Origin of the sequence: Pseudomonas taiwanensis, from assembly GCF_013393345.1 — a bacterium.
GTDB classification, from domain to species: domain Bacteria; phylum Pseudomonadota; class Gammaproteobacteria; order Pseudomonadales; family Pseudomonadaceae; genus Metapseudomonas; species Metapseudomonas resinovorans_C.
In genome coordinates this window covers 112,957-161,213 of sequence record NZ_QJRF01000057.1, presented here as the reverse complement: position 1 = coordinate 161,213, position 48,257 = coordinate 112,957, and the positions used below count along the sequence as shown (strand labels likewise).

45 protein-coding genes, 2 rRNA genes and 4 pseudogenes (1 of these 51 running past the window's edge) are annotated in these 48,257 nt (G+C 64.1%); 30 read left to right on the top strand and 21 right to left on the bottom strand.

Features of this window, described 5'->3' with window-relative positions; translation table 11 throughout:
- Positions 1-80 (top strand): 5S ribosomal RNA (gene rrf / locus DM872_RS31075); the annotation flags it as partial.
- A 105-nt stretch (positions 81-185) separates the two neighbouring features.
- Positions 186-301 (top strand): 5S ribosomal RNA (gene rrf, locus DM872_RS13075).
- Between the two features lie 172 nt (positions 302-473).
- Here rrf (DM872_RS13075) and queD read toward each other — a convergent pair.
- Positions 474-830, bottom strand: a complete 357-nt coding sequence (gene queD / locus DM872_RS13070; RefSeq protein ID WP_036997744.1) for a 6-carboxytetrahydropterin synthase QueD — start codon at positions 828-830, stop codon at positions 474-476.
- 116 nt (positions 831-946) lie between these two features.
- The gene (gene norR, locus DM872_RS13065; RefSeq protein ID WP_179059898.1) at positions 947-2,497 is read right to left on the bottom strand and encodes a nitric oxide reductase transcriptional regulator NorR; all 1,551 of its coding nucleotides are present in this window, start codon (positions 2,495-2,497) and stop codon (positions 947-949) included.
- Between the two features lie 150 nt (positions 2,498-2,647).
- Here norR and hmpA point away from each other — a divergent pair, with 150 nt between their 5' ends.
- From hmpA to DM872_RS13050, 3 genes are read left to right on the top strand one after another with little or no spacing between them, the layout of a single operon-like run.
- A complete protein-coding gene (gene hmpA / locus DM872_RS13060) occupies positions 2,648-3,829 on the top strand; it encodes an NO-inducible flavohemoprotein (RefSeq protein ID WP_179059897.1) in 1,182 nt (393 codons plus the stop codon).
- A 56-nt stretch (positions 3,830-3,885) separates the two neighbouring features.
- Positions 3,886-4,143 (top strand): transmembrane sensor/regulator PpyR, encoded by a 258-nt coding sequence (locus tag DM872_RS13055; protein WP_179059896.1) that lies wholly within the window; start codon positions 3,886-3,888, stop codon positions 4,141-4,143.
- Positions 4,130-5,320, top strand: a complete 1,191-nt coding sequence (locus DM872_RS13050) for an NnrS family protein (protein WP_179059895.1) — start codon at positions 4,130-4,132, stop codon at positions 5,318-5,320. The genes DM872_RS13055 and DM872_RS13050 overlap by 14 nt, the downstream gene beginning before the upstream one ends.
- Here DM872_RS13050 and DM872_RS13045 read toward each other — a convergent pair.
- Positions 5,272-6,168: a hypothetical protein gene (locus DM872_RS13045; protein ID WP_179059894.1), complete on the bottom strand. Its 897-nt coding sequence runs from the start codon at positions 6,166-6,168 to the stop codon at positions 5,272-5,274. The two genes, DM872_RS13050 and DM872_RS13045, sit on opposite strands and share 49 nt — an antisense overlap.
- Positions 6,169-6,200: 32 nt before the next feature.
- The gene (locus DM872_RS13040; RefSeq protein WP_179059893.1) at positions 6,201-7,280 is read right to left on the bottom strand and encodes a patatin-like phospholipase family protein; all 1,080 of its coding nucleotides are present in this window, start codon (positions 7,278-7,280) and stop codon (positions 6,201-6,203) included.
- Between the two features lie 170 nt (positions 7,281-7,450).
- Between DM872_RS13040 and DM872_RS13035 the strand changes: the two genes are divergently transcribed.
- From DM872_RS13035 to DM872_RS13020, 4 genes are read left to right on the top strand one after another with little or no spacing between them, the layout of a single operon-like run.
- Positions 7,451-7,759: a PepSY domain-containing protein gene (locus DM872_RS13035; protein WP_179059892.1), complete on the top strand. Its 309-nt coding sequence runs from the start codon at positions 7,451-7,453 to the stop codon at positions 7,757-7,759.
- On the top strand, positions 7,759-8,073 hold the full coding sequence (locus DM872_RS13030; RefSeq protein ID WP_179059891.1) for a PepSY domain-containing protein: 315 nt from the start codon (positions 7,759-7,761) through the stop codon (positions 8,071-8,073). The genes DM872_RS13035 and DM872_RS13030 overlap by 1 nt, the downstream gene beginning before the upstream one ends.
- Positions 8,073-8,741: a response regulator transcription factor gene (locus DM872_RS13025; RefSeq protein ID WP_179059890.1), complete on the top strand. Its 669-nt coding sequence runs from the start codon at positions 8,073-8,075 to the stop codon at positions 8,739-8,741. Before DM872_RS13030 ends, DM872_RS13025 begins: the two co-directional genes overlap by 1 nt.
- The gene (locus tag DM872_RS13020; RefSeq protein ID WP_179059889.1) at positions 8,738-10,060 is read left to right on the top strand and encodes a sensor histidine kinase; all 1,323 of its coding nucleotides are present in this window, start codon (positions 8,738-8,740) and stop codon (positions 10,058-10,060) included. Before DM872_RS13025 ends, DM872_RS13020 begins: the two co-directional genes overlap by 4 nt.
- Before the next feature lie 191 nt (positions 10,061-10,251).
- On the opposite strand, the pseudogene DM872_RS31070 reads toward DM872_RS13020, so the two are convergent.
- Both DM872_RS31070 and DM872_RS31065 read right to left on the bottom strand, forming a co-directional pair.
- Positions 10,252-10,842: pseudogene (locus tag DM872_RS31070) on the bottom strand (methyl-accepting chemotaxis protein); the annotation flags it as partial.
- Positions 10,843-11,109: 267 nt separating this feature from the next.
- A pseudogene (locus tag DM872_RS31065) lies at positions 11,110-11,796 on the bottom strand (cache domain-containing protein); the annotation flags it as partial.
- 362 nt (positions 11,797-12,158) lie between these two features.
- On the opposite strand from DM872_RS31065, the gene DM872_RS13010 reads away from it, so the two are divergent.
- Entirely contained in the window at positions 12,159-12,989 is an 831-nt protein-coding gene (locus DM872_RS13010; protein ID WP_179059887.1) for an undecaprenyl-diphosphate phosphatase, read from the top strand.
- A 49-nt stretch (positions 12,990-13,038) separates the two neighbouring features.
- Here the strand turns inward: DM872_RS13010 and DM872_RS13005 are convergent, their stop codons facing one another.
- Positions 13,039-14,391 (bottom strand): heavy metal sensor histidine kinase, encoded by a 1,353-nt coding sequence (locus tag DM872_RS13005; RefSeq protein ID WP_179059886.1) that lies wholly within the window; start codon positions 14,389-14,391, stop codon positions 13,039-13,041.
- A complete protein-coding gene (locus DM872_RS13000) occupies positions 14,391-15,071 on the bottom strand; it encodes a heavy metal response regulator transcription factor (protein WP_179059885.1) in 681 nt (226 codons plus the stop codon). Before DM872_RS13000 ends, DM872_RS13005 begins: the two co-directional genes overlap by 1 nt.
- A 165-nt stretch (positions 15,072-15,236) precedes the next feature.
- Here DM872_RS13000 and queF point away from each other — a divergent pair, with 165 nt between their 5' ends.
- Positions 15,237-16,070 (top strand): NADPH-dependent 7-cyano-7-deazaguanine reductase QueF, encoded by an 834-nt coding sequence (queF, locus tag DM872_RS12995; protein WP_179059884.1) that lies wholly within the window; start codon positions 15,237-15,239, stop codon positions 16,068-16,070.
- Positions 16,071-16,113: 43 nt separating this feature from the next.
- Here the strand turns inward: queF and DM872_RS12990 are convergent, their stop codons facing one another.
- The 3 genes from DM872_RS12990 to DM872_RS12980 form a co-directional block, all read right to left on the bottom strand.
- Complete coding sequence (locus DM872_RS12990; protein ID WP_077526148.1) at positions 16,114-16,377, bottom strand: DUF4404 family protein; 264 nt, start codon at positions 16,375-16,377, stop codon at positions 16,114-16,116.
- 132 nt (positions 16,378-16,509) lie between these two features.
- Positions 16,510-17,250 carry an HAD family phosphatase gene (locus DM872_RS12985; protein ID WP_179059883.1) on the bottom strand — a complete coding sequence of 247 codons (741 nt, stop codon included), beginning with the start codon at positions 17,248-17,250 and terminating at the stop codon, positions 16,510-16,512.
- Positions 17,251-17,305: 55 nt separating this feature from the next.
- Positions 17,306-17,725, bottom strand: coding sequence for an acyl-CoA thioesterase (locus DM872_RS12980; protein WP_179059882.1), 420 nt, complete (start codon positions 17,723-17,725; stop codon positions 17,306-17,308).
- A 106-nt stretch (positions 17,726-17,831) separates the two neighbouring features.
- Here DM872_RS12980 and DM872_RS12975 point away from each other — a divergent pair, with 106 nt between their 5' ends.
- Entirely contained in the window at positions 17,832-18,533 is a 702-nt protein-coding gene (locus DM872_RS12975; RefSeq protein WP_179059881.1) for an MlaA family lipoprotein, read from the top strand.
- A 70-nt stretch (positions 18,534-18,603) separates the two neighbouring features.
- On the opposite strand, the gene DM872_RS12970 is transcribed toward DM872_RS12975, so the two are convergent.
- Positions 18,604-18,903: a PilZ domain-containing protein gene (locus DM872_RS12970; protein ID WP_179059880.1), complete on the bottom strand. Its 300-nt coding sequence runs from the start codon at positions 18,901-18,903 to the stop codon at positions 18,604-18,606.
- Positions 18,904-19,119: 216 nt separating this feature from the next.
- On the opposite strand from DM872_RS12970, the gene rssB reads away from it, so the two are divergent.
- Both rssB and rssC read left to right on the top strand, forming a co-directional pair.
- The gene (gene rssB, locus DM872_RS12965) at positions 19,120-20,304 is read left to right on the top strand and encodes a two-component system response regulator RssB (RefSeq protein WP_179059879.1); all 1,185 of its coding nucleotides are present in this window, start codon (positions 19,120-19,122) and stop codon (positions 20,302-20,304) included.
- Complete coding sequence (gene rssC, locus DM872_RS12960; protein WP_077526154.1) at positions 20,301-20,783, top strand: anti-sigma factor antagonist RssC; 483 nt, start codon at positions 20,301-20,303, stop codon at positions 20,781-20,783. The genes rssB and rssC overlap by 4 nt, the downstream gene beginning before the upstream one ends.
- 65 nt (positions 20,784-20,848) lie before the next feature.
- Here the strand turns inward: rssC and tal are convergent, their stop codons facing one another.
- The gene (gene tal / locus DM872_RS12955; protein WP_179059878.1) at positions 20,849-21,775 is read right to left on the bottom strand and encodes a transaldolase; all 927 of its coding nucleotides are present in this window, start codon (positions 21,773-21,775) and stop codon (positions 20,849-20,851) included.
- Positions 21,776-22,060: 285 nt separating this feature from the next.
- Between tal and DM872_RS12950 the strand changes: the two genes are divergently transcribed.
- Complete coding sequence (locus DM872_RS12950) at positions 22,061-22,447, top strand: hypothetical protein (protein ID WP_179059877.1); 387 nt, start codon at positions 22,061-22,063, stop codon at positions 22,445-22,447.
- Here DM872_RS12950 and dusA read toward each other — a convergent pair.
- On the bottom strand, positions 22,417-23,427 hold the full coding sequence (dusA, locus tag DM872_RS12945) for a tRNA dihydrouridine(20/20a) synthase DusA (protein ID WP_179059876.1): 1,011 nt from the start codon (positions 23,425-23,427) through the stop codon (positions 22,417-22,419). The two genes, DM872_RS12950 and dusA, sit on opposite strands and share 31 nt — an antisense overlap.
- A 102-nt stretch (positions 23,428-23,529) precedes the next feature.
- On the opposite strand from dusA, the pseudogene DM872_RS12940 reads away from it, so the two are divergent.
- Positions 23,530-24,666: pseudogene (locus DM872_RS12940) on the top strand (tyrosine-type recombinase/integrase).
- 77 nt (positions 24,667-24,743) lie between these two features.
- Here the strand turns inward: DM872_RS12940 and DM872_RS12935 are convergent.
- The 6 genes and pseudogenes from DM872_RS12935 to DM872_RS12910 all read right to left on the bottom strand — a co-directional run.
- Positions 24,744-25,166 (bottom strand): annotated as a pseudogene (locus tag DM872_RS12935) (transposase); the annotation flags it as partial.
- Between the two features lie 203 nt (positions 25,167-25,369).
- Positions 25,370-26,647: an OprD family porin gene (locus DM872_RS12930; protein WP_179059875.1), complete on the bottom strand. Its 1,278-nt coding sequence runs from the start codon at positions 26,645-26,647 to the stop codon at positions 25,370-25,372.
- 36 nt (positions 26,648-26,683) lie between these two features.
- The gene (locus DM872_RS12925) at positions 26,684-28,018 is read right to left on the bottom strand and encodes an MFS transporter (RefSeq protein ID WP_179059874.1); all 1,335 of its coding nucleotides are present in this window, start codon (positions 28,016-28,018) and stop codon (positions 26,684-26,686) included.
- Between the two features lie 209 nt (positions 28,019-28,227).
- Positions 28,228-29,427, bottom strand: coding sequence for a formaldehyde dehydrogenase, glutathione-independent (gene fdhA / locus DM872_RS12920; RefSeq protein WP_179059873.1), 1,200 nt, complete (start codon positions 29,425-29,427; stop codon positions 28,228-28,230).
- Positions 29,428-29,513: 86 nt separating this feature from the next.
- Positions 29,514-30,587 (bottom strand): aromatic ring-hydroxylating dioxygenase subunit alpha, encoded by a 1,074-nt coding sequence (locus DM872_RS12915; RefSeq protein WP_179059872.1) that lies wholly within the window; start codon positions 30,585-30,587, stop codon positions 29,514-29,516.
- Between the two features lie 41 nt (positions 30,588-30,628).
- Positions 30,629-31,582, bottom strand: coding sequence for a PDR/VanB family oxidoreductase (locus tag DM872_RS12910; RefSeq protein ID WP_179059871.1), 954 nt, complete (start codon positions 31,580-31,582; stop codon positions 30,629-30,631).
- A gap of 296 nt (positions 31,583-31,878) precedes the next feature.
- Here DM872_RS12910 and DM872_RS12905 point away from each other — a divergent pair, with 296 nt between their 5' ends.
- On the top strand, positions 31,879-32,349 hold the full coding sequence (locus DM872_RS12905; protein ID WP_179059870.1) for a MarR family winged helix-turn-helix transcriptional regulator: 471 nt from the start codon (positions 31,879-31,881) through the stop codon (positions 32,347-32,349).
- 47 nt (positions 32,350-32,396) lie between these two features.
- On the opposite strand, the gene DM872_RS12900 is transcribed toward DM872_RS12905, so the two are convergent.
- Entirely contained in the window at positions 32,397-33,431 is a 1,035-nt protein-coding gene (locus DM872_RS12900) for an aromatic ring-hydroxylating dioxygenase subunit alpha (protein WP_179059869.1), read from the bottom strand.
- Positions 33,432-33,544: 113 nt separating this feature from the next.
- On the opposite strand from DM872_RS12900, the gene DM872_RS12895 reads away from it, so the two are divergent.
- The 13 genes from DM872_RS12895 to DM872_RS12835 form a co-directional block, all read left to right on the top strand.
- Complete coding sequence (locus DM872_RS12895) at positions 33,545-34,513, top strand: helix-turn-helix transcriptional regulator (RefSeq protein WP_179059868.1); 969 nt, start codon at positions 33,545-33,547, stop codon at positions 34,511-34,513.
- 279 nt (positions 34,514-34,792) lie between these two features.
- Positions 34,793-36,472, top strand: coding sequence for a DUF1302 domain-containing protein (locus DM872_RS12890; RefSeq protein WP_179059867.1), 1,680 nt, complete (start codon positions 34,793-34,795; stop codon positions 36,470-36,472).
- An 11-nt stretch (positions 36,473-36,483) separates the two neighbouring features.
- Positions 36,484-37,848 (top strand): DUF1329 domain-containing protein, encoded by a 1,365-nt coding sequence (locus DM872_RS12885; protein ID WP_179059866.1) that lies wholly within the window; start codon positions 36,484-36,486, stop codon positions 37,846-37,848.
- Positions 37,849-37,905: 57 nt separating this feature from the next.
- Positions 37,906-38,994 carry a WD40/YVTN/BNR-like repeat-containing protein gene (locus DM872_RS12880; protein ID WP_179059865.1) on the top strand — a complete coding sequence of 363 codons (1,089 nt, stop codon included), beginning with the start codon at positions 37,906-37,908 and terminating at the stop codon, positions 38,992-38,994.
- Positions 38,995-38,998: 4 nt separating this feature from the next.
- Positions 38,999-41,458 (top strand): efflux RND transporter permease subunit, encoded by a 2,460-nt coding sequence (locus DM872_RS12875; protein ID WP_179059864.1) that lies wholly within the window; start codon positions 38,999-39,001, stop codon positions 41,456-41,458.
- 134 nt (positions 41,459-41,592) lie between these two features.
- A complete protein-coding gene (locus DM872_RS12870; RefSeq protein ID WP_179059863.1) occupies positions 41,593-42,792 on the top strand; it encodes an MFS transporter in 1,200 nt (399 codons plus the stop codon).
- 18 nt (positions 42,793-42,810) lie between these two features.
- Positions 42,811-43,401 carry a malonic semialdehyde reductase gene (locus tag DM872_RS12865; RefSeq protein WP_179059862.1) on the top strand — a complete coding sequence of 197 codons (591 nt, stop codon included), beginning with the start codon at positions 42,811-42,813 and terminating at the stop codon, positions 43,399-43,401.
- Positions 43,398-44,174 carry an SDR family NAD(P)-dependent oxidoreductase gene (locus DM872_RS12860; RefSeq protein ID WP_179059861.1) on the top strand — a complete coding sequence of 259 codons (777 nt, stop codon included), beginning with the start codon at positions 43,398-43,400 and terminating at the stop codon, positions 44,172-44,174. Before DM872_RS12865 ends, DM872_RS12860 begins: the two co-directional genes overlap by 4 nt.
- Positions 44,175-44,185: 11 nt before the next feature.
- Positions 44,186-44,758, top strand: coding sequence for a cupin domain-containing protein (locus DM872_RS12855; RefSeq protein ID WP_179059860.1), 573 nt, complete (start codon positions 44,186-44,188; stop codon positions 44,756-44,758).
- Positions 44,755-45,747 (top strand): fumarylacetoacetate hydrolase family protein, encoded by a 993-nt coding sequence (locus DM872_RS12850; protein ID WP_179059859.1) that lies wholly within the window; start codon positions 44,755-44,757, stop codon positions 45,745-45,747. The genes DM872_RS12855 and DM872_RS12850 overlap by 4 nt, the downstream gene beginning before the upstream one ends.
- Positions 45,738-46,712 carry an NAD-dependent epimerase/dehydratase family protein gene (locus DM872_RS12845; protein WP_179059858.1) on the top strand — a complete coding sequence of 325 codons (975 nt, stop codon included), beginning with the start codon at positions 45,738-45,740 and terminating at the stop codon, positions 46,710-46,712. Before DM872_RS12850 ends, DM872_RS12845 begins: the two co-directional genes overlap by 10 nt.
- An 11-nt stretch (positions 46,713-46,723) precedes the next feature.
- A complete protein-coding gene (locus DM872_RS12840; protein ID WP_179059857.1) occupies positions 46,724-47,512 on the top strand; it encodes a cyclase family protein in 789 nt (262 codons plus the stop codon).
- A gap of 15 nt (positions 47,513-47,527) precedes the next feature.
- On the top strand, positions 47,528-48,257 hold the 5' portion of the coding sequence (locus DM872_RS12835; protein WP_179059856.1) for an arylsulfatase. The gene runs 908 nt beyond the window's last position; the window shows 730 of its 1,638 coding nt (coding positions 1-730); its start codon is at positions 47,528-47,530; its stop codon lies off the right edge, out of view.

Here is a 48,257-nt window from a genome sequence, read left to right as displayed (position 1 = left end):
ATCCCGAACTCAGCAGTGAAACGACGCATCGCCGATGGTAGTGTGGAGCTTCTCCATGTGAGAGTAGGTCATCGTCAAGCTTCTATCCCAAACCCCCGATCCGTGAAAACGGTTCGGGGGTTTGTCTATTAGTGAAAGCCATAGATTTCGGGATTGCGTCTGAGGACGAGATCCCAACCGTATTGCTTGACGACCATAGAGCGTTGGAACCACCTGATCCCATCCCGAACTCAGCAGTGAAACGACGCATCGCCGATGGTAGTGTGGAGCTTCTCCATGTGAGAGTAGGTCATCGTCAAGCTTCTATCCCAAACCCCCGATCCGTGAAAACGGTTCGGGGGTTTGTCTTTGTACGCGGGAATTCTCGATGCGTGCCCATGCGAGCCACTCGAGTTGCTTGATGCCTAAAGCATGAAATACACGCCCATGAAAAAGGCCACCTAGTAAGGTGGCCTTTTTGCATTCTGGAACCGTCAGTCGCCGCGGTACTCGCAGCCACTGGTGCAGGTCTCATGGATGCGAATGCGGGAGAGTTCCGGCAGCAGGGGCTTCAGTTCCTGCCAGATCCACTTGGCGAGGACTTCGCTAGTGGGGTTCTCCAGGCCGGGGATTTCATTGAGGTAGTTGTGATCGAGCTGCTCGTAGAGCGGCTTGAAGATCGCCTTGAGCTCGGAGAAATCGCGGATCCAGCCGGTATAGGGATCGGGCTCGCCCTCGATGTAGATCGCCACACGGAAAGAATGGCCGTGAAGGCGACCGCACTTGTGGCCGGCGGGCACGTGAGGAAGCCGGTGCGCGGCTTCGAAGATGAATTCCTTGAAAATTTCCACAGAGTAACGCTCTTGAAGTGACGGCCAGAAGCCTGGCCAAAGCAGGAAAGCCTCGATTTTACCAGCTCTCCGACGACCTGACCGAAAAGACAGACGCTGTCGGACGAGCTAGCCCTTCATTTGATGCCCAGCCGCTTGGCCAGACGCAGCAGATTGGCTCGATCCAGCCCCAGTTCGCGGGCTGCCGCGGCCCAGTTCTGCTGTTGGCTCTCCAGGCTGGCCATGATCAGCTGACGCTGATACTGATCAACTGCCTCGCGCAGATCGCCTACCGCTGCAATGGCAGGGGCTTCTACCGCGTTGCTGGCCACAATCGGCTGGCTGCTCGGCAGTGCGAGATCGCTGGCTGTCAGGGTGAGGATGCGGGGCCGTTCCGCGCACGCTGCCAGTGCCTTTAGGGCGGCTCGTCCGATCAGGTGCTCAAGCTCCCGCACGTTTCCTGGCCAGTCATAACCAAGCAAGGCCGCCTGGGCATCCTGGCTTAGACGCAGGCTGCGCAGTCCCAGCCTCGCGCGATTCTCTTCGAGGAAGAAACCTGTCAGCAGCAGCACATCGCGGCCACGCTCGCGAAGGGGAGGGACGCGCAAGGGATAGACACTGAGTCGGTGATAGAGGTCGGCCCGGAAGCGACCGGCGCGCACCTCCTCCGCCAGGTCGCGATTTGTGGCGGCAATGACGCGCACGTTGACCCGATGCTCCCTGTCCGAGCCCACGCGTTGCAATTGTCCGCTCTGCAGCACGCGCAGCAGCTTGGCCTGGATCGCCAAGGGAAGTTCACCCACCTCATCGAGGAACAGCGTGCCTTCGTCGGCCAGTTCGAACTTGCCCTTGCGATCATTCACCGCGCCGGAGAATGCGCCGCGCACATGGCCGAAGAGTTCGCTCTCCACCAGGGTGTCGGGTAGGGCCGCGCAGTTGAGGCTGATCAGCGGATGTCGAGAGCGCAGTGAGCGGCCGTGGATGGACTGGGCCACCAGTTCCTTGCCGACACCGGTTTCGCCGCTGATCAGCACCGTGAGTTCGCTACCGCCCACCAGCTTGATCTCTTCCACCAGGGCTTTGTGCGCCGCGCTCTGGCCGATCATTTCCTGCGAGCGGACCTGGCCAGCCGCTTGGCGATAGACCTCCGCCAGCTGTTGTTCGTCCTGGGCGCGGCGAGTGAGGGTTTCCATGCGCTCGGTGGCTTTCACCGTTGCAGCGGCCAGACTGGCGAAGCCTTCGAGCACCTCCAGGTCCTGCCCGTCGAACCGCGATGGGTCCATGGCATCCAGAGTCAGCACGCCCCAAGGGCGGTCATCCAGGTAAAGCGGGCAGCCCATGCAATCGTGGACTTCCAGGTGCTCCTGATGCCCCTCCACCAGGCCGTCGTAAGGGTCTGGCAGGCCGCAGTCAGCGGCGAAGCGGGTAACACCGCGGTTGTCCATCAGAGCCTGTAGACGAGGGTGCTCGGAAACCTTGAAGCGTCGCCCCAGGGTGTCCTGGCTGAGGCCGTCCACCGCCATTGGCACCAACTGATCGCCGTCCAGGCGGAGCAGGGCAGTGGCGTCGCAAGGCAGTAGCCCGCGCAGGGATTCGAGGAGGCGTCGATAGCGTTCGCGCTCGGGAAGCTCGCGGGACAGATCGCTGACCAGGGGGATCAGTGTCTGCAGGAATGGGTGAGTCGTCATTATGACTCCGGTATGTCGATATGACTCGTCGAGTAGTGTAGTCAAAAGAACACTTAAAAATATAACGTATTGATTTTAAAGGATTAAAAAGTTGGCACGAAAGCTGGATTAAGACAGGCAGAGAGACACAACCCAGATAGCGGAGTCCATATGCTCACCAGCCAACAACGTGCCATCGTCAAATCCACCGTACCCCTGCTGGAGACTGGGGGAGAAGCGCTCACCAGTCACTTCTACAAGATCATGCTGGGTGAATACTCTGAAGTGCGTCCGCTGTTCAACCAGGCCCACCAGGCCAGCGGTGACCAACCGCGCGCACTCGCCAACGGCGTGCTGATGTATGCCCGTCACATCGACCAGCTCGAAGCCCTCGGTCCGCTGGTAGGCAAGATCATCAACAAGCACGTCGCCCTGCAGGTGCTGCCCGAGCACTATCCGATCGTGGGTAGCTGCCTGCTGCGCGCCATCCGTGAGGTACTCGGCGCCGAAGTGGCGACTGATGAAGTCATCGAAGCCTGGGCCGCGGCCTATCAGCAACTGGCTGACTTGCTGATTGGTGCCGAAGAGGAAATTTACTCCGCCAGCGAAGCCGCCCCCGGTGGCTGGCGTGGCGCCCGCTGGTTCCGCCTGGCACGCAAGGAAGCGGAAAGCGCGGAAATCACTTCCTTCTACTTCGCCCCGGAAGATGGCGGCGAGCTGATGGAGTTCATCCCCGGCCAGTACATCGGCCTGCGCCTCAATCTGGATGGCGAAGAAGTGCGCCGCAACTATTCGCTGTCCGCTCTCGGCAATGGCCGCGAGTACCGCATCAGCGTCAAGCGCGAGCAGGGTGGCCGGGTCTCCAACTATCTGCACGACCAGTTCCACGTGGGTGACCGCATCGAACTGTTCGCCCCGGCTGGCGACTTCGTCCTTCGCCCCAGCAGCAAACCGCTGGTGCTGATTACCGCCGGCGTGGGCATTACCCCAGCACTGGCCATGCTGGAAGCGGCAGAGGAAAGCGGCCGGCCGATTCATTTCATCCACTGCGCACGCAATGGCGCCGTGCATGCCTTCCGCGACTGGATTGACGCGAAGGTAGCCGCCATCCCGCAGCTCAACCGCTTCTTCTGCTACAGCGAGCCCCATGCTGCTGACCAGCCCGATGCGACCGGCTTCCTCAGCCGCGAGCAACTGGGTGACTGGCTGCCTGCCGAGCGCGATGTGGATGCGTACTTCCTCGGGCCGAAAGGTTTCATGGCCCAGGTGAAGAAGCACCTGCGCGATCTGGGCGTACCCGAGCGCCAATGCCACTACGAGTTCTTTGGACCGGCCGGCGCTCTGGAGGCCTGATCCCACCCGCCCGGCGCCAAGGCGGCGCCGGGCCTTCAACCGAGGAGTGCAAGATCATGATCAGTCTGTTCGGATGCCCTCAGCGTTTGCTGCAACTGTCTCATCTGTTCCTCTGGGCCGGCTTGCTCCAGCTCGTGCTGGGCATCGCCGGCGCTTACTACCTCGATGCTCACCTTGGGCTGCTCCTGCTCGTCGGCGCACACGGAATGGTCATCCTCGGGCCGACCCTGATCAAGCTCGGCTACGTCATGCGCCTGACCGCGCAATATCAAATGCGCAAGGAAGAGCGAGGTCTGGCCTGTGCAATTGCTTGATGCTTCCCGCGAACTGGCGATCCGGCCGCTCTGGCGCCTCGGCTTCCGCCCCTTCTTTCTCTTCGGTACGGCCTTCGCCCTGGTGGCCGTGCTGATCTGGCTCCTGGCGCTCCATGGCCAGACCCGCGCATGGCAGCCCACCGGCGGCTGGCTCGCCTGGCACCGGCACGAAATGGTGTTCGGTTTTGGTGGCGCCATCATTGCGGGTTTCCTGTTGACCGCCGTACAGAACTGGACCGGTAATCCCGGTTTGCGCGGGCCTGCCCTGGCCGCGTTGGCGATGCTCTGGTTGGCTGCGCGACTGGCATGGCTAATGGGGGCGCCGGTAGCGCTGGTGATTGCCCTCGAGCTGACGTTCCTGCCTGCTGTCGCCTGCGTGATGGGACGCAGCCTCTGGCGTGTGCGCCAGCGCAACAACTACCCGGTGGTAGTGGTGCTGACCTTGCTCGCGACTGCCGACGCACTGGTGCTCTGGGGACTTGCGAGCGGCAGCGATGCACTGCAGCGCCAAGGGGTACTGGCTGCCCTCTGGCTCATCGCTGCGCTGATGGGGTTGATCGGTGGTCGGGTGATTCCCTTCTTCACCCAGCGCGGGCTGGGACGTGTCCAGCAAGTGAAGGCCTGGCCATGGTTGGACTGGAGCATGTTGCTGGGAGGCGTTCTGCTGGCTGCAAGCTTCGCTATCGGCATGGGGCTACAGCCAGATCCGTGGCTCGCCATTCCGTGTTTAGTCCTCGGTTTGGGTAATCTGCTGCGTCTCGCGCGCTGGTACGACGGCGGAATCTGGCGAGTCGTGCTGCTCTGGCCCTTGCACCTGGCTTTCGCCTGGTTGGCTCTGGCGCCATTGGGGTTGGCCGCCTGGCACCTGGGCATTCTGGCCAGTTCGAGTCTGGCCCAGCACGCATTGGGTGTTGGCGCGATGGGGGGATTGATCCTGGCGATGATTGCTCGGGTGAGCCTGGGACACAGTGGCCGACCGCTTGAACCGTCACCCGTGATGGGATTGGCCTTCGCCTTGCTCAACCTGGGGGCGCTCGCCCGTGTGATCCTGGTGCCGCTGGCCGGGTCCGCAGCACTCTGGCTGGCCGCCCTTTGCTGGATAATCGCCTTTGCCTTGTTCCTCAGGTACTACGCGGTGCTGCTGTGTACACCGAGGCTGGACGGCAGGCCCGGTTGATCCGGTTCTGGCGTCCTATGCGGCGCCGGGCAAGCGTTCAGCATGTCGCGGAGATGGCGAGCGATGTAGTCCTGGAACCGCGCGTCGTTCCAGTACTCCAGGTGGCTCAAGGGCGTATGGCGGCGGAACCACGAACCCACCGCCAGCGGCCGGTCTTCATGTACCACGGCGGCGTAGCCCTGAACCGGCCGCAGCGGGTAGCCGAGCAAGTCCGCCGGTGCATAGACGTTCAGCCAGCGGGCGGCCCGTGTCAGGCGTTCGTCGAGGCAGTGACCCGGAAAACGGATCGGCTGCACAGGATCGTAGGCGAAGGTGAAGAGCGGGATGTTGCAGCCAAAGGTGACCAGACAGGCCAGGGTTTCCATGGCGAGGAAAGGATCACGCGGGCAGCTCGGGGTGGCGTTGAGCTTCTGCTGGTCCCAGATGTAGTTGGAGATGATGTGCCCGCCCAGCGAATGCGCCAGCACCACCAGCGGGGTGTTCGGCCCGACCTTGGCGCGCAGTGCGTTGAGTCCGTTGCGCACGCACTGGTGGACCTGCTCATAGGTGTTGTCGTACGCCTGGCTGACTTTGCGGTAGCCGCTGGCATCACCGAGGAAGAGGGTGACCAGGCGACGCATCCAGCGCCAGCGCACCGGTTCCTGTTCGAGTTTTTCCAGGTAGGCGAGCTCGCGTTTGTCCAGCACGCTCGCCCAGTAAAGCGACTGGAACGCGACATCCTCGGCCTCGACGCCCAGTCGCTTGCGCAACCCGGCGATCAGTCCCTGGGCGAATGTGTGCTGCCCCTCGACGTTGCGCGCGTCCTGCTGGTTGCCGATGCCATGGATGATGGCCACCGCGAGTTTCATCCCTGTACTCCTTTCGCTCCGTGCGTCTCAGGTCAAAGGTCCTGCAAGCGCTCCCCGAGTTTCCCGCTGTCCACCAGTTCGAGGAACTCGTCGCCCAGCCGCTCGCTTTCGGCCATGGCCTTGCGCCAATAGCGTTCGCGTCCGGCATCGTCACCGAGATAGCGCTTGAAGTCCTTACGGTCTGGCAGTTTGCCATGAGGCAGCGTGGCCAGGTACTCGCGCGATGGCGAAATCAGCAGCACGTCCTGCAGCCGCTCCGCATCGCCCTTGCGCCAGGGCAGGCCCTTGTCGAACCAGCCGGGGACTACCTTGTCGGTGAAGTGCGGATAGAGCACTACGCCGCCCGGGTTGTAGGGCAGATCCAGGTGGTAATCGAGGAGGCCGCCATCGCGGTAAGTGCCCGGCCCAGCGCCCGGGATGTCGCGTACGCCTTCCATCACCATGGGGATTGACCCCGAAGCGAGGAGGGCATGGCGCAGATTGTTCGCGTCCAGCGTGTGGTAGCGCGAGGGGAAGTCCAACAGCGCTGCCAGCGGAGGTGCCTGGCGCGCGTCGTGGAGAATGACCCGCTCGAAGTGCCGGGCCAGGTGCGGACGGCCCAGCAGGTTGCTGCCGATCACCGACGATAGGCCGAGGCCCAGGGCGCCGCGCCGATCATGGGCAAGCAGGCCATGGCTTTTCACCACCACCACGTTCAGCCGGTAATGGGTGTTGGCCAATACCTGCGCGTCCTGACCCTGGAGCAGGTCGTCCAGCATCAGGCCACAGAGGCGGCTGACTTCCGCCATGCTCACGCCCTTGGGGAATCGCTGGCTGGTATAGAGCTCGCCCAGCCGGCGGATGCCGTCGGCAGCGTCAGGCAGGCAGGCGCTGGCGAAGCGCCAGGAACCGATGGAGGCACCGATCAGTGCGCGTTCACGCGGTGCACGCGGCAGCCAGTCGCCGAACAGCGCCAGGTCCAGGCCCTGGATACCCAGGGCCTTGGGGCCGCCAGCCGCACCCGGCAGGATGCCGACATCGGCCGGCGTGAGGCCCTGCCCACGAATGTGGGCCTGGGCGCGGCGTCCGGCGCGCAGGGTGAGGGCGGGGAACTTGATCTGGATGGCGCTCATGCGGGGCTCCTGAAAGCAAGGCAGCGATTATAGTGGCCACCTCGTCAAGGCCAAGCTTCTTCAGGGTATGAATGATCCTTCCCAAGTCTTAATGGGAATTCAGCTTCAATTAAGTCGACCCCGGTATCTTGAACCCATCGAAAGCACACATTCCCCCGAGGAGATACCCCATGAAGAAGCTTGCTGCCCTGTTCACCCTTGCTACCCTCGCCGCCACTGCCGGTATGGCCCAGGCGCGTGACCTCGGCCCGGATGAGGCCTTGAAGCTGCGTGACGCGGGCACCATCCAGTCCTTCGAGAAACTCAATGCCGCAGCGCTGGCCAAGCACGCCGGTGGCACCATCAACGAAACCGAGCTGGAAGAGGAATACGGCCGCTACATCTACCAGGTCGAACTGCGCGACGCCCAGGGTGTGCAATGGGACCTGGAACTTGACGCCACCAATGGCCAGATCCTCAAGGATCACCAGGACGACTGATGCGCTGGATCCTTCGCTACAGTGGGATCATCGCCCTGATCCTGGCCGTCTTCGCCCTTGAGGCGATGGCCAGGGACCTGGATCAGGACGAAGCCCTCAGGCTTCGTGAAGAGGGTGTCATCCTGCCCCTCGACCAGCTGTTGCGCAGCGCCCTGGGGAATTACCCCGGGGCGCGCCTGCTGGAGGCCGAGCTGGAAGAGGAAGATGACGTCTACATTTACGAGGTCGAACTGGTCACTGCCGACGGCTCGGTGCGTGAGCTGGAACTGGACGCCCGCGACGGGCGCATTCTGAAGGACGAGGAAGACGACTGATGCGGTTGTTGCTGGTAGAGGACCATGTACCCCTGGCCGATGAGCTGACCTCCAGCCTCGGCCGCCAAGGCTACGCCGTGGACTGGCTGGCCGACGGCCGCGACGCCTTGCACCAGGGAGCCAGCGAGCCCTACGACCTGATCATCCTGGACCTCGGCCTGCCCGGTAAGCCCGGACTCGAGGTCCTGCAGGAATGGCGTGCGGGCGGGCTGTCGACCCCGGTGCTGGTGCTCACTGCCCGTGGTTCCTGGGCCGAGCGCATCGATGGCCTCAAGGCCGGCGCAGACGATTACCTGACCAAACCCTTCCATCCCGAAGAGCTGGCCCTGCGCATCCAGGCGCTGCTGCGGCGTGCCCATGGCCTGGCGAACCAGCCGCAATTGGAAGCGGCGGGCCTGCAGCTGGATGAAGGGCGTCAGTGTGTCAGCCGCAATGGCGACGAGGTGCAGCTCACTGCTGCCGAGTTCCGGTTGCTGCGCTATTTCATGCTGCACCCCGGCCAACTGCTCTCGAAGAGCCACCTGGCCGAGCATCTGTATGACGGCGAGACCGAGCGGGATTCCAATGTGATCGAGGTGCACGTCAATCACCTGCGGCGCAAGCTCGGCCGCGAAGTCATCGAGACGCGACGAGGTCAGGGCTATCGCTTCACCGGTGAGGGTCGATGAGGTCTATCCAGCGCCGGCTCAGCCTTGGGTTGATCGGCGTGCTGCTGGTGGTGGGGCTGGTCCTGGCGCAGACCAGCCTCTGGTTGTTCGACCTGGGACTGCGACGTTATCTGGCGGAAGGGCTGCGTACCGAGGCCGAGCTCCTGCTGGGCTCGCTGGTGCGTGGACAGGCCGGCATCCAGCTCGACGAGAAGCGGCTTAACCCGGCCCATCAACAACCTTATTCCGGCCGCTACTTCATCATCGAACTGGATGACGAACCCTGGCGTTCGCGTTCGCTCTGGGATGCCGAGCTATCCATGCCCCCGAGCAAGGGGCTGGCCGAAGGTTTGCTGCCGGGGCCCGACGACCAGGAATTGCTGGCCTGGCGCGGCGATTACCGTCGCTTCGGGCGCCAGGTTCGAATCGTCGTCGCCCAGGACTACACGCCCGTGCTGGAGAGCTTTAGCCGCGTGCGCTGGACGGGGCTGGGCCTCGGGGTGGCCGGATTGCTGCTGATCCTCGCCTTGCAGCGCATTACCGTGCGCCGGGCCTTGCGTCCGCTGGAGGAGGTTCGCCAGCAGATCGCCCAACTGCAGCAGGGGCAGCGCAGTGAGCTGGATAGCCAGGTGCCGGCGGAGCTGGAGCCTTTGGTAACGCAGATCAACCGGCTGCTCAGTCACACCGAAGACACCCTCAAGCGCTCGCGTAATGCCTTGGGCAACCTTGGTCATGCGTTGAAGACGCCCCTGGCGGTGCTGGTCAGCCTGGCCAACCGCGAAGAGCTGCGCGGACAGCCGGAGCTGCGCGCGATCCTGCACGAACAGCTGGAGCAGATCGAGCAGCGCCTGGCCCGGGAACTGGGACGTGCGCGTCTCGCGGGCGAGGCATTGCCCGGGGCACATTTCGATTGCGCCGAAGAGCTGCCAGGCCTGTTTTCCACCCTGGCAATGATCCACGACCGTGGGCTGGACCTGGACTGGGACGTCCCCGAAGGGATGCGCCTGCCCTGGGACCGGGAAGACCTTCTGGAGCTGCTGGGCAACCTGCTGGATAACGCCTGCAAGTGGGCGGAAACCCAGGTCAACCTGACCATCCGTGGCGGAGCCGACGGTTACAGCCTGATGGTGGACGATGACGGCCCGGGCATTGCCGAAGACAAGCGTGAGGAAGTCATCGGTCGTGGCGCGCGCCTTGACGAGCAAGTCGCAGGGCACGGCCTGGGGCTCGGCATCGTGCGGGACATCGTCGAATCCTGGAACGGCCGCCTGAGCCTGCAGGAAAGCCCACTGGGTGGATTGCGGGTACGCATCGAACTTCCGACCGCGCAAGCCTCGTAGGTTCACGCCTCGCCTGTGGGGGCGATTTCAATAGCTGTGTCCGCATCAAGTGTTGCAAGTGGCTGGATTGCCCGTAGGAGCTGGCTTGCCAGCGAATGGCCCCGTTTCGCTAGCAAGCTAGCTCCTACAAGGCCCCTGCACCGATGGGGCAGCTTGGCGAATGAATTCGCCCCCTCATGGATTCAGGGTGGCTACACGCGGAATTGTCCCAGCAGCTGATTGAGCTGCACGGCCAATTGCCCCAGGCGCTGGCTGGCGCCGGTGGTCTGTTCGGCCGAACTGGCGCTGTCGTGGGCCAGGCCGGCAGCCTGGGTGACGTTCTGGTTGATGTCTTCCACTACATGGGACTGCTGCAACGTAGCGCTGGCAATTGAGGCGTTGAGCCCGGTCAGGGTGCGCAGCGCCTGGGCGATCTGCGCCAGGCTCTCGCCGGCTTGGCTGGCCTGGTCCACCGTGGCGCGGGAAGCCCGGCTGCTTTCGTCGATCACCTGGACCGCTGCCTCGGAGTTCTGCTGCAGGCGTTCGATCATGGTCTGGATTTCTGCCGTCGACTTCTGGGTCCGCTGGGCCAACAGGCGTACTTCATCGGCCACCACGGCAAAGCCACGGCCCTGCTCGCCGGCCCGAGCGGCCTCGATGGCGGCGTTCAGTGCCAGCAGGTTGGTCTGCTCGGCGATGGAGCGGATCACTTCCAGCACGCTGCCGATCTGGGCGCTTTCCTGGGCGAGCGTCTGGATGACGTCCACCGCCTTGGTGATGGTGGTGGAGAGCTGGTCGATCTGCCGCAGGCTGCTGTCGATGTTGTCATGCCCCTGGCGCGCTTGTTCCTCGGCGTTGCGCACTTCGCTGGCGGCATGCTCGGCGTTCTTTGCCACGTCCTGCACGCCGTAGGTGACTTCGTTGATGGCGGTAGCCACTTGCTCCATTTGCAGCGATTGCTGCTCGCTCTGGCGCAGCCCGTTGCTGGCGATGCCGTCGAGGTTGCTGGCGGCCTGGTCGAGGGCGGTGGCGGCGTCCAGGGACTGGCGGATCACGCCCCTCAGCTTGCCGGTAAAGGCATTGAAATGGCCGCCGAGGGCGGTGATTTCGTCGCGGCCGTGGGTGTCCAGGCTGCTGGTGAGGTCGCCTTCGCCACTGGCGATAGCGGCCATCGCGGAAACCACTTCGTTCAGCGGCCGGGTGATGCTGCGGGCGATGACGATGACCAGCAGCGCCATGACGATGGCGATGGCCAATCCCACCAGCGAGGCGCGCATGGCCTGGGAAAGGAACTCCACTTGCATGTCGTCAATGTAGATGCCCGAGCCGATCACCCAGCCCCAGGGTGCGAACAGTTGCACATAGGAAACTTTCGGCACCGGGTCGCTGGCGCCCGGCTTGGGCCAGCGGTACTCGACGAAGCCCGCGCCCTGAGTCTTGGCGACGCGCGCCATCTCGTTGAACAGGGGCTTGCCGTCCGGGTCCTTGTAGCCGGAGAGGTCCTGACCCTCCAGCTTGGCGTTGGTCGGGTGCATGATCATGCGCGGCGTCAGGTCGTTGATCCAGAAGTAGTCGCCCTTGTCGTAACGCAGGGCGCGAACCGCCTGCATCGCTTGTTTCTGCGCTTCTTCGCGGGGCAGGGTGCCCGCGGCTTCCTGGGCCTGGTAGTACTGCAGCACGCCCACCGCGGTCTCGACCACGTGGCGGGTCTTCTGCTCCTTGCCCTGGTAGAGGTCGTCGTAGATCTGCTGCAGCATCAGCACGCCAAGGGTGACCAGCATGAATACCGCGACGATGAGGATCAGCCAGAGGCGACGACTGATCGGCAGGTTGCGCAAGCTGTGCATGGGGCGGGAACTCCTGGTTTCTTGTTATTGGTTTCGAGTCTGGAGCAGAGCAGTCCGCGTAGCGGATTTCAATCAGGCTTTAGCCGCGATTTCTATTTGGCTCTCTGTTAGCATTTCGGCGCTTCGGGGCAAAGCTGAAGGCTCGTTCGTCCCCGGAACCCGCACGCAGGTGCCCGGTCTCATCGCCGGAACCGCACGCTTGCGGCACCAGCTACCTGCACATACGTAATGAAAGGGGCGCCAGAAGAGCGCGCCTTGGGGGGAGATTTTCAATGGATTTGTGGACGGCCATGCAGGCCATCATTCTGGGGATTGTCGAAGGCCTGACGGAGTTCCTGCCGATCTCCAGCACCGGCCACCAGATCGTGGTCGCGGACCTGCTGGGTTTCACCGGTGAACGGGCCATCGCTTTCAACATCATCATCCAGCTCGCGGCCATCCTCGCCGTGGTCTGGGAGTACCGACGCAAGATTCTCGACGTGGTCGTCGGCCTGCCGACCCAGCGGAGCGCCCAGCGATTCACCCTCAACCTGCTGGTGGCCTTCTTCCCGGCCGTGATTCTGGGTGTGGCGTTTTCCGACATCATCCACCACTACCTGTTCAACCCCATCACGGTGGCGTCGGCCCTGGTGGTCGGCGGTGTGGTCATCCTCTGGGCAGAGCGGCGCCAGCATCGTGTTGAAGCCGAGTCCGTGGATGAAATGACCTGGAAGCACGCCCTCAAGGTCGGCTGTGCCCAGTGTCTGGCGCTGGTTCCAGGTACTTCGCGCTCGGGCGCGACCATCATCGGCGGCCTGCTCTTCGGCCTGTCGCGCAAGGCGGCAACCGAGTTCTCCTTCTTCCTTGCCATGCCCACCATGGTCGGCGCGGCGGTCTATTCGGGCTACAAATATCGCGACCTGTTCCAGCCGAGCGACCTGCCGGTGTTCGCCCTGGGCTCCGTGGTGTCGTTCATTTTCGCCATGATCGCCGTGCGCAGCCTGCTGAAGTTCATCGGCAGCCACAGCTACGCGGCGTTCGCCTGGTACCGCATCGGCTTCGGCCTGCTGATCCTGGCGACCTGGCAGTTGGGGCTGATCGACTGGACTACCGCACAGCCCTGATGGGTCTGATGCACCCGGGAGGCGCGCCATATGGCGCGCCTTCTGCGTTTCAGGGGGTGGGAAATTCGAGGATGAAGCGCGTCCAGCCGTTGGCGGATTCGCAGCGGATTTCGCCGCCGTGGGCGCGCACGATCGAGCGGGTGATGGCCAGGCCGAGGCCGGCATGCTCGCGACCCTCGCGTTTTCGCGCGGGGTCGGCACGGAAGAATCGGTCGAACAGGCGCGGCAGCAGTTCAGGGGGAATGCCCTCACCGCTGTTGGCGACGGTCAGGCGCAGTCCATTGGGGGCGCTGGCCACTTCCAGTTCGATGTGGCCGCCTTGCGGGGTGAAGCGCAGGGCATTGTCCAGCAGGTTGGAAAGGGCGCGGCGCAGCATTTCCCGGTCGGCATTCAGTTGTCCCGTGCCACGGCGATGCAAGGTCACCTGGGACTCGTCGGCGAGGGGGCTGAAGTAGTCCAGGAGTGCGTCCAGTTCGCCGCCCAGGTCCAGTGTCTTCCTGTCGGTGGCCAGCAAGCCGTGTTCGGCCTTCGCCAGGAACAGCATGTCGCTGACCATCTGCGCCAGGCGCTGGAGCTCCTCCAGGTTGGAATGCAGCGTCTCGCGGTACTCATCCGCCGGGCGATCCTGACTGAGGATCACCTGGGTCTGCGTCAGCAGGTTGGACAGCGGTGTACGCAGCTCATGGGCGATATCGGCGGAGAAGGCCGAGAGCCGCTGGAAGGTGTCTTCCAGGCGCGCCAGCATGGCATTGAAGGCGCGTACCAGCTCCACCAGTTCCGGCGGGACCTCATCGTCCGCCAGCCGCGCGGTCAGAGAACTGGCCGACACTCCGGCGGCCACTTCGGCCATGCGGTGCAAGGGGCGCAGGCCGCTACGTGCGGCCCAGGCGCCCAACAGGGCCGTGGCCAGGGCGGAAAGTCCCACGGTGAGCCAGATCAGCCGCTGCATGCGTTCGAGGAAATGCTGGTGATGGGTGATATCCAGCGCCAGCGACAGGCGTGGCGAGTCCGGGGCATCTGGTCGCACGGGCGCGCTGTACACCCGGTAGTCGATGCCATCCTGCTGCCAGTCATGTAGCCCGTCACGCCCCGGTGCGCGCAGGCCGTCCGCGCTGTTGAACCAGTAACGGCCGTCGCGGCCCTCCAGGCGCAAGGTAAGGTCCGGATGCAGACGCAATTCCGCCTGCAAGGCGTCCAGCCGGGACGCCAGTGCCTCAGGGGTGTTCACATCGCTGACCAGGGCGCGAAACGCGGTCATGCGGATTTCCAGCAACTGCTGGTCGAGTTCGACGAAGTGCGCTTCGCTGGCGCGGCTGAAGAGGATACCGGCAATCAGCGAAACGGCGGCCGTGCATGCGGCGAAGAGCAGGCCCAGGCGGGCGGTGAGGGAGAGTCCGCGCATCAGCCTTCGCGCGCCTCCAGCACGTAACCCATGCCGCGCACGGTATGGATCACCTTGGTGGGGAAGTCGTCATCGAGCTTTGCCCGCAGCCGGCGGACGGCGACTTCGATGACGTTGGTGTCACTGTCGAAATGCATGTCCCAGACTTCGGCTGCAATCAGCGTCTTGGGCAGGACTTCGCCCTGACGGCGCAGGAAGAATTCCAACAGGGCGAACTCCTTGGTCGTCAGATCGATGCGCCGACCACTGCGCTCGACCCTTCGACTCAGCAAGTCCAGGCGCAGGTCGGCGAATTCCAGGCTGGTTTCCTGCGGGGCGCTGGCGCCACGGCGGAGCAGGGTGCGCACGCGGGCGAGGAGCTCGGCGAAGGCAAAGGGCTTGATCAGGTAGTCGTCGGCGCCCAGTTCCAGGCCGTGGACGCGCTCGTCCACCGCGTCCCGCGCGGTCAGGAACAACACCGGCACCTGCAGACCGGCCTGGCGCAGGCTACGCAGTACCTGCCAGCCGTCGAGGCCGGGGAGCATCACGTCGAGGATGATCAGGTCATAGCTCCCCGCAAGTGCCAGATCGCGGCCTTCCAGCCCGTTGGTGACGAGGTCCGCGTTCAGGCCGGCCTCGCTCATGCCCTGGCGCAGGAACTGGCCGGTCTTGGGTTCGTCTTCGACTATCAGTAGCTTCATGGGGGGCTCGTCGCTGGGGCTGCCGCGTTATACCGCGCCTTTGGGGCGCGCGGGGGCAAACTGACAAAGTTGTAATGCAGAAGCACCGTTGGTGCCGCGGATTTTTCAGCAACCGCGCGGCTGTATACAATTGCGCGATTTCCGCACTTTCAGGTCAACCCGCCCATGCAACACCCCGCCGAACACTCACCGCTGGGCAAATCCAGCGAGTACGTCAGCACCTACAGCCCGGAGCTGCTGTTTCCCATCTCCCGCGTGACCAAATGGAACGAGCTGGGCCTGACTGCCGCGACCCTGCCGTATCAGGGCGTGGATTTCTGGAACTGCTACGAGCTGTCGTGGCTGACGCCGTCCGGCAAGCCGGTCGTGGCGATCAGCGAGTTCGCCATCCCCGCCGATTCGCCCAATATCATCGAGTCCAAATCGTTCAAGCTGTACCTCAATTCGCTGAACCAGTCCGTCTTTGCCAGCGCCTCCGAGCTTGAGCAGGTGCTGGCGCGGGATTTGAGCGCGGCGGCGGGCGCTCCAGTTGCCGTGAGGGTGCGCAGCCTGGTCGAAGTGGAGGCCGAAGGTGTCGCGGTTTCGCCGGGTGTCTGCATCGACGAACTGGATGTCACCGTCGACCGTTACGAACACCCGCAGCCCGAGTTGCTGCGCGCCGAAGCTGGTCAGCAGGCGGACGAGGCGCTTCACAGTCATCTGCTGAAGTCCAACTGCCCGGTCACTGGCCAGCCGGACTGGGGCACGGTGGTGGTGGAATATCGCGGATCGAAACGGCTGGATCACGCCAGCTTCCTGGCCTACCTGGTGAGCTTCCGCCAGCACGCCGACTTCCATGAACAATGCGTGGAGCGCATCTTCCTCGACCTCAAGCGGTTGCTGCAGCCGGAAATGCTGACTGTCCATGCGCGTTATGTGCGCCGTGGCGGGCTGGACATCAATCCTTATCGCAGCACCCATCCGGTGCAGACTGACAATCGCCGCCTGGTGCGGCAGTGACGAAAACCCCGACGCGAAGTCGGGGTTTTGTTGTGTGGTGGGGCTAGATACCCATGTTCGCGAGACTTTGCATGATGTTGCGCAAGGTCCCGGCAAGGGTGGGGTGACGAGTTTCGAAGCGCTCGACGGCCAGGTTGACGCCGTCCACCAGATTGGCGTCCGGCGCCATGGCAGCATCCTGTGCCAGGCGCAGTTCGATTTCCTGCATCAACTCGATCAGCGATGCGCGTTCCTCCGCATCCAGCGGCGGTTCCTGGGCCAACTGGTCGCGCAGTTGTTGCAGTTGCTGCTGCAGGCGTTCAGGCATGTCTTTCTCCCTTTGCGAATGTCTCAGGAGTGGACCCTCTGAGGAATTCAAAGGTCCCTCATGCCATAGAGATTAATCCAGGCAGGGCGGACCTGCCTGATTCGGATCAAGCCTGAAACAAAAGTGCGAGTGTCAGGGTTTCTCGCCTTTCTCGCGCCGATAGGCGAGATCGGCGAGGCAGGGCGCCAACTCGCCCAGGTGGTCGATCACCGAATGGGCGCCGAGGCGATACAACTCCAGCGTTGCGGTGGCACGCAGGCGATCGCGCTCTGCGCTATCAAGGGCTCGCCAGTCCGCCGGTGCCAGCCCGCACAAGGGGCCGCTGGCCGCGAGACCGATGGTCCAGAGCCCGGCGTTCAACCCGGCCTCCAGGAGACGTGGATTGGCGCTCACCAGCACACAGCCATCGAGGCGCGGAACCCCAAGCCCTGCCAGCGCTTGCCAGCAACTATCGGGTGCCGGCCAGGGGCGCGCGCCATCGGTTTCGCTGCCTTTCACCCAGGCGGGGAGGGGCGCGGCCAGACACCAGCTGGTTGGAGCGGGTAGCTCGTCGAGCCAGGCACAGGGCACTCCGTTGCTATCCACGAGGGCAGCCAGCTCGTCGAGGCCAGTGACGGCTTCGGCATGCTCCTTGGCGGCCTCCAGTAGCCGTTGCTGGAAATCCTGGTACAGCTTTTCGCTGGCTGGCGCTCCCAACGCATGGTCGAGGGCGGCCCCTGGCGAAAGGCTGGCGGCTTCGAACAGGCGTCCAGGCGGGCAGTCTGGGAGCAGCCGGCTCAGGGCCAGGGGCAGGGTGCGGGCACCGAAATCCACCAGGCAGCCGGAAAGGCCAAAGAGGAGGGCGGTGAAGGCGGGCGGTTGGCTTTGGGGCATCTGCGTCATCCTGACGAGGTCTGGCGCAGGCTAGCTGGCCAGGATGACAGCAAGGTTACTGACGCTTGCCTGCCCCCATGGCCAGGCGCAGGTCATCTGGCACCGGTACCGACCTGTCGGTTGCATGATCGATCCAGACCAACTTGCAGTAGCCCTCACCATAGAGCGTCGCCGGGTCTTCCAGCGTGCTCAGTCGGTGCTCCACCACCAGGCTGCTGTTGCCCACGGCACCGGCATAGAGCTCGATCACCACGGTAGCCGGATGCACCACGGGCTTGAGGTAGGTATGCAGGGTCTGCAGCACGACGGGGCCCTGCGGCACGTTGTTCATCTCGATGCCCAGATTCTGGAACCAGGCGACCCGAGCTTCTTCCAGGTACTGGATGTAAAGGGTGTTGTTGACGTGTCCGTAGCTGTCCATGTCACCCCAGCGAACGGGGATGTGAGCAACATGAAGCAAGGTTTTTTCAGTCATGCTAGCAGTTCGCTATGCTGTCCAAACGAGGCGTTGGCCTTATACTGCGCGCCTTCTTCAGGGCGGCGGCGGGCCGCCACACTACTTTTCTCAAGGAGAGTCTGCAATGCAATTGATCGGCGCTCGGTGGCTCGATCGTCTGGGCCGTGTACTGGCTTGTGTCGCGCTGACTGTAATGCCAGTCGCTGCGAACGCCGCGGAGGAAGATCCCTGGGAGGGCTTCAACCGCGCCATGTTCCGCTTCAACGACACCCTCGACACCTATGCGCTGAAACCGGTTGCCAAGGGCTATCAGGCCGTGACTCCGCAGTTCCTCGAAGATGGCATCCACAATGTCTTCAACAACGTCGGTGATGTCGGCAACCTGGCCAACGACCTGTTCCAGGCCAAGTTCCACAACGCCGGTGTCGACACCAGCCGCCTGGTGTTCAACACCACCTTCGGCGTGCTGGGCTTCTTCGACGTGGCCACGAAGATGGGCCTGCAGCGTAACGATGAAGACTTCGGCCAGACCCTCGGCTATTGGGGCGTCGGCAGCGGCCCGTACCTGGTCATCCCGTTCCTCGGCCCGAGCACCGTGCGCGATGCCGGCGGCAAGGTTCCAGACGGATTCCTTGAACCGTACCCCTACATCGACCATGTGCCGACCCGCAACGTCACCCGCGCCGTCGACGTGGTGGATACCCGCGCCAACCTGCTGTCCGCGGAAAAGCTGATCAGCGGCGACAAATACATCTTCATTCGCAACGCCTACCTGCAGAACCGCGAGTTCAAGGTGAAGGACGGCGAAGTCGAAGACGATTTCTGAGTCTCGGCCAGAATCGGCGGCATGAAAAAGGCGACCCTGGGGTCGCCTTTTTCGTTTCCGGCTGTTGCACCTAACGCAAGTCCTGGATGGCCAACCCGAGGATGCGACTACCCTTCGTGCCCTCGCCGATCCGAACCACTTCGGCGTCGGCTTCCAGTCCTTTGAGGGAATTGTGTTCGGAGGGAATGAGTACCCGAACGCGATCGCCCACGCTGAGTTCGGCACTCACTTCGAGCTGCATGCCGCTGCTGGAAAGGTCCAGGCAATGGGCGGGGTACTGTTGCCCGGCGTGCTCCAGGATGGCTTTGCTCTGCACCTGCATCCTTATGAAATCGCGCTTCTCGCTGTAGTTGCGGTCGTCCAGGCTCACGCGCTGATCCTCTTCTCGTCATGGAGGGGGGCCGAACCCCTTATAACTTCCAGCGATTTTGGGTGTAAAGGCAGAGTTCGGCTCGCGGCGCAAGCTTGAATCGCCCTGCGGATGGGAGTACCGTCTGCGCCGTAAAGCGAACCCCCGTACTCGTGCTCGGGCCTTAGGTCGGGTGCTACAACAACCCATCCCTGGCGCCGTTTGCCTGGATAATCCATGCACAATCCCAGTGCCAAGCTGCTGATTATTGATGACGACGAGGTAGTACGCGCAAGCCTCGCGGCCTATCTGGAAGACAGTGGATTCAGCGTTCGGCAGGCCAGCAACGGCTTGCAAGGGCTGCAGGTTTTCGAGCAGGAACGCCCAGATCTGGTGATCTGCGACCTGCGCATGCCTCAGGTCGATGGCCTGGAGCTGATCCGTCGCATTTCCGAACTGGAAGCAGAAACCCCGGTTATTGTGGTCTCCGGTGCCGGCGTCATGAGTGATGCGGTCGAAGCCCTGCGCCTGGGGGCTGCCGATTACCTGATCAAACCCCTGGAAGACCTGGCCGTTCTCGAACACTCGGTGCGCCGCGCCCTCGATCGCGCAGTCCTGCGCCTCGAGAACCGCCGTTACCGCGAGAAGCTGGAGTCGGCCAACCGCGAACTGCAAGCCAGCCTGCACTTGCTGCAGGAGGACCAGAACGCCGGGCGTCAGGTACAGATGAACATGCTGCCGGTGACGCCGTGGGAAGTGGATGGACTGCGTTTTGCCCACCAGATCATTCCGTCGCTGTACCTTTCCGGCGACTTCGTCGACTACTTCCGCGTGGATGAACGCCGGGTGGCGTTCTACCTGGCGGACGTGTCGGGCCATGGGGCTTCCTCGGCATTCGTGACTGTCCTGCTCAAGTTCATGACGACCCGCCTGCTCTACGAGTCCCGCCGCAATGGCATGTTGCCCGAGTTCAAGCCTTCCGAGGTGCTGGGGCACATCAACCGTGGCCTGATCAACACCAAGCTGGGCAAGCACGTGACCATGCTGGGTGGTGTGATCGACGAGGAGAATGGCCACCTGACCTACAGCATTGGCGGGCATCTGCCGCTGCCGGTGCTCTACAGCGAGGGCAAGGCCACCTACCTGGCCGGCAAGGGCTTGCCAGTGGGGTTGTTCGAAGAGGCGAGCTATGATGACCGGGTCATCGACCTGCCGTCGTCTTTCAGCCTGACCTTGCTCTCCGATGGGATCCTGGACCTTTTGCCTGGGGATACCCTCAAAGATAAAGAAGCCGCGTTGCCAGAGATGGTGTGCGAGGCAGGTGGCAGTCTGGATGGCTTGCGACAAGTATTTGGGCTGGCCAGCCTGGGCGAGATGCCGGATGATATCGCCTTGCTGGTGTTGAGCAGGAACCTTGCATGAGTACCGGTAAAATCCAGTTTGCCGAGCAGGAAGGGACATTCGTCCTGAAGTTCGTCGGAGAAATCCGCCTGACCCTGTGTTCTGCCCTGGATGCGACCATTGAAAAGATCTTCTCGGCGCTGAATTTCTCGGCGATCGTGATCGATCTGACCGAAACCCAAAGCATCGACAGCACCACGCTCGGTCTGTTGGCCAAGCTGTCGATCCTTTCGCGGCAGAAGGTGGGGCTGTTGCCCACGGTAGTGACCACCCATCCCGACATCACGCGACTGCTGCAGTCGATGGGATTCGACCAGGTGTTCAATATCGTCGGGACGCCAGTGCCTTGCCCTGAATGCCTCGAAGACTTGCCGCCGCAGGATCAGACCGAGGATGTCGTCCGCACCAAGGTGCTGGAAGCCCACCGCATTCTCATGGGGCTCAACGAGTCCAACCGTGAAGCCTTCCACGACCTGGTCAGCGCTCTCGAACGTAGCTGATCCGTCGTTTCTTCTCGCGCAAATGAAAACGCGCGCAGCCCGCAAAGGCTGCGCGCGTTCGCGTTTCAGCGGCGCGAGGCGAGCAGGGCTTCCAGCTTCTCCTGGTCGCGTGCGAACAATCGGATACCTTCGGCCAGTTTCTCGGTGGCCATGGCATCTTCGTTGAGCTGCCAGCGGAAAGCCGTTTCGTCCAGCACCACGCGGGCTTCTGCGTCATTGCCCGGGGCCAGATTGCGGTCGAGCGCGCTCTGATCGTCCGCCAGCTTCTGCAGCAGTTCAGGGCTGATGGTCAGGCGGTCGCAACCTGCCAGGGCCTCGATCTGGCCCAGGTTGCGGAAGCTCGCGCCCATCACCACGGTCCGGTAGCCATTGGCCTTGAAGTAGCGGTAGATGCGCGCGACGGACTGTACGCCCGGATCCTCGTCGCCAACGTAGTCGCGGCCTTCGGCTTTCTTGTACCAGTCGTAGATGCGGCCCACGAAGGGGGAAATCAGGAACACGCCGGCATCGGCACAGGCGGCTGCCTGGGCGAAATTGAACAGCAACGTCAGGTTGGTCTGGACGCCCATGCGCTCCAGCTGTTCGGCGGCACGAATGCCTTCCCAGGTGGAAGCGATCTTGATCAGGACGCGTTCGCGCCCGATGCCGGCCTCCTCGTACAGGCCGATCAGACGCTCGGCGCGACTCAGGGTGGCATCGGTATCAAAGGAGAGGCGGGCATCCACTTCGGTGGAGATACGCCCCGGAATCACCTTGAGGATTTCCTGGCCGACGGCTACGCCAAAGCGGTCGCAAGCCAGACCCAGGTCAGCGCCGGCTGCGGCGACCGCGTTGTCGAGCAAGTCGGCGTAACGTGGCATGGCGGCGGCTTTCAGCAGCAGTGAAGGGTTCGTAGTCGCGTCGACCGGCTTCAGACGGGCGATCGCATCCAGGTCGCCGGTGTCGGCAACGACGGTGGTGTACTGCTTGAGTTGGTCCAGCTTGGAGGTCATGGCGAAACCTTGTCGTGGCGGATGGACTGACCTTACCCGAGCCGCAAGGGCTGCTCAACGGGGGTGTAAGGGCTTTTTCACAGGCTATCGGCCTGCCCATATCAACAGACTCGAAAATGGGGGCTACAGGTTCCCCACCGAAAAAGATTTCGCATTTTTATTGCGGTTTTTTCGCGCTCGTCCGTCTTGTTCTATAAGACCCCGAAGTTTTCGGGAAACAGGCCGGCAGGAGATTCGGCCAGAGGTTCTGCATTGCGCAGGCCATTAATCAACAAGGAGATACTCATGCGAGTACACACCTTGCTCCGGGCCAAGCCTATTGTCCCGCAGCACATCAACCTGAAGGTCGAGAGGATTCTCCCGAGCCTTGAACAACGCCAATTGAGGCAGATGCTGCAGCAGGCGGGGCTGAAGACCAGCATGCCGCGCCTCAAGGTGCTGGAAATCCTCTGCCAGGCGTACCTCGAAGGCAGCGACATTTCCAGTCGTGTTCTCCACGAGCGCCTGGTTGACGCGGGCGAACCGCTGTCGCTGGTCAGCGTGCGCCAGGTATTGGGAAGGATGGTGGACAGTGGCCTGGTGGCGGCCCAAGGCGGCAGCCGCTACTGCCTGGCGCCGGCCTGGGAAGCCACGATCTCGGCTCAGCGGCCGCGCAGCAGCTCGGCGGCCTGATCCAGCAGCGCCAGAGGGTCGGTGGTCTTGTGCACGTCGACCGACAGCAGCTGGCGGAAGCGCCGGGCACCGGGGAACCCCTGGCCCAGACCAAGGACATGGCGGGTGATGTGGTGCATCACGCCGCCTTCCTGGATGTGGCGCTCGATGTAGGGACGCATGGCCTCGAGAGCCTCCGCGCGGCTGATCTGTGGGGCCGCGCCGCCAAACAGTGCGGCATCTACCTCTGCGAGTACGTATGGATTGTGATAAGCCTCGCGGCCCAGCATCACGCCATCGAAGGTCTCGAGATGGCCGCGACACTCATCCAGTGTCTTGATCCCACCATTGAGGATGATTTCCAGGTCCGGGAAGTCCCGTTTCAGCTGCGCGGCCACGTCGTAGCGCAGCGGCGGGACCTCGCGGTTTTCCTTCGGTGAGAGGCCTTCCAGGATGGCAATGCGTGCATGCACGGTGAAACTGCGGCAACCGGCATCGCGCACCTGGCCGACGAAGTCGCAGAGTTCCTCGTAGCTGTCCCGCCCATTGATGCCGATCCGGTGCTTCACCGTGACCGGGATATCGACCGCATCCAGCATCGCCTTTACGCAATCGGCCACCAGCGCGGGATGCCCCATCAGGCAGGCGCCGATCATATTGTTCTGCACCCGGTCGCTGGGGCAGCCGACGTTCAGGTTCACTTCGTCATAGCCCGCCTCCTGGGCCATCTTCGCGCAGGCCGCCAGGTCCGCCGGCACGCTGCCACCCAATTGCAACGCCAGCGGATGCTCCGCCTCGTCGTGACGCAGGAAGCGCTCAGGGTCGCCATGCAACAACGCACCAGTGGTCACCATCTCGGTGTAGAGCAGGGCATGCCGGGAGAGCTGGCGCAGGAAGAAGCGACAGTGTCTATCAGTCCAGTCCATCATCGGCGCCACGGAGAAGCGGCGGGACAGAGAAGGGCGCGTGGTTGCTGGCGTAGAGGGGATTAGGGCGGTCATTCGGAAACGTCTGATTATTGCTACTTCGGGGCCGTTTTCGATTATCTCTGCAGGTCCGTTGCTACGCTGTAGCAACTCATTTGGGACGTGTAGCAAATCGATATGGGGACGATTACATCTCGCCGCCGTAAGGACGGCTCCATCGGATATACCGAGCAGATCCGGATCATGCGCGATGGCGCGAAATTGTATCAGGAAAGCCAGACCTTCGATCGCCAGTAGGCAGCCAAGGCTTGGGCGACCAAACGCGAAGCGGAACTGGGGGCGCCGGGTGCGATTGAGCGCGCCAGCCGGGATGGCGTCACGATCAAGGAGATCATCGAGCAGTATCTGGAGGAGTACGAGCGCATCCGGCCGCTCGGCAAGACCAAGCGCCAGGCACTCAAGGCCATCAGCGAAACCTGGATTGGTGAGATAGCTGACCAGGACCTGACCAGTCAGAAACTGGTGGAGTTCGCCCAGTGGCGTATGACCAAGGCAGGCGGCGGCGTGCAGGCGCAGACGGTCGGCAACGACCTGGCGCACCTGGGAGCCGTGCTCTCGGTGGCGCGCCCGGCGTGGGGCTATGAGATCGATCCGCATGCAATCGGTGACGCCCGCAAGGTATTGCGAAAGCTGGGGGCTGTCAGCCGCAGCAAGGAACGCTCACGGAGACCCGCTGCCAAGGAGCTGGACAAGCTGCTGGCGCACTTCTTTGATCTGCTGCGCTGGAAGCCCAGCGCGATCAACATGCCGAAGGTCATCGCCTTTGCCATCTTCTCGACTCGTCGTCAGGAAGAAATCACCCGCATTTGCTGGGATGATCTGGACGTGCCGGGCCAGCAGGTGCTGGTGCGGGACATGAAGAACCCGGGCCAGAAGATCGGCAACGACGTCTGGTGCCATCTGCCCGAGGAGGCAATGCGCATCATCTCGTCGATGCCCAGGACCTGCCCGGAAATCTTCCCCTATAACGGCAACTCCATCGGCACTTCATGGCGAAACGCGTGCAAGTTCCTCGAAATCGAGGACCTGCATTTCCACGACCTCCGCCACGATGGCGTCAGCCGGCTATTCGAAATGGATTGGGATATTCCGCGTGTGGCCAGCGTATCGGGCCACCGGGATTGGAACTCGCTGCGGCGCTATACGCACCTGCGAGGGAGAGGGGACCCCTATCAGGGGTGGAGTTGGCTGGAGAAGATCATTGCGGCGCCCGTTGAATTGGGCGCGCGAGTACAACGGAAAGGGGAGGACTAGCGCCTCCCCTCATCCGCTCCTCCGAAAAGGGTTCCGTCCGTGCAGCTTGTCGTTCTCGACCTTGGCCGCCTGGTGCTGGCCACCAGCACCTCGGCGAACAGGCCGAGCTGCTGGCACAGCACCACGAACTGCCGGCAGACACCGCGAATGGCTTTGCCGTTGTCCTTGCGGAAGTTGGCGATAGTCTTGAAGTCCGGCATCAGGCGTCCGGTCAGCCACATCAGTTCGACGTTGCGTTGGGCCTCGCGCTCAAGGCGGCGACTGGACTGGATGCGGTTGAGGTAGCCGTAGATGTAGATCTTCAGCAGGACGGCAGGATGGTAAGCAGGGCGACCGGTTTCGGCCGGGACCACCCCATCGAAACCCAGTCGGCCGAGGTCGAGTTCATCGACGAACACATCGACGACCCGCACCGGGTTGGTGTCCGCGACATAGTCATCCAGGCTCTCGGGCAGCAGTGTGCTTTGGCCTCGATGTTCTCCCTGGATGAAACGCTTCATGGCTAGCCCTGCTGAGTTTGACTCCCTCAAATCTCAGCAAGGTCGATGCCAATGTTTTTACACGGTCTGGGCCAAAACCGGTCGGTACGGGCTGCACCGCAGTTAGTTTTAACCAGTAGAGTCGCACTTTCCCTACAGTGCAGCGCGTAGTGATTGAGTGCCGAGCCCTCCATGGCGGCGATTCAAGCGTTGTGAGTCGCGAGTTACCAGATTTTCAGCGTGTAATCGATGTTGATTCTGGTCTCGTTGTCACTTCGGAAAGTCGAGGCTGCAGTCTGCTCATTGCGGTAGGTCGCGTGGCGTAAGCGTAGAGCGAGTCCTTTTGCAGGCCCAGACTGAATGACGTAGGCCAGTTCCAGATCCTTGGAGGACTCGGTGAGGTTGCTTCCTCCCAGTTTCGGCAAGTCGATGTTGCTGCCTCGGAGATAGCGGGCCATGCCGGTCAGGCCCGGGATTCCGACGGCAGCGAAGTCGTAGTCATAGCGGGCGACCCAGGTCCGTTCCTTGGGGTTGACGAAGTCGGCGCTCATGGTGCCGTCGCTGAGGACCGCCGGCTCGCCACCGGCGAGGTACGCCATGGCGGTATCCCCGGTCTGGTGCATGTACCCCGCACCCACGGTGTGTGCACCTAGTTGGTAACTGAACATGGCGCCGGCATTCAGGTTATCTACCTGGCCGGCCTCCGCGCGGCCGTTTTCCCGGCTGTTGAAGACCCTAATGTCGGTCTTCAGCTTCCCCGCTCCCAGCGGTACCACGTGAATGGCTCCCGCGAAGTCCTGGGTGTAGATGTCCTTCAGTTCCGCATGGTAGTAGCGCAATGTCAGGGCATCGGACCAGCGATAGTCGCCACCCGCGAAGTCGAATCGCTCGGAGTTGGCCCCCGCCTTGAACCGCTCATTGGGAGAGGCCAGGGATATAGGTTGATAGTTGGTGGAGTCACGCAGGTTTACGCGGTCCATTCGCCCGACGTGCAGGCTCAGGCGATCTATGTCCTCGGATAGACCATACGCACCTCGATAGGACTGGGGTAGCAGTCGAGCTGGACTCGCCGTGATGACCGGCAGGGCAGGGAAGTGGGTGCCCACCGATAGCCGCGTCTTCGATACCTTTGCCTTCAGCGTTGCCCCGAGCTCCGAGTAGTCATCCTTAGCCTCGCGGGTCTGTGGGTCGAGGGGCAGTAGTTGGGTGCCGGCACGGTCCGGTGAGGAGTCCAGCTTGATTCCCAGCATACCGGTGAGGTCGAGGCCGAAGCCCACGGTGCCATCGGTAAAGCCGGAGTTGGCCCGCAGGATGAACCCTTGGGCCCACTCACGAGCTGCCGGATAAGGGGTGGCCCCCTTGTAGTCCCGATCCAGATAGTAGTTTCGGGAGGTGAGGGTGACGCTGCCGTCGTCCAGGAAATCCGCGAGGGCGTTGGTCGAGGCGAAAGCTACCGCTACGCCCAGAGCGTTCAGCCCCAGGCGTTTGGATGGATTGTGCATTGATCTGTCCTGTTCTTGTTGTAGTCAGATGTCGACTCAGGCGCTGGCTGCGGAGCTCAACTGGAGGGGGCTACGCGGCTTCAGTAGCCAGATGGCCAACGCTGCCAGGACGAACGACAGCGCAAACAGGAAGTACAGGTCGGCGGGTTGCCACTGGGCATCAATCAAGCGACCGGCCACCAGCGGCGAAAGGATGGCGCCGATGCGGCCTATGCCAATTCCCCAGCCGAGGCCCGTGACCCGCTGCGCCGCGTCATAGATGGAGGGAGTAAGTGCGTAGAGGCCGGCGACGCATCCGTTGACGAACACCCCAATCAGCAGCACTACGGCAAATGCCAGATTGAGTTTGTGGGTGAATTGCACAAAGACGGCCAGCAGAACCGCGTTCACTAGCAGGTAGATCATGAGCACTCGCGGAAGGCGGAAGCGTGCGGCCAGGAGACCCACCAGGGCTGTTCCGAAGATGCCACCGACGTTGAGTAGTACGCCGCCCGTAATGCCCTGTTGGTTCGATAGACCCGCAGACACCAACAGCCGGGGTGTCCAGCTCATCACGAAGTAGAAGCCGAACATCACCAGGAAAAACGCAGTCCAGATTAGAAGCGTAGAGCGCAGTAACTGAGGTGAGAACAGCTCGGCAAAGCTTTCCTTCAAGGATTTGCGCGAGGCCTTCTGGGTAGCCGGCAGTTGCGCTACGGAAGGCAGTCCCACCCGCTTTAGCAACTGGTTAATGCGTTCCAATGCACCCTGTGGCTGGCGCGACACCAGGAAGGCCAGGGACTCCGGCAGCCACAGCGCGAGCAACGGGAGGGTCAGGAGCGTCACGATACCGCCGTAGAAGAAGACCGAACGCCAGCCCAGCGTGGGGATGATTTGCGCGGCAATGATGCCGCCCACGGTCGCGCCCAGGGCATAGGCGGTGGATTGCAGGCTGATGGCGAGGCCCCGCCATTTGCTGTTGGCGTACTCGCCGGCGATGACGTAACTGCTAGCCAGGATTCCACCGATGCCGAGGCCGGTGATCAGGCGCAAGGCCGCCAGCATCTCCGGCGAGGTTGCCCGGGACGACGCCAGCATGCCCAGTCCGGCAACGCTCACGCACGCCAGGATCAGCGGGCGGCGGCCAAAGCGGTCGGCCCAAGGCGCGATGAACAGTGAACCGATCGCCATGCCCACGAGTCCCGCACTCAGCAGATAGCCGAGCTGGGTGCCGCTCAGGCCCCAGTCGGCGCCCACCGATGCGGCAGTGAAGGCCATCACCAGCACGTCGAAGCCGTCGAGCATGTTTATCAGGAAGCAGAGCGCAATGACGCCCCATTGAAACCCGGCCATGGGTTTTTCATCCATCTGTTGCCCAATCGTCTGGCTCATGTGATCAGGCTCCCTGGTACTGGAGGGGAAGGGGATTCAAACGATGGGCAGCCGAAACCGCCCCACAACGGAGGGAGAGCAGGATGTACATGTCGATACCTTCTTGTTGTTGTCAGTCGTGCATGCAAGGGGACTCGGACCTGGCCGCAGGTCCGAGGGATGGGCCGGTTCGGGGCGGGTGACCTGCCCGAATCGGCCCGGTTCAGCGATCAGGCCGCGCTGAAGGTCTTGTGCGGGTCGATGACGAATTTCTTCGGTACGCCGGCATCGAACTCGCCGTAGCCACGCGGTGCGTCGTCCAGGCTGATGACCTGCACACCTACCACGTCGGCGATGTTGATTCGGTCCCACATGATTGCTTGCATGAGCGCGCGGTTGTACTTCATCACCGGGGTCTGGCCGGTGTGGAAGCTGTGGGATTTCGCCCAGCCGAGGCCGAAGCGAATGCTCAGGGCGCCGATCTTGGCGGCTGCATCCACCGCACCCGGATCTTCGGTCACGTAGAGGCCGGGGATACCGATCTTGCCGGCCACGCGGGTGACCTGCATCAGCGAGTTGAGCACGGTAGCCGGGGCTTCGTGCTTGGCGCCTTCATGGCCGTGGCCGCGAGCTTCGAAGCCCACCGCATCCACTGCGCAATCCACTTCCGGCTCGCCCAGCAGCGCGGCGATCTGCTCGTGCAGCGGGGTGTCCAGCGACAGGTCGGCGATCTCGAAGCCTTGTGCCTTGGCGTGGGCCAGGCGGGCGGGGTTGAGGTCGCCGACGATCACCACCGCGGCGCCCAGCAGGCGAGCGGAGGCGGCAGCGGCCAGACCCACAGGGCCGGCGCCGGCAACGTACACGGTGCTGCCCGGACCAACGCCAGCGGTGACCGCGCCGTGGTAGCCGGTGGGCAGGATGTCAGAGAGGCAGGTCAGGTCACGGATCTTCTCCATGGCCTTGTCGCGCTCCGGCAGCTTGAGCAGGTTGAAGTCAGCGTAAGGAACGAGCACGTACTCGGCCTGGCCACTGGTCCAGTCGCCCATGTCGACATAGCCGTAGGCGCCGCCGGCACGGGCCGGGTTGACGGTCAGGCACACGCCGGTGTGCATTTCCTTGCAGGAACGGCAGCGGCCGCAGGCCACGTTGAACGGTACGGATACCAGGTCGCCGATCTGCAGGTTCTCCACGTCGCTACCCTTCTCGATCACCTCGCCGGTGATCTCGTGGCCGAGCACCAGGCCGACCTGGGCGGTGGTACGGCCGCGCACCATGTGCTGGTCCGAGCCGCAGATATTGGTGGAGACGACTTTGAGGATGACCCCGTGTTCGATCTTCTTGCCGCGAGGGTCCTGCATTTTGGGGTAGTCGATCTTCTGGACTTCGACTTTGCCCGCACCGAGATAAACGACACCACGATTACCAGACATGAGACCTCCTTGAATGCGCATGGGATTTGCGCGAATCGGGAAAAAAGGGGCGGGCGCCCATCCAGCCGGGAACACCCGCCGTGCACTCAACGGGTGGAGTGGCGAAGCTGTTCGATGATTCGCCGCGCGCGGTTGGCGCCTGCGTCGACGTGGATGTCGAGCATGGGGCGGCCGCCGAAGCGGCACATGTTCCGGTACTGCGCCTCGACCACGATCTTGTCTTCGTCGAAGGTCAGGATGGTTTGCTCGATGACCTTGGCCTTGACCGCCTCCGGGTCGCTCTTCGGGTTGGTGGCCATGGTCCAGAAGTAGTGGCTGGTGGACTCCGTCTCCGGGGTCACGCCATGGAAACCACGCATGTGAAACCCGCCGCGATCCGGGTCGTCCAGGGCGTCGGTGCGCACATCCACGGCACCGGTCCAGATGCGCAGGTGGCTGACGTGGAATTCGATCTCCTGCCACCGATCCACATTGCCCTTGAAGGGGTAGGCGGCGGTGTAGGTGGGGGGCGGCACCGAGTCCGGCATGTGACGAACGACGCGGACTACATCGCCGACCTCTTCCACTTTCATTTGCGCGTTCATGTGGATGCTCGCGTTGCCACCGATGGTGTGCAGATGGACATAGCCCAGGTGGCTGAGGTCCATCAGGTTGTCATGGATGAGCTGGTAAGGGGCGTCGTAGTGGTAGACGTCGCCATCGAACAGGTACTTGCCGCTGCTGTGGACGTCATAGACCGGAGGCTCGCAGGTGGGCTGCGGATGGGCCTCGCTACCGAACCAGATCCACACGATCTGGTCCTGCTCACGAACGTGGTAGGCCGGTACCTTGGCCTTGCTGGGGAGCTTGTCCTGGCCCGGGATTTCCAGGCATTTGCCCTCGGCGTTGAATAGCAGTCCGTGGTAACCGCAGCGCACGCCACGTTCTTCCAGGGTGCCATTGGACAGGGGCAGTGCGCGGTGACAGCAGCGGTCTTCCAGTGCCGCGACCTGGCCATCGGCGGTGCGGAACAGCACCACCGGCCTGTTCAACAAGGTCCGGCCAATGGGTTTGTCCTTCAGTTCCCAGCCCAGTGCCGCCACGTACCACTGGTCCAGCGGGAAGCTGGGTACGGACGGGGCAGCATCGTGGGCAAGCGATTCAGCAGTGGATGCACTCATGGTGATCTCCATGGTTCACGGTTGTTGTTCTGGATAGGGGTTCAGAGGTCGAGGACCAGGCGCGGCGACTTCGCCCGCGAGCAGCACGGTGTGAACTGGTCGTTGCACGCGTGCTCGGCCGCCGTCATGAACTGGTCGCGGTGATCCGGGACGCCTTGCAGGACGCGGGTGATGCAGGAACCGCAGATGCCCTGTTCGCAGGAGGTCTCGATCGCGATCCCGGCCGCGTCCAGTACCTCGAACACGCTGCGGTCAGCGGGTATGTGGAAGACCTGGCCACTGCTGGCCAACTCGACCTCGAAGGGGGCATCCGTGCCAGGTTGGGTGGGCGTCGCCGCGAAGAATTCGCGGTGCACCTGGGCCTCAGGCCAGCCGGCTTTTTCCGCGGCGCCCAGGATGTAGCCCATGAACCCGCCCGGGCCGCAGACATAGAGGTGGCTGCCGGCATCCGGATTTGCCAGAAGCGCGGCGGCGTCCAACTTCTGCGCCTGGGCGCCGCTGTCGTCATGCAGGTGCACGCGTCCGGCAAAGGGCGAGTACCGGAGCTGCTTGATGAACGCTGCGCGCTCCTGCGAGCGGAAGCAGTAATGCAGCTCGAAATCCGCCCCCCGGTGGGACAGCTCGCAGGCCATCGCCAGGATCGGCGTGATGCCGATGCCTCCGGCGAACAGCAGGTGCCGGGTGCCCTGGTGATCCAGGGCGAAGAGGTTGCGGGGCTCGCTGATCTCGAGCAGTTGTCCTTGTACCACCCGCTCGTGCATCGCCCGGGAGCCGCCGCGCGAGGCAGGGTCGTCGAGGACGCCGATCAGGTAGCGATGGCGTTCCTCCGGATGATTGCAAAGGGAGTACTGGCGGGTGAATCCGACGCCGATGTGGACATCGATATGGGCGCCGGCCTCGAACGGTGGAAGTTCACCACCATCGGCGGCGCAAAGCTCGAAGCTGCAGATACCTTCGGCTTCTTGGGTTTTTCGGGTTACACGAACCTGGAGCATGACGCGGCCCTCCACACTGAAGTGGTGTTTGCAAAAAGTGGAATTTGAGAACCCGGTGTGGGTGCTGGCTCAGTCCGAGGACGAGACGGGGAGGGCGCTGCGGCGGGAGTGCAGGGAGGGGTAGGCGTAATCGAGGTGGTTCATGGCAAGGACCTGATAATTATTTTTGTGTGGTTCCGCGGCGGCATATCATGCGGACGAATGCCCGCGCCGCTTCGATGGAGGTAATCCTCGGAGTAATTGGTTGCGGTGTCAACCAATTTGATCATGCACCTCGTCAGTAAGGCGCTTCGTCCATGCACACCGATTCTCAGCTGAACCTTGCCCGCTACGTTCCCGCACTGCTCACCTTCCTTGCCAACAAGCTCGCCACCGGGGCCTCGCAGTGCTATCGCAAGCACTTCGGGATCGGCGTCGTGGAGTGGCGGATGCTGTCCATGCTGGCGGTGGAGGACGGCATCACGGCCAATCGCATCTGCCAGGTGATCGGCCTGGACAAGAGCGCCGTCAGCCGATCGCTGCAAGCGCTGGAAGCGGCCGGGCATGTCAGCAGCCAGGTGGATCCGCAGGACGCCCGGCGCAATACCGTGAGCCTCACCGCCAGCGGGCGGGAACTGCATGATCGGGTGCTGAAGGTGGCGCTCGAGCGCGAGCGCCGGTTGCTCGGTGATCTCAGCCCGGAAGAGGTGGACACCCTGATCGAGCTGCTGGGACGCCTGCACGGCCAGGTAGCCCATGTGAACGAGTACGACCCCCAGGACGACTGAGCGCGTGTCGCCCAACCTACCGTGAGCGAAATCTCAGGGATCGCCGGTCAGGCCTGTCCCTGCTCCTGCGCGATCAGCCGATCGAGAATCCGTCGTGCGCGAATGGCGCCAGCGTCACCGGGTAGCAACAGTGGTTTGAGCGACCAGAAATCGGCACTCCCCATGAGTTGCTGTTGGGCCTCCACCATTGGCTTGTCTTCGTTGGCGAAGACGCCGATCAGTATCTGGTCGATGAAGCTGTTGAACTCCCCGTCGTCCTGCAGGAACGAGCGTGTGTTGGCAAAGAAGTAATGGGTGGTGCTCTCGGACTCAGGGGTCATGATGTGCAGGTTCGAGCTGCTGACGCCTTCTGAGTAGGGCCTTCCCGGGGCTGTCACGCCGGCGCCGAGATGCATGAGTGATGGTGCCGACCAGATCACTTCGGACCAGACATCCGCCGGTGCGGAAGGGTCGGGCATGTGGGCGGCGAAGGCTGGAGGCGCTACTTCGTTCCTGGCTTCCCAGAGGATGCGCACCCGGTCCCTGTCGAGCTCGCTGACCTGCGCGCCTACGGAGCTCAGCGCACCACCTCCCAGGGTGGTGGGATGGAGGAAGTCGACATGACTGAGGTCCATGATGTTGTCGCACAGCAACTGGTAGTTGCAGGTGGAGTGGAGATACCCGGTATTCCGAGCCGTCGGCCTGGCGTCCGCGAGGAAGGCGTAATCGGCGATCAGATCGGGATCCGCCCGTTCCGCATCACCCATCCAGATCCACACAGCAAGATGCCGCTCCACCACTGGATAGGCCTTGACGCGAGCCGCTGCCGGGATCTTCCCCTCACCGTGGGGATTGTGGACGCAGGCGCCGGTGCTATCGAACTCCAGACCGTGATAGGGGCAGCGGACGGCGTTGCCGCACAGCTTGCCCATCGAGAGCGGCGCAAAGCGATGGGGGCAGCGGTTGCCGATCGCCGCGATGGTGCCATCTTGCAGGCGATACAGCAGAACCGACTCGCCGAGAATGGTTCGGTTGAATAATTCCCCTTCTGGCACCTCATTGGCCCAGGCAGCCATGTACCAGGTGTTTTTCAGGAAGGCCATGTTTCTTGTTCTCCTTATGGATTCATCGGGCCGGCCCCACTATTGACAAAATAAGCTGGACGAACCAGCTGGTATCTGATTGTTTTCCGGCTAAATCGTCTCAGTGGTGGCCAATGGACTTTCTCGGTGAACTGCTGCTTTCCATCCGGCTCGACGCCAGTTCGATCGGGGTCTTTCACAGCCCGGGCGAATGGGGGTTGGACATGCCGCGGATGGACAGCTCGACCGCGCTGCTCTACGGCGTCCTGGACAAGCCCTGCTGGCTGATCAGGGAGGGGCAGCAGGACCTGCAACTGGAGGTCGGCGACCTGGTGCTGGTGCTGGGAGAGGCGAAGGTCGCCATTGCCTCGCAGCCTGGTCTGCCCCTGGAGCCCTTCCTGGATATGTGGCGCCGGCTCAAGCTGCCGGAGGACCTTCACTCCCGGTCACGCCGTAGTGCGCCCATCCATTTCGGCGGCGACGGTGTCCATCGGAATCCCCGGTTGCTGACGGTGGCCTGTGTGCTTCACGAGCCCGAGCGAAACCAGCTGTTATCCAGCCTGCCGGATGTGCTCGTGCTGCCCGGTCGCTGCGGGGCTTCGGCGCAGTGGCTGATGCCAACGCTGAGCTGGATGCTGGGCGAGGACCAGACCCAGAAGCCGGGATTCATGGGGCCGGCGGCACTGCTCGCTGGCTTCCTGCTGACCAGCTTCCTGCGTGACTACATCCTGCTGATTCCCGAAGGGCAGTCGGGCTGGCTGCAGGCGCTGACCGACCCGCGCCTGGGCAAGGCACTGATCGCCATCCATTCGCAAGCGGAGCTGGACTGGTCCGTGGAGACCCTTGCCGCCGAAGCCAGCATGTCCCGCGCGACCTTCTCGAGGCGGTTCAGCGCACTGCTCGGCCAGTCGCCCGGCCAATACCTGATCGCTACCCGCATGCGCCACGCGGCAAGGGAGCTGCTGAAGGGGCGGGCCAGCGTGGCGGATATCGCCGAGCGCTACGGCTATCGCTCCGAGTCGGCCTTCCGCAGCGCCTTCAAGCAGCACCTGGGCGTGGGGCCCAGGGCTTACACCCGGTCGCGCGAACAGGGTGACAGTTGAACCCGGGTGACAACCGCTTCCTGCCCCCGATCCACCCCGAAACACCCCCTCGCGTAGCAACTCGCGGTGCCTTTCAGGTATCGCGATTGCCGATAGGTCGCATCCCAACAAGCGATTAGTCAGAGCTAGCCCCGCACGTCAACCTTTGCCCGTCGCCCGGTCAATCCCGCCGCGCGATGCCACTCCGGCATTTCGACCGCACCGGTCCGGACTGCCTTGATCCGGCCGGTGGTGGCTCACAAGAAGTTCGCCAACAAGAACAATAAGAGGGTTCGTTCAATGGCTATACGCTATAGCGCCGCATCGCGGTGTGCGCCGTTCACCCTGACGCTCGCAGCAGCTTTGGTATGCGGTGCCCCCTCCGTCCACGCTTTCCAGATCCAGACCGGCAATCCGGACCTGAGTCTGCGCTGGGACAACACGCTCAAGTACAGCGCCGCCTGGCGCCTGAAGGACCAGAGCAGCAAGCTCACCGAAGGGCAGGTCGCCCTGAACCAGGACGACGGCGACCGCGCCTTCGACAAGGGTCTGATCTCCAACCGCCTCGACATTCTGTCCGAACTGGACATTGGCTACCGTGACTTCGGTGCCCGAGTCAGCGGTGCCGGTTGGTTCGACACCGAGTACCAGAACGACAACGACAACGACGATCCGACCCGTGCCAACGCACGCTCGGTCGCCTACAACGAATTCACCGATGACACCCGCCACCTTCATGGTGGCGATGGCGAGCTGCTGGATGCCTTCGTCTACTGGAACGGTGATCTTGCGGATCGCAGCCTGTCCGTGCGCCTCGGCCGCCACGGCCTGATCTGGGGCGAGAGCCTGTTCTTCGGCGCCAACGGCATCGCCGGCGGCATGGCCCCGGTGGATGTGGTCAAGGCCATCTCCGTGCCGAACACCCAGTTCAAGGAGATCACCCGTCCAGTCAGCCAGCTGTCCACGACCTACCAGCTAACCGACGACGTTTCCCTCGGCGCCTTCTACCAGTTCGAGTGGGAAGAGACCCGACTGCCAGCGGCCGGCAGCTACTTCTCGGTCAGTGATGTGCTCGGCGAAGGCAACGAACGCCTGATCGTCGGCGCGCCGTTCCCGGCCTTCCTCGGTGGCAACCCGAGCAGCCCAGCGGCCTTCTTCCATGGTAACGACAAGGAAGCCAGGAGTTCGGGGCAGGGTGGCCTGCAGTTGCGCTACAGCGCGGACACCGTGGAGTACGGCCTCTACGCCATCCAGTACCACGACAAGACGCCGAAGCTGTACCTCAAGCCCAGCGCCACCGGGCCGAACTTCGCCACCGGCGAGGTGGGCCAGTTCTACTGGGTCTACCCGGAAGACATCCGCGCGCTGGGCGCGAGCTTCACCACTACGGTGGACGAGTTCAGCTTCGCCGGTGAGGCCTCCATGCGCTGGAACATGCCGCTGGTTTCCAACGGCCAGACAGTGCTGCCCGGCGTGGTCGCCGACAACAATGACAACCCGCTCTACGCGGTGGGCCGCACCGCCCACGTCAACCTGAACATGCTCGCCTCCCTCGGTCCGTCGCTCATCTCCAACGAGGCCAGTCTGGTGGGCGAGATCGCCTGGAACCGCCTGCTCAGCGTGACCAAGAACCGTGCGGCGCTGGACCCGGGTGCCACCGACGACGGCCTAGGCCTGAAGCTGGTCTACACCCCGACTTATCGCCAAGTGTTCCCCGGTGTCGACCTCAGCGTGCCGATGGGCATCAGCTACTTCCCTCTGGGCAAGTCGGCGGTGGTGGGGAGCTTCGGTCCGGACAACGGGGGTGACTTCAACATCGGTGTCAGCGCCACCTACCTCGACCGGGTCACCCTGGGCCTGACCTACACCCACTTCTATGGCTCGGAGGACACCAACCTCGACTCCGTTTCGCACTTCACCTTCAAGCAGTCGCTGAAGGACCGGGACTACCTGGCCTTCTCCGTGAAAACCACCTTCTGAGGGACTTGCGCATGACTATCCCGTTCACTCTCAAGACCTTCTGCCTGGCCCTGGTTGGCGCCGCCGCCCTTGGCCTGCAACCCGCCCTCGCCGCCAGTGTGGATGATCTGGGCAAGAGCCTGACCCCGCTGGGTGCAGAGCGCGCCGGCAACGCCGACGGCAGCATCCCGGCCTGGGATGGCGGCTACACCAAGGTGGACCCGTCGTTCAAGGAAGGTGGCAAGCGCGGCGATCCCTTCGCCACCGACAAGCCGCTGTACAGCATTACCGCAAAGAACCTGGTTCAGTACGCCGACAAGCTCAGCGATGGCGTCAAGGCCATGTTCAAGCGCTATCCCGAGACCTACCGCATCGACGTCTACCCGACCCGCCGCACGGCTGCGGCGCCGCAGTGGGTCTACGACAACACCCTGAAGAACGCGCAGAACGCGAAGCTGGTGGACAGCAGTGCCGGCCCGGTGCCGGAAGGCGCCTACGGCGGTATTCCGTTCCCGGTGCCGAAGAACGGCGCCGAGGCCATGTGGAACCACCTGCTGAACTGGCGCGGCACCTCGGTGGCGATGGATTGGCGGCAGTACCTCATCACCGCCGACGGCGCACCGGTGATGACCACCGACGGCAAGGCCATCCAGGAAATGCCGTACTACTACCCCGACGGCAACGCCGCCAATTTCGATGGTGACTACTGGCTGTTCCGCATGATCAACATCGGGCCACCGCTGCGCGCCGGCGAGCAGATCATGGGGCGCACCAACTTCAATGGCGACAAGTCCCAGGCCCACGTCTACCTGACCGGTCAGCGGCGCGTGCGCAAGCTGCCCAACGCCTGCTGCGACACGCCGACGCCGTCCACTGCGGGTGTGATGTCCTTCGACGAACTGAGTGTGTTCCAGGGCCGCATGGACCGCTTCAACTGGAAACTGGTGGGCAAACAGGAGATGTACATCCCCTACAACACCAACAAGGTGCAGACCGCCGCCAAACCGGAGGACCTGTTCACCAAGCACCACCTGAACCCCGACTACGTGCGCTGGGAACTGCATCGCGTCTGGGTGGTGGAAGCCGAGCTTGCGCCCGGCAAGCGCCACCAGCTGCCCAAGGGCCGCTACTACCTCGACGAAGACACCTGGCAAGCCATGCTAGGCGACCGCTGGGACGCCAATGGCCAGTTGAGCAAGACCCTGTGGGCGCTGCCGGCGGTCCTGCCGGACCTGCCTGCCCAGGCGACCCTCTCGGCGGGCTTTTACGACCTGGTCTCCAACACCTGGTTCCTGCAGAACCTCTACGCCGGCAAGGACCAGCAGTACGGCGTGGTCGAGCGCTACAAGCCGGCGGAGTTCTCCCCGGCGGCGATGGCGGGACGTGGCGTGCGCTGAAGAGGTGAGGGGAGGGCGCCAGTCCTCCCCTGTTTTGGCTGAAATTCGAGGTAGAACATGAACAGATTGCGTCCGGTGAGCGGCCTGCTACTGGCCCTCGCCCTGTCGATCGCAACGCCTTGCCTGGCCGATGCCAAGGCCGTCGGTGATGTACTGGAAAGCCCCGCGATGCAGGTGCCCAATGCCGAGCGCGCGGTGTTCACCGACCTGACCCGCGCAGGCGATCGCCTGGTGGCGGTGGGCGAGCGGGGCCTGGTGCTGCTGTCCGACGACAACGGCCAGCACTGGCGCCAAGCACAGGTGCCGGTGTCGGTGGGGCTGACCGCTGTGCAGTTCGTCGACGCCAGCCATGGTTGGGCGGTCGGCCATGCCGGCGTGGTTCTGGCGACCACCGACGGTGGTGAAAACTGGGCGTTGCAGCTCGACGGCCGTCGCGCCGCGCAGCTGGAGCTGGATGCCGCGCGCCATGAACTGCCGGCTGCGGCGGACGCCGAAGCCGCCGAGACCCGGGTGCAGACCGCCGAACGCCTGGTGGAGGAGGGCGCAGACAAGCCCCTCCTGGCCCTGGCCTTCAGCGATGCCGACCATGGGCTAGTGGTGGGGGCCTACGGTCTTGCCCTGCGCACCGAGGATGGCGGAACCACCTGGCGCTCGGTGATGGGCACCATCGACAACCCCATGGGCCTGCACCTCTACGCCGTGGCCCGTCAGGGCGTGGCCTGGTTCCTTGCCGGCGAGCAGGGCTACCTGGCGCGCTCGCCGGATGGCCAGCAGTTCCAGCAACTGGAGAGCCCCTACGCCGGCACCCTGTTCACCCTCGCCAGCCGTGCCGACGGGGCGCTGCTGATCGGTGGGCTCAAGGGGCACGCGTTCCTACTCGCGAAAGACGCCGACAGCGCGGAAGCGTTGCCGATGATGGCGCCGCTGTCCTTCAGCGACGCCATCTGCCTGGATGACGGCCGTGTGCTCCTGGCCAACCAGGCCGGCGGCCTCTTCGTCAGTGCGTCTGGTGCCCTCATCCCGGCCGCCAGGCCCCTGGGCAAGCCGGTTTCGGGTCTGGTCCAGGCCGCCGACGGCAGCCTGGTCCTTGCTGGTTTCACCGGCCTGTTGCGCCTGCCGCAGTCCGCCGTTTCCGCTTCGGAGTGAGTTCATGAATTCCGCTCGCCAAGCCATTCCGTCCGGCCAGGACGCATTCGATCCCCGTTCCGGCTCGCTGGTGGAACGGGCGCTGTTCAACCACCGTCACTGGGTGCTGCTGCTGTGCCTGCTGACCACAGTGCTGCTCGGCTGGCAGTCCACCCGCCTGGAGCTCAACGCCAGCTTCGAGAAGATGATCCCCACCGGGCACCCGTACATTGCCAATTACCTGGACAACCAGAAGGAGCTGTCGGGGCTGGGCAATGCACTGCGCATCGCCGTGGCCAACCGCAAGGGGGATATCTACGACGCTGATTACCTCAAGACCCTGCAGGCCCTGAGCGACCGCATCTACCTGCTGCCCGGCGTCGACCGCGCCTACATGAAGTCCCTGTGGACGCCGGCCACCCGCTGGGTCTCGGTGACCGAGGAAGGCCTGGACGGCGGACCGGTGATCCCGGACGAGTACGACGGCAGCGCCGCGTCCCTCGCCGATCTGCGGCGCAACGTGCAGCTGTCCAACGAGATCGGCCAACTGGTGGCCTTCGACCAGCGCTCCAGCATCATCTACGTGCCGCTGCTGGCGCGTACGCCGGATAGCAAGCCGCTGGACTACCGCGCGCTGGCCGACCAGCTGGAGGCCCTGCGCATCCAGTACCAGAGCGACAGCGTCGATATCCACATCACCGGCTTCGCCAAGAAGGTGGGCGATCTGATCGAGGGGCTGGAGCAGATCCTGCTGTTCTTCGCCGTTGCCATCCTCATCACCACCGTGGTGCTCTACGGCTACACCCGCTGCGTGCGCAGCACCGTGCTGGTGGTGCTCTGCTCGCTGGTGGCGGTGGTCTGGCAACTGGGCCTGCTGCCGCTGCTGGGCTACGAGCTGGACCCGTACTCGGTGCTGGTGCCCTTCCTGGTGTTCGCCATCGGCATGAGCCACGGCGCGCAGAAGATGAACGGCATCATGCAGGACATCGGCCGCGGCATGCACCGCGTGGTGGCTGCACGATTCACCTTCCGCCGCCTGTTCCTCGCCGGCCTCACCGCGCTGCTCTGCGACGCGGTCGGTTTCGCCGTGCTGATGATCATCCAGATTCAGGTGATCCAGGACCTGGCGATCATCGCCAGCATCGGCGTCGCCGTGCTGATCTTCACCAACCTGATCCTGCTTCCGGTGCTGCTCTCCTATGTCGGCGTCAGCCCCCGTGCCGCCGAGTTGAGCCTGAAGAGCGAACGGGCGGATCAGGGCGGCCAAGCGCGGCACCCGTTCTGGCGTTTCCTCGACCTCTTCACCCGCAAGCCCTGGGCCGCGATCTGCGTGGGCGTCAGCCTGGTGATGGCGGTGCTCGGCTTCATGGTCAGCCTGCACCTGGCCATCGGCGACCTGGACGCCGGCGCCCCCGAGCTGCGCCCGGACTCGCGCTACAACCAGGACGACGCCTTCATGACCCGCAGCTACGGGGCCAGCAGCGATCTCTTCGCGATCATGGTGCGCACGCCGGACAGCGTCTGCGCGCGCTACGACATCCTGCGCAAGGTGGACGAACTGGACTGGCAGCTGCGCAGCCTGCCGGGAGTGGATTCGACCAACTCCCTGGCGCTGCTCAACCGCCGCATGCTGGTGGGCCTCTCTGAGGGCAGCCCGAAGTGGTACGAGCTGCAGAACAACCAGGCGATGCTCAACATGATCACCGCCAGTGCACCGCGCGGTCTCTACAATGAGTCCTGCAGCCTGCTGACGCTCTACGTCTACCTCACCGACCACAAGGCCGAGACCCTGAGCCGCCTGGTGGAGCACGTGGAAGCCTTCGCCGCGGCCAACGACACCGACGAGGTGAAGTTCCAGCTGGCCGCCGGCAACGCCGGGATCGAGGCCGCCACCAACATCGTGGTCAAGGAAGCCAACCGCGAGATGCTGTTCTGGGTCTACGGCGCGGTGATCCTGCTCTGCCTCATCACCTTCCGCTCCTGGCGCGCGACCCTCTGCGCCGTGATCCCGCTGATGCTCACCTCGATCCTCTGCGAGGCGCTGATGGTGGGCCTGGGCATCGGCGTGAAGGTGGCCACGCTGCCGGTGATCGCCCTCGGGGTGGGCATCGGCGTCGACTACGCGCTCTACGTCATGAGCATCATGCTCGGTCACCTGCGCCAGGGCGCCAGCCTCTCCGAGGCCTATTACCGGGCGCTGGTCTCCACCGGCAAGGTGGTGATGCTCACCGGGGTCACCCTGGCCATCGGCGTGGGCACCTGGATCTTCTCGCCCATCAAATTCCAGGCCGACATGGGGGTGCTACTGGCGTTCATGTTCGTCTGGAACATGGTCGGAGCCCTGGTCCTGCTGCCGGCGCTCGCCTACTTCCTGCTGCCGGCGACCCGTCGCGGCGACGCGGTGGCCGAAGACCCGGCGCTGCCGGCGCAACGGCGCGAGGAGCGGGCCGACCAGGCGCTGCTGCTGGATGCCGTGAATTCCTGAAACCACAGAACAACAACAAGAGCCGATCGCGATGACACGACTGATCACCACCTTGCGAAGCATCTGGAAAACCCTGCCCGAGGCTGTCGGACATTACGCCGAAGGCGCCTATGGCTTCATGCCGGAGGTACGCGATGAGCGCCGCTGAACGCCAGGCGGGTCTGCCGCAATCGCTGTTGCTGCTGATCGGCAGCTGCCTGCCGGTGCTCGGCGCGGTGCTCCTGGCGCCGGTGTTGCCGCGCATGCAGGCGCACTTCGCGGAAACCCCGGGGGCGGCGGTTTTGGCACCCATCGCCCTGACCATCCCGGCCCTGGTGATTGCCCTGTTGGCGCCTTTCGCCGGCATGATCGCCGACCGCCTGGGGCGCAAGCCGCTGCTGCTTGCTTCCATGCTGCTCTATGCCTTCTGCGGTCTGCTGCCGCTGTGGCTGGAGTCGCTGCCGGCGATCGTCGCCAGCCGCGCCGGCCTGGGCCTGGCGGAGGCGGGCATCATGACCTGCTGCACCACCCTGATGGGCGATTACTACCAGGGCGCGCGCCGTGAGCGGCTGTTCGCCCTGCAGATGGTCGCCACCTCCTTGTCGGCCGCTGTGTTCATCGCCTTGGGTGGTGCCCTGGGGCAGGACGACTGGCGCACCCCGTTCGTACTCTACGCCGTGGGTCTGCTGTTCATGCCGCTGATGGCGGCGCTGCTCTGGGAGCCCAAGCCCAGCGTGGGCGACGCGCACGCCGGAGCGGCCGGGCGCTTCCCCTGGGGCGCGCTGTTGCCGCTGTACGGGCTGACTGTGCTGGCGGGTATCAGCCTGTTCATCGTGCCGGTGCAGGCCGGTTTCCTGCTGGCCCTGCTGCATGTGGATGCGCCGCAGCAAATAGGCATGACCATGGGCGCCAATCAGCTGGGGGTGCTGGCCGGGGCCCTGAGCTTCCGCCTGTTGGCGGGGCTGCGCCGCCCGCTGTTGTTGCTGCTGGCCTTTGCCACCGCAGGGCTCGGCGGTTGGCTCATGGCCAGTGCCGCCAGCCATGCCCTGCTGATCGTGGCGGTGCTGGTCAATGGCCTGGGCATCGGCCTGCTGCTGCCGACCCTGATCACCTGGGTGATGAGCCAGGTCAGCTTCGCCCAGCGCGGACGGGCCACAGGCGGTTTCACCGCAGCCCTGTTCGCCGGCGAGTTCATCAGCCCGCTGGTGGTGCTGGCCCTGACCCACGGCGAAGCCGGTGCGCTGCCGGCGGCCCTGGCTCTGGTGGCCATCGCCCAGTTGTTCCTGGCCGTCGCCTGCCTGGCACTGCCCTGGCTGTTCCGCCCGCTGGCTGCGCCGGCCACCAGCCTGTCCTGAACCTTTTCGGAGTACCCCATGGCCCATCCTCTGGATTCCGCCGCCCTCGACCAGCTATTCCTCAAGGCCCGCTCGCACAACCTCTGGCAGGACCGCGAGGTGCCCGAGGCACTGATTCACCAGCTCTACCAGGCCCTGCGCCAGGGCCCCACCAGCAACAACTGCAGTCCGGCACGCTTCGTCTTCGTGCGCAGTCCGGAGGCCAAGCAAAAGCTACTGCCGGCCCTCAAGGGCCATAACGGCGACAAGATGCTGCAGGCGCCGGTGACGGTCATCGTCGCCTGGGACAGCCGCTTCTTCGAACTGTTGCCCGAGCTGTTTCCGATTTATGACGCCGGCGCGGTCTACCGTGAGAATCCGCAGGCGGCGCTCATCGCCGCCCTGCGCAATAGCAGCCTGCAGGGCGCCTACCTGATCCTCGCAGCGCGCACCCTGGGCCTGGACTGCGGCCCCATGTCCGGCTTCGACAGCGCCCAGGTGGACGCCACGTTCTTCCCGGACGGCCGCTGGCGCAGCAACTTTCTTTGCTGCCTGGGCTATGGCGATGACACGGGCCTGCGCCCGTCCGGACCGCGCCTGTCCTTCGAGCAGGGGTGCCGCATCCTATGAGCAGCTCGCTGTTTTCCCTCGAAGGCCGGGTCGCGCTGATCACTGGCGCAACCCGTGGTATCGGCCTGGCCATCGCCCGTGAATACGGTCGCGCCGGTGCGAGCCTGGCCATCAGCAGCGAGAACGCCGACGACTGCCAGCGCGTGGCGGCCGAGCTGCGCGGCGAAGGCTTCGACGTGACCAGCATTGCCGCGGATCTCGCCCAGCCGGACGAGGTCCGCGCACTGGCACGGCAGGTGCTCGACCAGTACGGGCGGATCGATGCGCTGGTGTGCAATGCCTGCGTGGCGCCGCACTTCGGCCCGCTGCACAGCGCCGATGAAGCGGCCTGGCGCCTGACCATGGGGATCAACCTGGAAAGCGCTGTGTGGCTGAGCAACGAGCTGTTGCCGGTGATGGCGGAGCAGGGCGGCGGCAGCCTGGTGTTGATGGCCAGCATCGCGGGCGTACGCGGCAACAAGGCCCTGGGGCTCTACGGCCTGTCGAAGGCAGCTCTGGCCCAGCTGGCGCGCAACCTCGCGGTGGAGTGGGGCCCGGCCAACATTCGCGTCAACGCCATCAGTCCCGGTGTGATCCAGACCGAATTCGCCCGGCCCCTGACCGACAACCCCGAAGTGATGCAGCGCCGCCTGGAGCTGACTCCCCTGCGCCGGGTCGGCCGGCCGGAAGAGGTGGCGGCCTTGGCGTTGCTGCTGGCCGCCCCGGGCGGCGCCTTCATTAATGGACAGAACATCATCGTCGACGGTGGCACCACCATCGGCGACGGCAATTGAAAGGAGTTTCCATGCACGCACTTCCCCCCTTCAAACGCGTGGTCACCGGCCACGACGCCACCGGCCAGGCCGTGGTTGCCATGGCTGGCCCGACGCCAAACAACTTCCCGCTCAAAGCGGTGCCCGGCACCCTGTTCTACGAGGTGTGGAGCAGCGCCACCAGCCCGGCAACCCTGGACAACGGCGACGACCCCACCGCCAAGGCACTGCAACTGTCCCCCGACGCCCTGGGCAGCGTGATCCGCGTGGTGGATATCCCGCCGGACAGCGTGCAGAACCAGGTCAGCGCCGAAGACGCGGCCGCCGTCTTTGCCGAGATCGGTGAAGCCCACGCCGGCACTGGCAAGGCTGATTCGAAGCACAAGCTGATGCATCGCACCGAGACCCTGGACTACGGCATCGTCACCGAGGGGGAGGTCTGGCTGGTGCTGGATGGCGAGGAAATCCACCTCAAGCGCGGCGACATCGTGGTCCAGCGCGGCACCAACCACGCCTGGAGCAACCGCACCGAGGCCATGGCGCGGATGGTCTTCATCCTGCTGGACGGCCGCTACGCACCGGCGCTGGCGGAGGTGTTGAAATGAAGCTCGCCACCCTGGCCGATGGCAGCCGCGACGGGCGCCTGCTGCTGGTGTCCCGCGACCTGACCCGCGCGGTGGACGCCACCGATATCGCTCCCACGCTGCAGGCGGCGGTGGATCATTGGTGGAGCCTGGAGGAGGACCTGCGCAGCCGCTACGACGCTCTCAACCGGGGCGAACTTGAGGACGCCTTTGACTTCGATCCAGCCGACGTCCTGGCGCCGCTGCCCCGGGCCTGGCAATGGCTGGACGGCTCCTGCTTCCTCAGCCATGGCGAGCTGATGCAACGCGCGTTCAACCTCGATCCCATCGAAGGCGTGGAGATTACGCCGCTGATGTACCAGGGTGCTGGTGACGACTTCCTCGGCGCTCGCCAGGACATCCCGCTGCCCAACGAAGCCCATGGCATCGACTTCGAGGGTGAGTTCGCCGTGCTGGTGGACGAGGTGCCCATGGGCTGCACCGCGGAGCAGGCGCTGGGCCATATCCGCCTGGTGCTGCAGGTAAACGACGTCAGCCTGCGGGCCCTCGCACCCCGGGAAATGAAAACCGGCTTCGGCTTCGTCCAGGCCAAGTCCTCCTCCAGCTTCGCTCCGGTAGCGGTGACCCCAGACGAGCTGGGCGACGCCTGGCGCGACGGCCGTGTGCACTTGCCGCTGAACGTCGAATGGAACGGGCAGTGGTTCGGCCATCCCCATGGCGGTGCCATGCACTTCGGCTTCCACCAGTTGATTGCCCACGCGGCCCTGACCCGTCGCCTCGCCGCCGGCAGCATTCTGGGGTCGGGCACCGTTTCCAACGCCGATCGAAGTGTCGGCTCGGCCTGCATCGCCGAGCGTCGCGCCATCGAGATGATCGCCCGGGGGGCGCCAGCCACCGGCTTCATGCGCTTTGGCGACAGGGTGCGCATGGAGGCGCGCAACAGCAACGGATCAGTGCTGTTCGGCGCCATCGACCAGCGGGTGATCCAGGGAGGCTCGCCATGCGCGTGATGGTCACCGGGGCTGGGGGCTTTCTCGGCCGGCAACTGGTCCAGCGCCTGCTGGAGTCGGGCAGCCTGCGCGGCCACAGGATTGAGGCGCTGGTGCTGCTCGACCAGCGTCTCGACAGCTTCGCGGCGGACCACCGCCTGCGTCTGCTGGAGGGCAGCATCACCGATCCCACACTGCTGCGCAGGGCCCTGGCCGACGGCATGGACGTGGTCTTCCACCTGGTGAGCATCCCCGGTGGCGCGGCGGAGCGGGAGTATGGCCTGGGTCACCAGGTCAACCTGCTGGCCAGCCTGGAGCTGCTGGATCAGCTGCGCCGCACGGCACGCCCAGCGGTGTTGGTGTACGCCAGCAGCGTGGCGGTGTACGGCGTCGACCTGCCCAAGCGCATGGACGAGGGGCTGATGCCACGCCCGGCGCTGTCCTACGGTGCCCACAAACTGATGGTGGAAACCCAGGTCAGCGACCTGGCCCGCCGTGGCGAAGTGGATGGCCGCGTCTTGCGGCTGCCCGGCATCGTCGCACGGCCTCGCGAGCCCAATGGGTTGCGCTCGGCCTTCATGAGCGACCTGATGCATGCCCTGGCTGCAGGCGAAGCCTACGAGTGCCCGGTGTCTCCCAGCGCCACCGCCTGGTGGATGTCGGCTCGCTGCTGCGTCGACAACCTGCTGCATGCCGCCGAACTCGACAACCCCGGGGCGCAACCCATCTGGCAACTGCCGGTGCTGCAGCTATCCGTCGCCCAGGTGGTCGAGGCACTGGCCGAAGCCTTCGGCGACGACCGCCGGGAGCTGGTCAGCTACCAGCCCGACGCCGGCCTGGAGGCCCTGTTCGGTCGCTATCCACCCCTGCGTACGCCACTGGCCCGGACCCTGGGCTTCCGCCACGACGGCTCGGCCCAGGCCCTGGTGCGCAACGCGCTGAATGCCACGTCCCGGCGTACCCACGCCATTGAACGAATCGCTTGAGAACCGCCGCCATGACCCTTGCCCGCAAACGCCGCCTGGTCGACCTTTCCGTCACCCTGGACAACAACCCCTACACCGATCCACCACCGCTGTTGCCGAAGATCGACTACATGGACCACCAGCAGGGTTGGCCGGAAATGGCCGCGATGTTCCCCGGCCTGTCCATCGACCAGATGCCAGGCAATGAGTCATGGGCTGCCGAGCGCCTGGCGATTACCACCCACAGCGGCACCCACATGGATGCCCCATGGCACTATGCGTCTACCACCGATGGCGGTAAGCCCGCCTTCGGCATCGATGAGTTGCCCCTCGAGTGGTGTCTGCAGCCGGGGGTGAAGCTGGATTTTCGTGCGCTGCCCGACGGCCATGTGGTCACCGCCGCCGAAGTGGAGGCGGAGCTGGCACGTATCGGCCACGAGCTGAAACCGCTGGACATTGTGCTGGTGAACACCCGCGCCGGCAGCCTGTTCGGTAAGCCGGGCTACCTGGAAGCGGGCGTCGGCATGGGCCGCGAGGCCACGCTCTACCTGCTGGAGCGCGGCGTACGGGTGGTGGGCACCGACGCCTGGAGCTGGGACGCGCCGTTCAAGTACACCCGCGAGCGCTTCGCCGAATCGGGCGATGCCTCGATCATCTGGGAAGGGCACAAGGCCGGGCGCGACATCGGCTACGGCCAGATGGAAAAGCTCGCCAACCTCGACAGCCTGCCGGTGAGCGGCTTCCTGGTGTCCTGCTTCCCCTACAAGATCAAGCATGCCTCGGCGGGCTTCGTCCGCGCCGTAGCCATCTTCGAAGAATGAGAAAAGGAGTTCCCCGTGCGCTTTTCCCTGCTGCTGGCTGCCCTGGCTTGCCTGGCGCCGCTTCATGCCGGTGCCGCCGAGCGGCCCAATATCCTGCTGATCGTCGCCGATGACCTGGGTTACTCGGACCTGGGCGCCTTCGGTGGCGAGATCGCCACGCCGAATCTGGACCGCCTGGCCGAAAGCGGCCTGCAGCTGACCAACATGTACGCTGCGCCCACCTGTTCGCCAACGCGGGCGATGCTGATGTCCGGCACCGACAACCACCTGGCCGGGCTGGGCACCATGGGTGAGGCGATCCAGCCCTTCCAACGCGGCAAGCCGGGCTACGAGGGCTACCTCAACCAGCAGGCTCATTCCATCGCCGAGTTGCTGCAGGGTGGTGGCTACCGCACCAGCATGGTAGGCAAGTGGCACCTGGGTCTGGCCCCGGAGCAGGGGCCCGACCGGCGCGGCTTCGAGCAGTCTTTCACCCTGCTGGAGGGCGGCGCCGTGCACTTCAAGCCGACAGCGGGAGCCGCGACCAAGCTCGAACAGGTCACCTACCGTGAGAACGGTCACCCGGTGGAGCTGCCGGCGGATTTTTACTCCACGGATTTCTACACCGACAGGCTGATCGGCTACCTGAAGGCGGGGGAAGGCAGCGGCAAGCCGTTCTTCGCTTACGCCGCCTACACCTCGCCACACTGGCCGCTACAGGCGCCGGAGGCTTACCTGGACAAGTACCGGGGTCGCTACGACGGCG

What these genes read in the sequence shown, in the direction of transcription:
- norR (WP_179059898.1), bottom strand. Translation starts at nt 2,497, where the DNA reads ATGACGACTCACCCATTCCTGCAGACACTGATCCCCCTGGTCAGCGAT.
- hmpA (WP_179059897.1), top strand. Translation starts at nt 2,648, where the DNA reads ATGCTCACCAGCCAACAACGTGCCATCGTCAAATCCACCGTACCCCTG.
- DM872_RS13055 (WP_179059896.1), top strand. Translation starts at nt 3,886, where the DNA reads ATGATCAGTCTGTTCGGATGCCCTCAGCGTTTGCTGCAACTGTCTCAT.
- DM872_RS13045 (WP_179059894.1), bottom strand. Translation starts at nt 6,168, where the DNA reads ATGAAACTCGCGGTGGCCATCATCCATGGCATCGGCAACCAGCAGGAC.
- DM872_RS13040 (WP_179059893.1), bottom strand. Translation starts at nt 7,280, where the DNA reads ATGAGCGCCATCCAGATCAAGTTCCCCGCCCTCACCCTGCGCGCCGGA.
- DM872_RS13035 (WP_179059892.1), top strand. Translation starts at nt 7,451, where the DNA reads ATGAAGAAGCTTGCTGCCCTGTTCACCCTTGCTACCCTCGCCGCCACT.
- DM872_RS13030 (WP_179059891.1), top strand. Translation starts at nt 7,759, where the DNA reads ATGCGCTGGATCCTTCGCTACAGTGGGATCATCGCCCTGATCCTGGCC.
- DM872_RS13025 (WP_179059890.1), top strand. Translation starts at nt 8,073, where the DNA reads ATGCGGTTGTTGCTGGTAGAGGACCATGTACCCCTGGCCGATGAGCTG.
- DM872_RS13020 (WP_179059889.1), top strand. Translation starts at nt 8,738, where the DNA reads ATGAGGTCTATCCAGCGCCGGCTCAGCCTTGGGTTGATCGGCGTGCTG.
- DM872_RS13010 (WP_179059887.1), top strand. Translation starts at nt 12,159, where the DNA reads ATGGATTTGTGGACGGCCATGCAGGCCATCATTCTGGGGATTGTCGAA.
- DM872_RS13005 (WP_179059886.1), bottom strand. Translation starts at nt 14,391, where the DNA reads ATGCGCGGACTCTCCCTCACCGCCCGCCTGGGCCTGCTCTTCGCCGCA.
- DM872_RS13000 (WP_179059885.1), bottom strand. Translation starts at nt 15,071, where the DNA reads ATGAAGCTACTGATAGTCGAAGACGAACCCAAGACCGGCCAGTTCCTG.
- queF (WP_179059884.1), top strand. Translation starts at nt 15,237, where the DNA reads ATGCAACACCCCGCCGAACACTCACCGCTGGGCAAATCCAGCGAGTAC.
- DM872_RS12990 (WP_077526148.1), bottom strand. Translation starts at nt 16,377, where the DNA reads ATGCCTGAACGCCTGCAGCAGCAACTGCAACAACTGCGCGACCAGTTG.
- DM872_RS12985 (WP_179059883.1), bottom strand. Translation starts at nt 17,250, where the DNA reads ATGCCCCAAAGCCAACCGCCCGCCTTCACCGCCCTCCTCTTTGGCCTT.
- DM872_RS12980 (WP_179059882.1), bottom strand. Translation starts at nt 17,725, where the DNA reads ATGACTGAAAAAACCTTGCTTCATGTTGCTCACATCCCCGTTCGCTGG.
- DM872_RS12975 (WP_179059881.1), top strand. Translation starts at nt 17,832, where the DNA reads ATGCAATTGATCGGCGCTCGGTGGCTCGATCGTCTGGGCCGTGTACTG.
- rssB (WP_179059879.1), top strand. Translation starts at nt 19,120, where the DNA reads ATGCACAATCCCAGTGCCAAGCTGCTGATTATTGATGACGACGAGGTA.
- rssC (WP_077526154.1), top strand. Translation starts at nt 20,301, where the DNA reads ATGAGTACCGGTAAAATCCAGTTTGCCGAGCAGGAAGGGACATTCGTC.
- tal (WP_179059878.1), bottom strand. Translation starts at nt 21,775, where the DNA reads ATGACCTCCAAGCTGGACCAACTCAAGCAGTACACCACCGTCGTTGCC.
- DM872_RS12950 (WP_179059877.1), top strand. Translation starts at nt 22,061, where the DNA reads ATGCGAGTACACACCTTGCTCCGGGCCAAGCCTATTGTCCCGCAGCAC.
- dusA (WP_179059876.1), bottom strand. Translation starts at nt 23,427, where the DNA reads ATGACCGCCCTAATCCCCTCTACGCCAGCAACCACGCGCCCTTCTCTG.
- DM872_RS12930 (WP_179059875.1), bottom strand. Translation starts at nt 26,647, where the DNA reads ATGCACAATCCATCCAAACGCCTGGGGCTGAACGCTCTGGGCGTAGCG.
- DM872_RS12925 (WP_179059874.1), bottom strand. Translation starts at nt 28,018, where the DNA reads ATGAGCCAGACGATTGGGCAACAGATGGATGAAAAACCCATGGCCGGG.
- fdhA (WP_179059873.1), bottom strand. Translation starts at nt 29,427, where the DNA reads ATGTCTGGTAATCGTGGTGTCGTTTATCTCGGTGCGGGCAAAGTCGAA.
- DM872_RS12915 (WP_179059872.1), bottom strand. Translation starts at nt 30,587, where the DNA reads ATGAGTGCATCCACTGCTGAATCGCTTGCCCACGATGCTGCCCCGTCC.
- DM872_RS12910 (WP_179059871.1), bottom strand. Translation starts at nt 31,582, where the DNA reads ATGCTCCAGGTTCGTGTAACCCGAAAAACCCAAGAAGCCGAAGGTATC.
- DM872_RS12905 (WP_179059870.1), top strand. Translation starts at nt 31,879, where the DNA reads ATGCACACCGATTCTCAGCTGAACCTTGCCCGCTACGTTCCCGCACTG.
- DM872_RS12900 (WP_179059869.1), bottom strand. Translation starts at nt 33,431, where the DNA reads ATGGCCTTCCTGAAAAACACCTGGTACATGGCTGCCTGGGCCAATGAG.
- DM872_RS12895 (WP_179059868.1), top strand. Translation starts at nt 33,545, where the DNA reads ATGGACTTTCTCGGTGAACTGCTGCTTTCCATCCGGCTCGACGCCAGT.
- DM872_RS12890 (WP_179059867.1), top strand. Translation starts at nt 34,793, where the DNA reads ATGGCTATACGCTATAGCGCCGCATCGCGGTGTGCGCCGTTCACCCTG.
- DM872_RS12885 (WP_179059866.1), top strand. Translation starts at nt 36,484, where the DNA reads ATGACTATCCCGTTCACTCTCAAGACCTTCTGCCTGGCCCTGGTTGGC.
- DM872_RS12880 (WP_179059865.1), top strand. Translation starts at nt 37,906, where the DNA reads ATGAACAGATTGCGTCCGGTGAGCGGCCTGCTACTGGCCCTCGCCCTG.
- DM872_RS12875 (WP_179059864.1), top strand. Translation starts at nt 38,999, where the DNA reads ATGAATTCCGCTCGCCAAGCCATTCCGTCCGGCCAGGACGCATTCGAT.
- DM872_RS12870 (WP_179059863.1), top strand. Translation starts at nt 41,593, where the DNA reads ATGAGCGCCGCTGAACGCCAGGCGGGTCTGCCGCAATCGCTGTTGCTG.
- DM872_RS12865 (WP_179059862.1), top strand. Translation starts at nt 42,811, where the DNA reads ATGGCCCATCCTCTGGATTCCGCCGCCCTCGACCAGCTATTCCTCAAG.
- DM872_RS12860 (WP_179059861.1), top strand. Translation starts at nt 43,398, where the DNA reads ATGAGCAGCTCGCTGTTTTCCCTCGAAGGCCGGGTCGCGCTGATCACT.
- DM872_RS12855 (WP_179059860.1), top strand. Translation starts at nt 44,186, where the DNA reads ATGCACGCACTTCCCCCCTTCAAACGCGTGGTCACCGGCCACGACGCC.
- DM872_RS12850 (WP_179059859.1), top strand. Translation starts at nt 44,755, where the DNA reads ATGAAGCTCGCCACCCTGGCCGATGGCAGCCGCGACGGGCGCCTGCTG.
- DM872_RS12845 (WP_179059858.1), top strand. Translation starts at nt 45,738, where the DNA reads ATGCGCGTGATGGTCACCGGGGCTGGGGGCTTTCTCGGCCGGCAACTG.
- DM872_RS12840 (WP_179059857.1), top strand. Translation starts at nt 46,724, where the DNA reads ATGACCCTTGCCCGCAAACGCCGCCTGGTCGACCTTTCCGTCACCCTG.